This is a genomic window from Sphingomonas sp. AC435, from assembly GCF_979253005.1.
The window spans coordinates 343052-400722 of sequence record NZ_CEEDCJ010000001.1; the positions used below are offsets into that span (position 1 = coordinate 343052).

The window sequence follows — 57671 nt, forward strand, 5'->3', positions numbered from 1 at the left end:
AAGAGACAGGGGTGGGGCGGTGCCGCGAACATATCGCTTGGGGAGAGGCCCCACCCCAACCCCTCCCCTGAAGGGGAGGGGCTTTCTTCTTGCTACTCACGCCGCCGCCTTCAACACGCTGGTCCGGCAGATCAGCACCCGCCCCGCGGACACCTTCACCGGCACCACCGGCGTACAACCCTTGTCCTCTCCCAGCGCCTCACCCGTCGTCAGCGAGATGCGCCAATTATGCAGCGGACACGCCACCGCGCCGCCGTGCACGATCCCCTGCGACAACCGCCCATGCTTGTGCGGACAGCGGTCGAGCAATGCGAAGACCTTGCCGTCGCCGGTGCGGAACACCGCGATGTCGTCGCCGCCGGTCACCTGCACGGTGCGGCTGCCGCGGACCGGGATCTCGTCGACCCAGCCGATGTCGAGCCATTCGCCGATCATGCCATTTCCCTCGCGCTGTCTATGGGCGTAAAGACCGCCATCGGCGCATGCTGCTCGCGCGCCTCGCCGGCCGCACGTGCCGCCCAGGGATCGTCCTGCATGAAGGTCTGCGAATAGCGGAACCGGGTAGCCAGCGCGTCGCGGCCCCCGGCATCGTCGGCGATCCGTTCGCGGATATATTCGACCCCGATCCGCTCGATCCACGGCGCGGTGCGTTCGAGGTAGCGGGCCTCCTCGCGGTACAACTGGATGAAGGCGGCGCAGTAATGCATCGCCTCTTCCTCGGTCGTGACCTTGCACAGGAAGTCGGTGGCGCGGACCTTGATGCCGCCATTGCCGCCGACGTGGAGTTCGTAGCCGCTGTCGACGCACACCACGCCGAAGTCCTTGATCGTCGCCTCGGCGCAATTGCGCGGGCAACCGCTGACCGCGATCTTGAACTTGTGCGGCATCCACGACCCCCAGGTCATGCGCTCGACCTTCACGCCCAGCCCGGTCGAATCCTGCGTACCGAAGCGGCACCATTCCGACCCGACGCAGGTCTTCACCGTGCGCAACGACTTGCCGTACGCATGCCCGCTGACCATCCCGGCGGCGTTGAGGTCCGCCCAGACCGCGGGCAGATCCTCCTTCTTGATCCCGAAGATATCGAGCCGCTGGCCGCCCGTGACCTTCACCATCGGCGCGTCGAACTTCTCGACCACGTCGGCGATCGCGCGCAGTTCCTTCGGACTGGTGAGCCCGCCCCACATCCGCGGCACCACCGAATAGGTGCCGTCCTTCTGGATGTTGGCGTGCAGCCGTTCGTTGACGAAGCGGCTCTGCTGGTCGTCCTTATACTCGCCCGGCAGCGCACAGAGCAGATAGTAATTCAGCGCCGGCCGGCACGACGAACACCCGTCCGGCGTGCTCCACGTCAACTTCTGCATCACCTCCGGAATCGAACGCATGTCCTGCGCGACGATCTCGCGCCGCACGTCGTCGTGGCCGAAGCTGGTGCATTTGCATATCGTCTTCACGGTACGCTCGCCCGAGTAATCCTCGCCCAGCGTCACCGCGAGCAACGTCTCGACCAGCCCGGTGCACGATCCGCACGACGCCGACGCCTTGCAGGTCGCGCGCACCGCATCCAGCGTGGTGTTGCCCGCGCCGATGCACGCGACGACCTTGCCCTTGGTGACGCCGTTGCAGCCGCAGATCTCCGCCTCGTCGGAGAGCGCCGCAACGGCCGCCTTAGGGTCCGCCGCGCCTCCTCCCGAGGCGAAGGCTTGCCCGAAGATCAGCATGTCGCGGATCGCCGACACGTCCTCTTCGCGTTTCAGCAGGTCGAAATACCAGCCGCCGTCCGCGGTGTCGCCGTACAGCACCGCGCCCACGACCCTGTCGCCGCGCACCACGACGCGCTTGTAGACACCACGCGAGGCGTCGCGCAGCACGATGTCCTCCGCCCCGTCGCCGCCCGAGAAATCGCCCGCCGAGAACACGTCCAGCCCCGCCACCTTCAGCTTGGTCGACGTGACGGAGCCGCGATAGCCGCTATGCTTCTCGACCAGCCCGTCGGCGAGCGCGCGGCACATATCCCACAGCGGCGCGACGAGGCCATAGACGTTGCCGTCATGCTCGACGCACTCCCCGACCGCGAGGATCGACGGGTCGGACGTGACCATATGGTCGTCGACCTTGATCCCGCGCCCGATTTCCAGTCCCGCATCCCGCGCCAGCACCACCGAAGGCCGGATGCCGACCGCCATCACGACGAGGCTGGCGGGGATCACCGTCCCGTCCTTCAGCGCGACGCCCTCGACCTTGCCGTCGCCGACGATCGCGGCGGTGTGCGCCTCGGTCAGGATCGTCTGCCCGCGCGCCTCCAGCGCCGACTTCAGCAGCCATCCCGCTGCCTCGTCCAGCTGCCGCTCCATCAGCGTCGGCATCAGGTGGATGACGGTGACCTTCATGCCGCGCAGCGTCAGCCCGTGCGCCGCTTCCAGCCCCAGCAGTCCGCCGCCGATCACCACCGCATCGCCGCCGGCTCCGGCGGCCGCGAGCATGTGGTCGACATCCGCCATGTCGCGGAAGCTGATGACGCCGGGCAGGTCCTTGCCCGGCACCGGGATGATGAACGGGTCGGAACCGGTCGCGATCAGCAACTTGTCGTAGGACACGCTGCGGCCCGACCGCGCCGTCACCGTCTTCGCCACGCGGTCGATCGCCTGCACCGGGTCGCTCGATACCAGCTCGATCGCGTTCGACGCATACCAGCCGACATCGTTGATGACGATCTCGTCGAACGTCTTCTCGCCCGCCAGCACCGGCGACAGCATGATGCGGTTGTAGTTCACGTGCGGTTCGGCACCGAAGATCGTCACGCGATACCGGTGCGGATCGCGCGCGATCAGTTCCTCGACGGCGCGGCAACCGGCCATGCCGTTGCCCACCACGACCAGATGTTCGCGAATGTCAGTCATATCGTCCAGTCCAGTTGGAGCCAGAGTTTGCGGGTATCGGTGGCGAAGCGATCCGCGTCGTAATCGGCGTAGCGGAGGCTGGCGGTGGTGCGGCCGATCTTGGCGCTCGCGAGCAGGTCGATCTCGTTGCCGTAATGGCGGACCAGCCGGTCGCTCTCGAACCGGTGGTAGATCGCCTGCACTGACACGCCCTTCAGCGCGCCGATTTGCTTCCAGCCCCAGCCGGCGCTCGCGTACAGGTCGCGGATGCCGTCGGGCGGGGTCGTGGTGAACTTGTCGGCCCAGCCCTGAAACTTGAAGATGGACGACAGCGGTGTCTGGAAGCTGGTCAGCGCTGTGCCGCGGTCGGCACCCAGCACCTCATACCCCGCGCCCAGCTTCGGCCCGGCCAGATCGACCGCAACATCGGCCAGCCAGTAATCGGCGCCATAGTCGTTGGGGTTGCGGTTATAGTCGGACTGCCGCGCGTGGCTCGCCTGCCACGCCACGGTCGCCTTGCCGATCTTGCGCGATCCCGCCAGCCGTACGCCATAGCTCTGGCTCGACAGGCGATAGCCCTGCACCGCGCGCTCGTCCTGATCGACCAGATAGGCGAAGCTCGTCAAAGTCCCGACCGGCGACGCCCAGCCCATAGTCGCGAAGACATTGTCGCCGCCGATCGCCTGTTGCCGCGCACCGAACCCGTCGATGCCCCAGACGGTGCGAACGCCCCATGCATAGGTCACGTCTGCCTTCACGCCCTTCACCGGCACGATCTCGGCGCGCACCGCGTCGAAGCTCTGGCCGTTGTTGCGGATCGCCGCGGCGCCGACGAAACGCTCGTCGTCCAACTGGATGCGCTGCCGACCCGCCGTCACCGTCAGCGGCGCGCTGCGATACTGCACCTGCGCGCGGTAGAGGCCGATGCTCTCGGGATCGGCAACCAGCAGGCGGCGCGTGGCCGGTCCGCTCAGCCCGTCATAGTAACGTCCGACGATCGCGACATTGCCCTGCGCCTCCGCCAGTGCCGACCACTTGCCGTCGCTGACCTGTACCCCCGCCCGTACCCGCGTCGTCACCGCATCGGCGTCGCCGGGGAGCCCCGCCTGATCGACATGCTCGTGACGGACACGGACATCGACCAGCGGCGCGATCGTCTGCGCCGCAGCCGGGGCGGCACCGACGACGATCAGGGAGAAAGCAATGACGCGGCGCATGTCAGATCCGCACGCCATCGGCGGCACCCCAGCGCGCGCGCCAGCCGCTTTTGACCAAGGTCAGCCCCGCCAGCGCCACCAGTGCCAGCCCCGCGAAGATCAGGAACCCCGACGAAAAGCTGCCCGTCAGTTGCTTGGCGATCCCCAGCGACGACGCGAGATAGAAGCCGCCGATCCCGCCCGCGAACCCGACCAGCCCGGTCATCACGCCGATCTCCGCCGCGAACCGCTGCGGCACCAGTTGGAACACCGCGCCGTTGCCCGTGCCCAGCGCCAGCATCGCGCAGACGAACAGCGCCAGCGCCGCCTCGACCGATCCCGCCAGCGACACCCCCGCCAGCGCCAGAGCGGCAACGACGAACACCGCGGTCAGCGCCTTCACCCCGCCGATCGCATCGGCCAGCGCCCCGCCCATCGGCCGCACCAGCGATCCGGCGAACACGCACGCCGCCGTGCAATAGCCCGCCTGGATCGTCGTCAGCCCGAACCGGTCGGTGAAATAGATCGGCAGGCTGGCCGCCAGCCCGACGAACCCGCCGAACGTCACCGCATAGAACCCCATCAGCGACCACGCGTCCGCGGTCTTCAGCGGCGTCAGATACTGGCCCAGGCTCTTCGACGCGGGCGCGTTCGGCGCATCCTTCGCCATCATCATGTACGCGACGAACACCAGCGTCAGCGGGATGCAGGCGAGGCCCAGCACCGCGTTCCACCCGAACAGCTTGGCCAGCCCGGGGGCGAACAGCGCCGCCAGCACGGTGCCCGAATTGCCCATGCCGGCGAGGCCCATCGCCTTGCCCTGATGCTCCGGCGGATACCAGCGGCTGGCGAGCGGCAGCGCGATCGCGAAGCTCGCTCCGGCGAAACCGAGGATGACACCCAGCGCCAGCGTCCCGCCGAAGCTGTTCACACCCATCGCCCAGGCGACGAACAGGCCGACGATGACGATGATCTGGCTGATCGCGCCCGATTTCTTCGGCCCTATGCGATCGACCAGCAACCCGTTGACGACGCGGAGGATCGCGCCCGCCAGCGTCGGCGTCGCCACCATCAGGCCCTTCTCGGCCGGCGTCAGCATCAGTGTCTTCGCGATCTCCGGCGCCAATGGCCCGAGCAGCACCCACACCATGAAGGCGAAGTCGAAATACAGGAACGCGGCGATCAGCGTCGGGGTATGCCCGCTCTGCCAGAAACCGGTTTTGTCGTCCGTCGTGTCGTCGTTCCAGATTGCCGTGGCCATGCGCCGTCCCCTTGCGACAAGACAAAGAAAAAGCCGCCAGGACGGCGGCCATCACTGGCTGCATCCTGGCGGCTTCGTTGCCGTTGACGGAGGCGTCACCGCCATCCGTCGCCGCAGAGCCTGCCCCCCATTGGAAAGGCGCTGCGTTGATTTCGTGTCCGGCATCATTGCCCGACGATTCGAAAGCTGCCTGATTCGCACGGTTGGCGCAAGTGCATTTCGCACATGCAGCAAACCGCGTTCCGGAACGCTACTCCGCCAACCCGTCAAGATACGCCGGTATCTCGTCCGGATCGAACGCCCGCCCGTCGAAGAAACGGTCGCTCCCCAATATCAGCCGACCCTGCGTCGCGCCCACGCCGGTCGCCTCCCCGATCGAACCCTCCATCTTCGAACTCGCGCCCGGCAGCGTCGCGGACGATCCCGCCAGCGCCGCCCGGTACAGGTCCGGCCGGAACACACCTTCCGCCGCCTTCGCCTCCGCCGCGGAGAACGGCGTGCCGTCCCAGCGCGTCATCTGCGAATAGAGCCACGCCGCCTGACTGCGCCACGGGAAGTTCGCCGCCTCCCGGTACTGGAACATGAAGTCCGGGATGTGCAGCGCCTCCGCATCGCGCGCCAGCCGCACCCGGTCGGTGATCGCGCGCAGCACCGTCTCCGGCGGCGCATCGCAATATTCGGGGCGCGACAGGATCGCCGCGCTGTCCTCCGCCGTATCCGGCGCGACGAAATGCGCGGCGGCCCGGTGCAGCGCGCGGATCAGCGCCGCGACCTCGTCGCCCCGCTCCGCCACCGTGTCCGCCCGCAGCGCCAGCACCTTCTCCACGCCCCGCCGCCAAATCTGCGCAGTGACCATCGCGATCCGCCCGACGCCGCGATCGACCGCGATGCTGTTCCACGGCTCACCGACGCAGATGCCGTCGACCTCGCCCGCCGCCAGCGCATCGGCGGCAAAGGGCGGACTGGTCACGACGATCTCGACGTCGCGATCGGGCTGGATCCCCACCGCCGCCAGCCAGTATCGCAGCATGTAATTATGGCTGGAATAGCGATGCACCACCCCGAACCGCAGCCGCGTTCCCGCCGCCGCTCGCTCCGCCGCCACCGTCCGCAACCGCTCACCCAGCACCACCGGATCGGCCAGTCCCCCGTCCGCGCTCCCGCCCAGCTCCACTGCCGCCGCCAGTGCCGTCGACAGCGTCACCGCATTCCCGTTCAGCCCCAGCACGAACGGTACGCTCAGCGGCACGGCGGGCCGTCCCCGTCCCAGACTGGTCGCGATCGCCAGCGGCGCGATCAGGTGCGCGGCATCGGTGTGTCCGTAGAGCAGGCGGTCGCGCACCGTCGCCCACGTCATGTCGCGCACCAGTTCGATGTTCACACCCTCGGCCGCGGCGAAGCCCTGTTCGTGCGCCAGGATCGGCAGCGCGGCATCGACCAGCGGCAGGAAACCGATGCGGACCATCACAAATCTCCCATCAGCGCGTCGCTGGTGACGATCGCCTCCGCGATCTCCGCGATGCGCCGGTTGGATTGCATCGCGTGGTTGCGCAACAGCGCATAGGCGGCGGGTTCGTCCAGCCCGCGCCGCTTCATCAGGATCGCTTTCGCGCGGTCCACCGCCTGCCGATCAGCCAGCGCGCTCTTCGCCTCCGCCAGTTCTTTTTGAAGCCGCGCGAAGGCCTGAAACCGCCGCACCGCCAGATCGAGCACCGGCTTGATCCGCTGCTTCGCCAGCCCGTCGACGATATACGCCGACACGCCCGCATCGACCGCCGCGGCCGTCGACTCCGCATCGCTCTGGTCGACGAACATCGCGATCGGCCGGGCGAGCGCGCGCGACATGGCGAAGAAATCCTCCAGCACGTCGCGGCTCGGATTCTCCAGATTGACCAGCACCACTTCCGGCCGCGCCGCCTCCAGTTGCGCGAGCAGCGGCCCGGCGGGATCGATCAGCACCAGATCGCCGAGCCCGGCGTCGCGCAAGCCGTCCGAAATGATCGCCGCGCGCGTCGTACTGGTGTCGATGATCGCGATCCGCATCCCGGCATTATGCTGCACTGCGGCCGAAAACCAAGCGGTACGACGCCGCCGATCGTCGGGAGCCATGTGACGACTACGCCGTTACGCTCCTGAATCATTGCGAATGAAAGGCTTGGAACATGGCACGCACGGCAGAAAAGCGCGGCAAGGACGAAACCAAGGCCGCCGAGAAGACGGTCAAGGCGACCGGCAAGCCCGCCGGCGGCGCGCGCGGCGGCATCACCGCCCCCGTCACCCCCTCCTCCGACCTCGCCGAAATCGTCGGTAAGGATGACCTGCCGCGCAGCGAGGTCGTCAAGAAGGTTTGGGACTATATCAAGAAGCACGACCTTCAGGACGCCAAGGACCGCCGCCAGATCAACGGAGACGACGCCTTGGCCAAGATCTTCGGCAAGAAGTCCGTCAGCATGTTCGAAATGAACAAGCATCTGAGCGCCCACCTGACCGCCAAGAAGGACTGACGCCGGCGCGCCACCCACCTGTCGGGGCAACCCGGCCATTCAGCGCCACAATCATCAGGTTCGGCGCGACACCCTGTACTGACCGCCCCTCCCCTTCAGGGGAGGGGTTGGGGTGGGGCCGTGCCGCAGACGGCTCGCTGGCGGAGTAGCCACACCCCCTGTCCCCTCCCCTGAAGCGGAGGGGTGGCAAGAAGGTCGATTGTGCCCAGATGTCAGCGCATCATGCACCCTGTCTCTTTCATCCGGGTCCACACGAACGCTGGCCGATTGTCGCCCGCGCGGGACACAGGCAGGCAGACAGCCCAAGGCAATCACCCCGAAAGACCGGGCACCGCCACCGATCAGGCTCGCTTGCTCGGCGAGAGAAATCTTCGCCCTACCAATGTTGGAAAAAGCGGATCATGACCCCGCCTCCGCTTTTTCTCATCGGGCCGGCCACCGGCTGCCCCCCACATTCTGACGTAACGCCCGCAAAGCCGAGGCGGAACACCTCTACCGAAAACATCGCGTTGGACTAACCTTAGCCTAACCTTCCGAGTTCGCCTTCAACGATCACAACAGCTTATCCAGCGTGATCGGCAGATCCCGCACCCGCTTCCCCGTCGCGTTGAACACCGCGTTCGCCACCGCCGCACCGACGCCGGTGATGCCGATCTCGCCCACGCCGCGTGCACCCATCGGGGTGTGCGGGTCGGGGATATCGGTCCAGATCACGTCGATCGCCGGCACGTCCATGTGCACCGGCACATGATATTCGGCCAGGCTGGGGTTCATGATGCGGCCGTTGCGCTCGTCGAACTGCGTCTCCTCCATCAGCGCGAGGCCGAGGCCCATGATGATCCCCCCGCGGAACTGGCTGGCCGCGGTCTTGGGGTTGAGGATGCGGCCGCAGTCGAACGATCCGAGGAAGCGGCTGACCCGCACCTCCCCCGTCACTGCGTTGACGCGCACTTCGCAGAACATCGCGCCGTGCGAGTGCATCGACCAGTGCATCGTCTCCAGCGGCGCGGGCGGCGTCGCCTCCACGACCACCTCGTCTCGCTGCGCCCGCGACAGGATCGACGCGTAACTTTCGTGCCGCGTGCGGTCGTCCGTCTTGGCGAGGCCGCCGTCGACGCCCACGACCTCGTCGGCGTCCAGCCCCGCCAGCGGCGAGTCGTTGCCCGCCAGCTTCAGCAACTCCGTCACCAGTTCGCGGTGCGCCGCCATCACCGATGCGCCGATCGCCGCCGTCTGCTGCGATCCGCCCGCCATGACCACGCCGGGCAGCGTGCTGTCGCCATAGCGGAACGTCACCTGCTCCATCGCCAGCCCCAGCCGGTCGGCCGCGACCTGCGTCTGCGCCGTGGCGGTGCCCATGCCCATGTCGTGCGCGGCGATATCGACCGTGGCATGGCCGCTGCGGCTCAGCGTGATCCGCGCCGCACCGCCGGGCATCCGGTAATAGGGATAGGTCGCGGTCGCGACGCCCGTGCCGATCAGCCATTCGCCCTCGCGCCGGCTGCCGGGTGCGCCGCGATCCGCCCAGCCGAACCGTTCGGCACCGTCGCGATACGCCTTCTCGACCTCGCGCGAGGAGAAGGGCGCGCCGGTCGTCGGGTCCTTGTCCGGCTCGTTCCGCAGGCGCAGCTCGATCGGGTCGATGTCCATCGCCACCGCCAGCTCGTCGATCGCGCTCTCCAGCGCGAACGTGCCGACCGCCTCGCCCGGTGCCCGCATGAAGGTATTGGCGACCATGTCGAGGTACGCGACCTCCACGTCCAGCGCCATGCTGCCCGCGGCATAGGCGCTGCGCGTCGCGACGATGAACGGCTCGGGCAGGACGTTGTGATGGCTCATCGCCGTCGTGCCGGTGTGGATCAGCGCGTCGAACCGGCCTTCCGCGGACGCGCCGATCGCCACGCGCTGCTCCGTCACGGTGCGCCCGCCGACGATCCGGTACACGCCCTCCCGCGACAGCATCAGCCGGACCGGCCGTCCGGCCAGTTTCGACGCGGCCGCGGCCAGCACCTGATGCTGCCACAGCCCCTTGCTGCCGAACCCCCCGCCGACGAACGGCGACGTCACATGCACCTTGTCCTCGTCGATGCCGAAGACGTGGCCCAGCGACCACGCCATGTGCGCCACCATCTGCGACGCATCGTGGACGCGCAGCGTATCGCCCTGCCATGCCACCGTCGCCGCATGCAATTCGATGGCGTTGTGGCTGTGACGCGGCGTCGTATAGGTCTCGTCGACGCGGTGCGCCGCCGAGGCCAGCGCCGCTGCCGCATCGCCGGTCGCGAATTGTAGCGGCTGGCCCATGAACATGCCCGGCTCGGTGCCCTTGGCCTTCGCCTCCGCCATCGCGGTGACGGAATGATCCGCATCGTAGGTGACCGTGATCAGCGACGCGGCATGATCCGCCTGCTCCTGCGTCTCCGCCAGCACCAGCGCGACGGGCTCACCGTTCCAGTTGATGCGATCGTCCTGCATGATCGGCAGGTCGTTGCCGCCGCACGCCTTTTCGGAGGTCATGAACAGCGGCATCGACGCCATGCGCGGCGCATTGCGATACGTCATCACCAGTTCGACGCCCGACGCAGCCTCCGCCGCATCCGTATCCAACGAAGCGATCCGCCCCTTGGCGATCGTGCTGAACACCAGCGCGCCATACAGCATCCCGTCGAGCGGGAACTCCGCCGCATAGGTCGCCTCGCCCCGCACCTTCACCGGCCCGTCGAGGCGGGAGATCGGCTTGCCGATATGCCCGTGCTGCTGCCGGATCAGCGGGTCGGGCTTTCCCCCCGGCATGAAGCTGTCGGGCGCCATCTGAATGGCCTTCTGCATCGCGCCCTGGACGGCGCCCTGCACCGCCTGCTTGGCGTCCTCGACGATGCTCATGCGCTCACTCCCGCCAGATCGGCCAGCACGGCCGCGATCGTCCGCTTCGCCAGTTCCACCTTGAAACCGTTGTCGCGCAGCGGCTGCGCGTCGGCGAGTTCGACCTGGGCGGCGGCGGTGAAGGCCGCCGCCGTCGCCGGTCCGCCGCGCAACGCCGCCTCCGCCCGGAACGCGCGCCAGGGCTTGTGCGCCACCCCGCCCAGCGCGAGGCGCACGTCCGTCACCCGGCCATCCTCGACCTCCAGCGCCGCCGCCACGGACACCAGCGCGAAGGCGTAGCTCGCCCGGTCCCGCACCTTGCGATAGGCTGACCGCGCCGCCATCGGCATCGCCGGCAGTTCGATCGCGGTGATGAGTTCGCCCGGCTCCAGCATCGTCTCGATCTCGGGATGCTCGCCCGGCAACCGGTGCAATTCGGTCAGCGGCAAGGTCCGCGTGCCACTGACGGAGGACAGGTGCACCACCGCATCCAGGGCCGCGAGCGCCACGCACATATCCGACGGATGCGTCGCCACGCACGCCGGCGACGCGCCGAGGATCGCGTGGATGCGGTTGAACCCGCCGATCGCGTCGCACCCCTGCCCCGGCTGCCGCTTGTTGCAGCGCGAACCCTCGACATCGTAGAAATAGGTGCAGCGCGTCCGCTGGAGCAGGTTGCCGCCCACCGTCGCCATGTTGCGGATCTGCGCGCTCGCCCCGGCGACGATCGCGCGCGACAGCACCGGATAGTGCGTCCGCACCGCACGATGCTCGGCAAGGGCGGTGTTGGTCACCGCCGCCCCGATCATCAGCCCGCCGTCCGCCGTCTCGGCGATCGTGGTCGACAGGCCGGTCACGTCGATCAGCGTCGTCGGCTGCTCCACCGTCTCGCGCATCAGGTCGACCAGGTTGGTGCCGCCGCCGACATACCGGGCGCCCACGTCGCTCGCGCGGGTCAGCGCGTCGGAAGCGTCGACGGCGCGCGTGAAGGTGAAGGGCGTCATTCTGCGGCCTCCGTCTCGGCATAGACGTCGAAGATCGCGTCGACGATGCCGTTATGCGCCCCGCACCGGCACAGATTGCCGCTCATCCGCTCGCGCAGTTCCTCGCGGTCGAGCGCGATCGTCTCCGCCGACAGGTCGCCGGTGACATGGCTCGGCACGCCGCGCTTCACCTCCGCCGCCATGCCGATCGCCGAGCAGAGCTGGCCGGGCGTGCAATAGCCGCACTGGAACCCGTCATGCTCCACGAACGCGGCCTGCAACGGATGGAGTTCGCCGCCTTGCGCCAGCCCTTCGACGGTCGTCACGGCGCGTCCGTCATATTGCACCGCGAGCGCCAGACAGGACAGTATCCGCTGGCCATCGACCAGCACCGTGCAGGCCCCGCACGCGCCCTGGTTGCAGCCCTTTTTGGTGCCCGGCAGATGTAGATCCTCGCGAAGCATATCCAGCAGCGAGACGCGCGGATCGCTGGGCAGCGGAACAGGTAAACCGTTGACGGTGATGGACATGGTGCATGCCTCCTTGAACGGGTCCAACGTAGATCAATCACGAGACAGCGGCAACGCGTCCCCCAACCGGTGCGTTAGGGCGGCTCCCGTTGAAAGGTGCCGTCGTTGTTGAAGGTTCTGGTCGCCGAAAGCGAAACCCCCGAGGAGCGCGAGGCGCGGCGGGAGCATACCGGTAAAAGCTCTGGCGAAAGCTATGCGGCGACGCTGGATCAGATGATGCCGGGCGTGAAGATCACCCGCATTGCCCCGGCGGACGAGGATGCCCGCACCTACACCCCGGAGGAGTTGGAGGAGTATGACGGCGTGTTCCTGACCGGCTCGCCGCTCCACGTCTACGACGACACGCCCGCTGTCCGCCGCCAACTGGCGTTCATGCGCGCCGTCTTCGCCTCCGGAACGCCGTCGTTCGGCTCCTGCGCCGGTCTTCAGGTCGCGGTCGCGGCAGCGGGCGGCACGGTGCGCAAGATGCCCGATCGGCTGGAGGCGGGGATCGCGCGCCGGATCGTCGCCACGCGCGAGGGGCGCGATCACCCGCTGCTGGCGGGCCGTACCCCCGCTTGGGACGCGCCCGCGATCCACGGCGACGAGGTCGAGGCGCTGCCCGAAGGCGGGACGCTGCTGGCGGGGAACGGCTCGACCCGGGTACAGGCAGCGGAAATCCGCCACGACGGCGGCGTGTTCTGGGGCGTGCAATATCACCCCGAACTATCGCTGGCGGAAATCGCGACCGCGCTCCGCCGCCAGAAGGACGGCCTCGTCGACGCCGGCCTCGCCCGCGATCGGGCCGATGTCGAGGCCCAGGCCGACCTGCTCGACGCGCTCGACAGCGATCCCGGCTCACGGCCGCTCCGCTGGCGGCTTGGCGTCGATGCGGCGTTCGCCGAGGCGGACGGCCGCCGCATCGAACTCGGCAACTTCATTCGGGCGCTGGTACTGCCGCGCCACGCTGCTCGGTCAGCACCTGCCACCCCGTAATGAACAGCGCCCCGGCGAGCGGCCCGACCACGATGCCGCTCAGCCCGACGAGGTCGATTCCGCCCAGCGTCGTCACCAGCACCAGCCAGTCGGGGATCCCGGTGTCCCGACCGACGAGGATCGGGCGAAGAATATTGTCGGCCAGCCCGATCACCAGCACGCCGGCCAGGACCACAACAACCGCCTGCCAGATCGCGCCCGTCGCCAGCAGATAGAGCGCGACCGGCCCCCAGATGATCGCCGGGCCGACCGCCGGCAGCAACGCCGCGATCGCCATCAGCAGGCCCCAGAGCAGCGCCGCGGGCAAGCCCACGATCCAGAAGGTGACCGCGCCCAGCGCGCCCTGCACCAGCGCGACGACGCCCGATCCCTTGATCGTCGCCCGGACGACGGCGACGAACTTCTCCGCGAACCGCTCGGCCACCGCCGGCTCCAGCGGCAGCGCGCGGACGATCGCCGGGCCGATCCTGCCGCCGTCGCGCAGCAGGAAGAAGGTGACGTACAGTCCGACGCCGAACGCCAGCAGGAACGCCGCCGCGTTCGCCCCGATCGAGAAGGCCTGTCGCGCCAGCATGCTCGCGCTGCTGCCCACCGCCTGCGAGATGCTGGTCTGCGCGCGCTCGAAACTGTCGAACCCGGCACTGTCGAGCAGTCGCTGGAGCCGGTTCGGCAGCGCGTCGTGCATCTGCTGGAAATACGAGGCGAAGTTGATCTGGCCCGATCGCATCTGGTTGTAGACGCTGGCCGCCTGCTCGACGACGAGGCTCGCGACGATCAGCGCCGGGATGACGACCGCGAAGGTGATAATCAGCATCGTCACCGCCGCCGCCGTATTCCGCCGGTCCGGCCAACGCTTCAGCAGCCGTTCAAACAGCGGCTGGAACAGCAACGCCGCCAGCATCGCCCACAGCAGCGCGCCGGCGAAGCTCGATACGACGAACCCCAGCGCCAGGGTGAACGCGACGACGAAGAGGATCAGGCCGCCATTCTCGACGCGCTGACGGTGAACGGCCATGACGGTATTACCTTGCGAATGTTCGACGGAGCGATCGGAAAGCGCGCCGGGCTGAGGGTGTTGAACACCCAGACGCGCATTTCGCTCCCGAAACCATGTTCGCGCCAGCGCAACGACCCGCACCCCACTCCCCGCCCGTCATGCCGGGCTCGTCCCGGCATCCACCGTTTCGATAACGCCATCGATCCTTGGATGCGCAGCAGAGTGAATGCCGGCACACGTCCGGCTCACGGACGAATCGACGCGTCTCGAACGGCGGCTGGCAGACCCTTGCGGTCGAAGCATTTCGCCCCGACAACACCGGCATGACCGACATCGATCGCCGCACCTTGATTGCGCTGAGCCTCACGGCCGCCACCCTGCCCGCGACGATCGCCGCGGCCGCGGAGGCGGAAACGATCCCGCTTTGGCCCGGCCGTCCGCCCGGCGCCCGCGCGACGCTGCCGACACCCGGCCGCAAGCCGACCGCCGAAGCGCGCGTCACCGGCGTCGCCCGGCCCACGCTCGTCGTCCGCCGCCCGGCAAAGGCCAACGGCATCGGCGTGCTCGTGATCCCCGGCGGCGGCTACGGCTTCGTATCGCTCGACAATGAGGGGAACCGCGTCGCCGATCGCCTGACCGCACAAGGCTATACCGCCTTCATCCTCACCTACCGCCTGCCGGCCGAGGGTTGGGATGCGCAGTCCGACGTGCCGCTACAGGATGCGCAGCGGGCGATGCGGCTGATCCGCACAGGCGCGGCGCGGTTCGGCATCGATCCTGCCAAGGTCGGCGTGCTCGGCTTCTCCGCCGGCGGTCATCTCGCCGCCACCCTCGCGACCGCCTATGACGAACACGTCTACACAGCCGTGGACGCCGCCGACCGTCAGAACGCCAGGCCCGCGTTCGCGGGGCTGATGTACGCCGTCACCACACTCGAACTGCCCGACACGCATGTCGGCAGCCGCGAGAACCTGCTGGGGAAGACAGCGGACGACGTCGCGGTCCTGCGCCGCTCGCCGCTGCGCCATATCGATACCAGGACCCCGCCCTGCTTCCTCGTCCACGCGCTCAACGACGATGTCGTGCCGGCATCGTGCAGCCTGCGCTGGCTCGACGCGTGCATCGCCGCCAAGGTGCCGGTGGAGGCGCAGATCCTGCAAAGCGGCGGCCACGGTTTCGGCGTGCAGCTCCCCGATACGCAACCGGGCTCGCTCTGGCCCGAAGCGTTCGTCCGCTGGGTCCCGCGACAACTGGCGTGAACGGCGGCTCAAGTCGATCGACGTTCGAGCTCGTCAAGGATTTCCTGCGCTGCCGCCGACAATCGCATGTGCTCCCGCGAAGGCGGGAGCACAGTACTGGATCCCCGCCTTCGCGGGGACACATGATCGGTACAGGTCCGAAGAGGATGGATACCGACCTGCTTCGGATAACGGCGTAGCCGAAACTCCCGTCCTCACCGCCGGCTGCCCTGGAACGCAACGACATCACCTGAGCCGTTCGTGCTGAGCTTGTAGAAGCACAGGTGAAACTCATACCGCCCGCGGCACCGCACGAAACACGCGTAGACACGCTCGGGGCGAACGGATGGGATGGATCGACGTCTCGCCTGCCGGTTCACCCCGCGACGGCGCGGGTCGCCTTCGCTTCGGCGGTCAGCACCAGTTCGGCCGCCAGCAGCGCGCCGTCCTGATCCTGCGCCACCGAAGTGCCCTCGACGATGTCGTTCACGAATTGCGGCCCGAACGGCAGCGGCACCTTCGAACAGTCGACGTAGCGCATGCCCTTGCGGTCGGCGATGAACAGGTGGTTGCCGCCGGGCCGCCCGGCGATATCGACGTACTTGCGCAGCTCGATGTACCCCTCGGTGCCGAGGATGAAGAGCCGTCCGTCGCCCCAGGTCGACAGGCCGTCGGGCGTGAACCAGTCGACGCGGACATAGCCGGTGCCGCCGTCGCCGTTCAGCACCATGTCGCCGAAATCCTCGAACTTCGGATGATCGGGATGCGCGAAGTTGCCGGTCTGGGAGGCGACGACATGCGCGCGCTTGCTGCCGGTCAGATATACGAACTGGTCGGCTTGGTGGCTGCCGACATCGGTCAGGATGCCGCCGTTGCGTGCCGGGTCCCAGAACCAGTCGGGCCGGGTTGGCGCCGACAGCCGATGGGGGGCGAGGTTGACCGTCTGGATCACCCGGCCGATCGCGCCGTCGTGCACCATCTGCCCGGCCATGACCGCGGCCGGCACCTCCAGCCGCTCCGAATACATGATCCCGTATTTGCGCCCGGTCTGCTTGATCGTGCGCCGCACCTCCGCCAGTTGCGCCAGTGTCGTCACCGCGGCCTTGTCGCTGAGATAATCCTTGCCCGCCTTCATCACCCGGATGCCGAGCGGTGCGCGCAGGCTGGGAACGGCGGCGCTGCACACCAGCTTGATCCGCTTGTCGGCGAGGATCTCGTCCTCGCCGCGCGCCAGCGTCGCGCCCGGGTACCGCTTCCGGAACATCGCGATCTGTTTCGGATCGGTCGCGTAGAAACTGGTCAGCACGCCACCGCCGCGAATGATCGCATCGGTGATGCCATAGATGTGATTGTGATCCATCCCGATCACCGCGAACGGGACGCGGTACTTCGCCTCCGGTGCCGGTCGCGCCGCCGCGCTTTCGGTCGGCGCATCGCCCCGCGTCGTGGATTGCGCCAGTGCATCGGCGGCGAAGCCGAGCCCGGCGGTCAGGCCCATGCCCAAAATCGCACGGCGGTTGGAATCGGTCACAGTCGCAAATCCTCTCAGATGGTCACGAGGCCAGTCGGCCAGGTCAGCGCCTCGCCCTTGTCCATCGCCTGCTCGCCCAGCAGCGACGCGACGCTGGCATTATACGCCTGATACAACAGCCCCGGCAGCGGCTTGCCCGATCGCACCGCCTCGCCGAAGCCCTCGAACTGGAGCATCGTCTCGTCATATTCGCCCCAGCCGAGCGAGTCGCCGGGGGTGGTGACGGGCAGTTCCGGAAACCACGTCGCGCCGCCGATCGGCACGGTGCGCTTGTGCCCGCGCTTCACGTCCGCCTGCATCCGTTGCAGCGCCAGCGTTTTGGGCGGAATCTCCTGATAGATGCGGCCGAGTTCGGGTTCGATCGATCCCTTGCTGCCCTGGATCTGCTCCTCGCAGCCGTAACGCGCATTGTTGAGCAGCGACGTGTAGATGAACTTCCGCCCACCCGCATATTCGTAGATCAGCGCGACATGGTCGTACACTTCGCGCCCGTCCTTCCAGTAGCAGATGCTGCCGGAACCAAGCACGCGCGTCGGGACCGCATCGAGGAACCAGTTGCCGACCTGAAGCTGGTGCGTCGCCAGTTCCGTCATCAATCCCGCGGAGCTTTCACGGTACAGCCGCCAGTTGATGCGGCGGTCGTTGCTGTCCGCCGGCACCGGCCGCCGCCAGCTGTTGTTGCGGTGCCAACTGGCGCGGATCTGCGTGATCGTGCCGATCTCCCCCGCCTTCACGCGGCGCAGCGCGTTGAGGTAGGTCGGGTGGAACATGCGCTGGTGCCCGATCTGGAGCACCCTGCGGCTGTCCTGCGACTTGCGAACCATCGCGCCGCAATCGGCGACCGTGCGCGCCATCGCCTTTTCGCACCAGACATGCAGGCCGGCTTCGAAGGCGTCGATGCTGTGCTGCGCATGCCTGTTCAGCGGCGTCGCGATCACTACCGCGTCCAGCCCGCCCGCGTCCAGCATCGCGCGATGATCGGCGAAGGTCGGCGTCCCCGCCGCGACCCACTGCTGCGCCTTGACGATGTTGGGCGCATAGGTGTCGCAGATCGCCGCGACCATGCAGTTGCGCGTCTTGCCGATATTCTGGATCAGCGCGCGCCCGCGGTCGCCGGTGCCGATCACGCCCAGCCGTACCTTGCCGGTGCCCAGCGTCTGCGCACCCGCCGCCGTTGCGGCCCAGGGCGTCGCCGCGGACATCGCCGCGCCCGCCGTGGCCATCAGCACCCGGTCGATGAACGACCGCCGCGTCAGGTCGAAATCCTTCTCGGTCATCACACACACATCCTGGCTGATTCAACGGGGGCAAGATCGAACAGGAACCGCCGCGCATCGCCCGTCAGGCGCGCGACCTCGTTATCGGCGGCGACGATCAGCGCCGTACTGAGCATCTCCGCGCGCGATCCGCTGCGATCGACGACGACGGCACAGCGCGCCGCACGGACGACGGCCGCATCGCCCGGCCGGACCATCGCCGCCCGGTCCGGCGCCAGCGTCCCCGCCCCGACCGTGGACGAGATCGACATGGCCTCGTCGGTCAGTTCCACCTCGACCAGTTCACGCTCCGGCCACAGCGGATCGGGGATCGCGAATGGCCAGCCGCCACCCAGCGGATGCTCGCCCACGACGGCGATCGAACTCTCCCCCGCCGACAGCAGCGCCGACGTCACGCCCGCCGCCCGCAACACCGCCGCCGCCCGGTCGAGCGCGAAGCCCTTGCCGAACCCGCCAAAATCGAGCGCCAGCGGCCGGGTCACCGCCACCCGCCGCGCATCCTTGTCGAACTGCACGTCGCTCCACCCGCCCGCCCGCTGCGCATCGGCGGTCGGGTCGAACAGCCCGAGCGTCAGATCCCGTGCCGCATCGATCTCCACCAGCGCGTCGAACAGCACCGGATCGTCCACCGCCACCTCGCGCCCCGCCAGCAGCGCCTCGTTCAGCGCCGTCGCCGCCGAAGGCCTGTGGATCGTCAGCGCATCGTCCACCGCCTCGATCGCCCGCTGCGCCAGCATCAGCGCATCCCCGTCGCCGGGACCGAAGCGGTGCAGCTCCACGCGCGTCCCCATCGCGAAGAAGCACGCGATGCCGGTGCTGGTCAGCGGGATAGGCGCGGTCGGCGTCATGATCGCAACCGGCGTCAGGCCTTGACCTCCCAGCCGGGCTGATAGTCCACGGACCACAGCTTCATCGCTTCCGCACTGGTCGGCTTGCCGGTCGAGGGATCGACGGTCAGCACGCTCTTCGTGCGGTACGCCATGTTGCCGAGGTGGCAGAGCGTCGTGCTGATATGCCCCTCCGCAATCGGCGAGGCGAGCGCGTTCGCGCGGCCCCGGATCACGTCGAGGAAATTGGCGGCGTGGTACACGTCCAGCGCTCCCTCCCCGACCGTACCCGTCGTTTCCGAACTTGCGGGCGCCATCACCTGCCGGATCGACTTGCCGGCGAGGTCGTACAGCTCGAACCCGTTGCGATCGACCACCGCCGACCCTTTGGTGCCGAGCAGCAGCACGCCGCGCCCGCGGCCATAGGTCAGCTGCCCGTTGCAGCTTTGCCCGTTCCACCGGATCGCCCGATCATTGTCGTAGATCAGGTCGAGCGCGAGCGAGTCGTACATTTCCCAATCGTCGCCTTGGTAGAAACGCCGTGCCCCGCGCGCCGACACGGTGTTCGGATAGGTCACGCCCATCAGCCAGCGCGCCACGTCCAGCTCGTGCATCGCGTTGTTGCAGATCTCGCCGGTCCCGTATTTCCAGAACCAGTGCCAGTTGTAATGGACCAGGTTCGACCGGTACGGCCCGCGCGGGCGAGGCCCTTGCCACATGTCCCAGTTCAGGTTCGCGGGCGGCGCGACCTCCTTGCCGGTGCCGATCGACTTGCGGTTGTTCGCATACCAGGTCTGCGCCTCGTACACGTCGCCCAGTTCGCCCGCCTGCACCAGCGTGCGGAGCTGCTGCGTCTCGCGGCTGCTGCGCTGCTGGTTGCCGACCTGCAAGATGCGGCCGGTGCGCTTCTGCACCGCGATCAGCGCCTCGCCCTCCGCCGGCGCGATGCCGATCGGCTTCTCGATGTAGCAATGCCGCCCCGAATCAATCGCGTCGATCGCGACCTTCGCGTGCCAGTGATCGGGGGTCGCGACGGTGACGATGTCGACCGCCTTCCTGTCGAGCAGCCGGCGATAATCGGCCTCCGTCCTGATCCGCGGATTGCCTTTGGCCGCGAATGTCGACGCGCGCTTGGCGAGCACGTCGGAGTCGCAATCGACCAGATGCGTGATCTCGACGTTCGGCTGCTTCGTAAAGGCGCTCATATGCGCCTGCCCGCGGCCGTTGACGCCGACCACCGCGACGCGGAGCCGATCGTTCGCGCCCTTGATCTGCGCATAGCTGCGCGCGCTGATCGCGATGCCCAGCGCCGCGCCGGCGCCCGTCATCATCGTGCGACGGTCAAGCATGTCCCATCCCCTTTAGAGTTCGCGTATCTTGATTGAGCGGAAATCGACGTGGTTGCCGTGGTCCTGCAACAGGATCGGCCCCTTCTCCCACTCGCCGAAATTCGGCCATTTCGCGTACTTGCTCTGCGCCACCAGCGCGCGGAATGCGGGCGAGCCGCGCTCGTACTCGACGACCTTGAAGCCGTTCAGCCAATGCTCGACATGCTGGCCGCGCACGACGATGACGGCGCGGTTCCACTCGCCGGGCGGGTTGATGCGCTTGCCCGGACTGTCCGGGTCGGACAGGTTGCGCGCGGTAATCAGGTCGTACAGCGACCCAAGCGTACGGTTACCGTCCCGGCCCATCTTCGCGTCGGGATGTCGCGCATCGTCGAGCAACTGATATTCCAGCCCGATCGCCGATCCGTCACCCTTCAACAGGTTCGGATCGACGAAGTACTTGATGCCGCTGTTGGCGCCCTCGGTCAGGCGGAAGTCCACCGACAGCTCGAAATTCCGGTAATCGCGCGTCGTGACGATGTCGCCGCCATTGGTCGACTCCGCCCCGTTCGCGCCCTCGACGCTCAGCATGCCACCGGCCATCGACCAGCCCTTTTTGGTAAAGCTCGCCGCCTTGGCGCTGCGCCAGCCGGCCGAGGTCCTGCCGTCCCACAACAACTTCCACCCGGCGCGCTGCTCGCCGCTCGACAGGCGGTTGGACAGCCAGCCCTGCTGCTCGATTCCCGTTCCGGGCATCACAAAGCGTTCCGGCCGGTCGGTGATCACCCGGACGTTGCGGAACCGCGCCTCCGGATGGCGCGCGGCGTCCGCGTCGGGAATGGCGTGAACCTGAAACGCGATGAAGCCGCGCGCATCGACATCGTCGACCACATCGGCGGCGGGCACACCGTTCACCCACGTCCTTAACCGGTTGCCGATCGCCTCCACGCGATAGTGGTTCCAGTCGCCGGAGCGGAAGGTCCGTCGCGCCGCTTCGTTACGGCCCAGCGTGTACAGCCACTGGCGACGCTGCTCGTCGTACAGCCCGCCGCTCCAGGCGCGCTTGGACGGGTCGATCTCCGCCTGATAGCCGAACACGACGCCGTTGCGATAATCGGGCCGGCTCTGGCCGCGGATCATCACCCCGGAATTGAGCATCGGATCGGTCTTCGCGTCGAATTCGATGATGAAGTCGCCATACTGCGCGTCCGACACCAGCCAGCTGTTGGTCTTGCTGATCTCCGCGCGCCCGACGAGCTCGCCGTCCGCCACTGTGTAGGTCGCCTTGCCGCCGACCGCGTGCCATCCGGCGAGGCCCGAACGCGGCGTCACGTCGCGCCACGGGGCAGTCTTCTCGGAAACGCCGGCAGCCTGAACGGGAGCCGCCGCGGGCACCGCCATCATCGCAACGATGGCCGTCATCGCGACCAAGGGCGTGGCCGCCACCGCCAGCACCGCAATTCCACGGATCATCCTCATGCGCCCGGTCCCTGCTGGGCGATCGGCCCGCCGCTGCCTGCGGAGTCGGCCTTCGCCTGTTATCGTTGATGCATGGGTGCTATCGCACCTCTCCTGTCCCGGACCCTAAGTGCTGGTCGGACCACATGCAATAGAGATGTCAGACATTTGTCTGCAAAGCAGCTTTCAGCTACACGTTCGCGAGCGAATGCAAGGACCCAGAATGCGCAAGACAGAGAGTGGCGGCAAGCTGTATCGCAAGATCGTCGACGCGATCATGGCCGACATCGCCGCAGGCTTGTTTCCGGTCGGATCGCGCCTGCCCGCCGAGCGTGACCTGACCGAACGCTTCAAGGTCAGCCGCCCTACCGTTCGCGAGGCGATGATCGCCCTCGAAATGCAGGGCATGGTCGAGGCGCGCAAAGGGTCCGGCGTGTTCGTGCTCGCCACCGGCACCGCCGACGCGGACCGCGAACTCGATATCGGCGCGTTCGAGATCACGGAGGCCCGCCGCCTGCTGGAGGGCGAGGTCGCCGCGGTCGCCGCGACGGAGATCGATGCCGCGCAACTCGCTGAATTGCGGACATTGCTCGCGCAAATGCAGCAGCCGGACAACAGCGCCGCGGAGGACGCCGACCGCCGCTTCCACATCGCCATCGCGGAGGCGACGGGCAACGCCGTCATCATCGCCGCCGTCACCGATTTCTGGGACATGCGTTTCCGCTCCCCGCTGGCGCGCGAAGTGCTGCTCAAGGCCGGCAGCCTCGGCACCGAAAGCCGCATGGCCGAACACGGCCGCATCCTCAGCGCACTCGAAGCCCGCTCGCCCGTCGACGCCCGCAACGCCATGCGCGACCATCTCGCCCGCGTCATCGACCACTTGCTCGACGTAACCGAAACCGAGGCCGTCGAGCGCGCACGGGCAGAAGCCACGCAGCGCCGGCACGCGCTTGCCAGGCGCTCCGTCTAACCTTGTGGAACCTGACGGCACGTCCATGAACCGTTCGTGCTGAGCCTGTCGAAGCACCATTGGGGCTCATGCCCCTCGACCTTTGGCATCGCTCGAAACAAGCTTCGACACGCTTGGACAATCGCGCCCTGATGTAAGACGGTGTTGTCATACCTGCCTGACACTGGTATCTGACCAATAAGGCAGGGCAAAAGCTACTGCCGGGAGCACGGTCCGGACCGCAGCAAATGCGGCCAGCCAGCGAAAGGGAGAGGGTTTTGACCTGTCAGCACGGCTATAAGCGCCACCTTCACGTCTCGATCAGCCTGTTGAGCCTGATCGCGGCCACGCCGGCGTTCGCGCAGGATGCCGGCTCGGCGCTGACGCCGCAGGCTCCGTCTCCCGCCGCCGCGACCAACGATCAGGACGCGCCGCCGCAAGTGACCGACACCGGCGAGAACAGCGATATCGTCGTCACCGGCTTCCGCGCCGCGCTGAACAACGCGCTCAATCAAAAGCGCAACGAAACTGCCGCGATCGACAGCATCGTTGCGGAGGATATCGGCAAGTTCCCCGACTCCAACCTCGCCGAATCGATGCAGCGCATTCCCGGCGTCGCCCTGTCGCGCGGCGACGGCGGCGAGGGTCGCAACATCTCCGTCCGTGGTCTCGGCGCACAGTTCACCCGCGTCCGCATCAACGGCATGGAAGGCGTGTCGCAGGTCAGCGGCAGCGATATTCGCGGCGGCGTCGCCACCGGCCGTTCGTTCGACTTCGTGACTTTTCCCACCGAAATCTTCTCGTCGCTGTCCGTGCGCAAGACGCTGTCGGCGGACGTGGAGGAAGGCTCGCTTGGCGCGACCGTCGACCTGCGCGCACCCAAGCCGTTCGACCAGAAGAAGGACTTCATCTTCTCCGGCACCGCGCGCGGAATCTACAACGACATCCGCAAGGACGTCGACCCGCGCCTGTCGGCGCTCGTATCGAAGAAGCTCGGCGACACGTTCGGTATCCTCGGCACCGTCGCCTATTCGAAGCGGCACATCGACGAATACGCGTATTCGGCGGTCGATGTCGTGCCGACCACCGTCTACGGTCTGGCGCAGCCGGCCGGAACCGCCAACGCCGGCGTGATCTTCCCCTTCTGTACACCGGTCGGCTACACCTTCCGCGGCGCGCCCGCGACCAGCCCCGTCCCCGGCTACACCCAGCCGAACGGCGTCGCGATCGGCGCGGACGCGAACAATTGCAGCACCGGCAATCCACGCACCGGCACCGCCGCCGCCTATGATTACATCATGGCCCGCACCGGCGTGAACGGGCGCCCCGGTGGCGGCGTCTACCTGCCCCGCCTGCCGCGCCCGGTGAAGAGCAGCCAGAACCAGGAACGCCTCGCCGGATCGCTGACGCTGCAATGGAAGCCGGGCGACAACACCGACATCTCGATCGACGGCCTGTATTCGCGCTTCAAGGTCGCGCGGCTCGACACGATGTTCGACGCCCGCTCGTTCGGCCGCGCCATCTCGAACAACGGCCAGCCGCTGACGTCGGTGCGCGATATCGAGGTCGATGAGAACGGCTCGCTGATCCACGGCCTGTTCGACGGTGTCGACCTGCGTTCCGAAATGCAGGACGAGAAGTTCAAGTCCGAATACAAGCAGGCCAATCTCAACGTCGATCACCGCTTTTCCGACACGTTCCGCGTGTTCGGTCTGGCCGGCATCAACCAGTCGCGCCTCGACGTGAACCGCCTTCAGGTCGCGATCGACTCGAACGACACGCGCAACTGGGGCATCGACTTTCGCGACAATGCCGACATTCCGAAGATCGACTACGGCATCGACACGACCAACCCGGCGCTGTTCGGCTACGGTCCGCCCCTGTCGAACGGCGATCAGCGGGGTCAGCTGTCGAACTTCATTCGCCGCAACACGATCACCAGCAAGACGTTCGAACTGAACGGCGAATGGGAAGCGGCTCGCAACTTCACGCTGCAGTTCGGCGGCCAGTACCGGACCAACACATACACCGCGCGCGAACGGCAACTGGCGACCAATACCCCGCTGGCGCTGCCCGCCGGCGTCTCGATCGCCGACTTCTCGTTCGTCACCAGCGGTGTCGGCAAGAACCTCGATGGTCAGCTACAGGATTTCGTCTCGATCGATCCGGACAAGTTCCGCTCGGCGGTCGGCCTCGACAGCTATGTCTATTGCAGCGTCGAATGCGCTAAGGGCACGTTCGGCGGCGTCGAGGAGAAATACAGTTCCGGCTATCTGATGGCCAAGTTCAACACCGAGGACATCCTCCCGTTCAAGCTGCGCGGCGATGCCGGCGTTCGCTACGTCCACACCAATCTCGACACCTATGGCCCCATCACCACGGCGGCTCCGGCGGGATCGCTGTATCCGTCGCGCTTCGTGATCTCCAACGTCGGCCGCAAATATGACGACTGGCTGCCGTCGATGAATCTGGCGCTGGACATCACGCCCGAACTCATCGCCCGCGCCTCCGCCGCGCGCGTCATGTCGCGACCCTCCTACGGTCAGTTGATCCCCGCCGGCTCCGCCAATCTAGTGATCCAGACCGCATCGTTCAGCAACCCCTTCCTCGATCCGATCCGCGCCAACACCTTCGATGCCTCGCTCGAATGGTATTTCGCCCCCGGCTCGCTGATTTCGGTCGCGTATTTCTACAAGAACATCGAAACCTACATCCAGACGACCAGCCAGTCGGTGGCGTTCCAGGATATCGGCCTGCCGCTGACGCTGCTGAACGGCACGCAGTTGCGGCCGACAGACCAGTTTACGGTCCAGCGCAGCAACAACACACCGGGCGGTCCGCTGCGCGGGTTCGAGGTCAACGTGCAATTGCCGTTCACCTTCCTGCCGGGCGTGCTGCGCAACTTCGGCGCGCTCGCCAACTTCACGCGCGTGCGGTCGAACATCGACTATGTCATTTCGTCGACGCTGACCCGCACCGCGCCGCTCGTCGGCCTGTCGCCGGAAACCGCCAGCGGCACGCTCTATTACGAGGATAACCGGTTCAGCATCCGCTCCACCGTCAACTACCGCGCCGCATTCCTGACCGCGGTGCCCAGCGGATCGGTCGATGCGGACTCGACGTCCAACGCCAGCTCGATCTTCGTCGACGCCTCCGCATCCTACAATATCAGCGAGAATATCAAGCTGATCGCCGAGGTGTCGAACATCACGAACGAGACCAACCGCCTGACCGTCGACACTACACGCAAGGATCCGTTGTACACGGCTTACTTCGGCCGGACCTATGCGTTGGCCGTCAATTTTCAGTTCTGACGCGACACATAACAGGATCGTCCCCAGGTCGGCATCGCCTTTCCTACCGATGCCGATCACACGATAGGTGCATCGCGCGACCGCACGGTGCACCTTTTTTTTCACGCCGTTCCCAAGCCAGCATCCGTCCGCATTTTGGCCTGACAGCATCTTTGCTTCTGGCCTATCAGATTTGTGGATGCTAGGCTTGTGCGGAGGTGAGCGGCGGAACGGCCGCCACGGCAGAGAGGACGCCCAGACGGTGATGATGACCGAAACGATGCGCTGGTTCGGCCCGTCTGATCCGGTCAGGTTGCGCGACATCAGACAGGCCGGCGCCACCGGCATCGTGACGGCTTTGCACGAGATTCCCAATGGCGACATCTGGTCCACCGACGCGATCGTCGCCCGCAAGACCGAGATCGAGGCGGCTGGGCTCGACTGGACCGTCGTCGAGAGCTTGCCCGTGCATGAGGGCATCAAGACCCGCAGTGCCACCGGCAATCCCGGTTGGGATGCGCTGATCGATCACTACCGACAGAGCCTGCACAATCTGGCCGCGTGCGGCATTCGCACGGTCACCTATAACTTCATGCCCGTGCTCGACTGGACGCGCACGGACCTGGCCTGGGCGATGCCGGACGGCGCGCTCGCCCTGCGGTTCGAGCTGGAGGCGGCAGCCGTCTACGACCTCCACATTCTCCGCCGGGCCGGTGCCGAAGCATCCTACGACCCGGACCTGATCGACCGTGCCGCTCGCCGCTTTCATGCAATGGGCGAGCACGAGCGGCATCGGCTGGAACGCACGATCATCGCGGGTCTTCCGGGCAGCGAGGAAGCGTTCACCAGCGAACAATTTCGCCAGGCGCTGGCCGAATATGACGGCATCTATCCGGAAACCCTGCGCGCCAACCATGTCGCGTTTCTGGAGGCGGTGTGCCCGCTCGCCGACGAACTCGGCATTCAGCTCGTCGTTCACCCCGACGACCCACCATTCGCCCTGTTCGGTCTGCCCCGCGTGGTCAGCACCGAGGCGGACGTCGCATCCCTGTTCCGGCGGGTGCCCAACCGGTCCAACGGGCTGTGCTTCTGCGCAGGATCATTCGGTGCGCGCGGCGACAACGATCTCGCCGGGATGATCGATCGCCTGGGTGACCGGATCGGCTTTTTGCATCTACGCTCCGTTCAGCGCGAACCGGGCGGTGCCTTCCACGAAGCGCCGCATCTGGAGGGCGATGCCGACATGGTGGGGCTTGTCGCCGCGATCCATGATTTGCAGACCAGAGAGGGGCGGTCGATCCCGATGCGGCCCGATCACGGGCACCAGATGCTCGACGATCTGTCGAAGACGACGCTGCCCGGATACTCGTTGATCGGCCGGATGCGCGGTCTTGCGGAGTTGCGCGGGCTGGAACGCGGCATCGCCCATGCGACCGCTGCGCACGCGTCTGCCGCCCCTTCACCAGTCATAGGGTGATCGGTGGCCCACACGCTTCGACAAGCACCGGCCGATTGCGGACCGTGCGGTACCAGCCCGGGAGAGTATGCGTGAACGGATCCACCGTGGCGGTCGCCGCTCCCTCCCCGACCAGGGCCGGCGGCAACGTCCGCTGGGTGATCTGCGCGCTGCTCTTCTTCGCGACGACGATCAACTATATCGACCGGCAGGTCATCGGCATCCTGAAGCCGACGTTGCAGAACGAGCTCGGCTGGTCGGAGATCGACTACGGCACGATCGTCTTCTGGTTCCAGGCTGCCTACGCGATCGGCCTGCTCGCCTGCGGACCGATCATCGACAAGATCGGCTCCAAGCTCGGTTACGCCGCCGCGATCACGGTGTGGAGCCTCGCCGCGCTGGTCCACGCCTTCGTCCGCAGCCCCGGCGGGTTCGCAGCGGCGCGCTTCGCGCTGGGGCTGGGCGAGTCCGCAAACTTCCCCGCCGCGATCAAGTCGGTCGCCGAGTGGTTCCCGAAGAAGGAACGCGCGCTGGCCGCCGGCATCCTCAACGCCGGCGCCAATGTCGGCGCGATCGCCACGCCGATCGTCGTGCCGCTGATCGCACTCAACTATGGATGGCAGGCGGCATTCTTCATCACCGGCCTGCTCGGCTTCATATGGCTCGTTGCTTGGCTATTCTTCTACCGTGCGCCCGAGAAGCATCCGCATATCACCGCGCAGGAACTCGCCTACATCACCTCGGATCAGGAAAACGACGCGGGCACCGCGCCGATCCCGTGGCGCCAGCTCTTCCGTCGCCGTGCGACCTGGGCGTTCGTCGTCGCCAAGTTCCTGACCGACCCCGTGTGGTACCTGTTCCTGTTCTGGCTGCCCGATTTCTTCGCCAAGCGGCACGGCCTCGACCTCAAGACGTTCGGCCCGCCGCTGATCGCGGTGTATCTGCTGGCGGATGTCGGCAGCATCGGCGGCGGCTGGCTGTCGTCGGCGCTGATCAAGCGCGGGTACAGCGTCAATGCCGGCCGCAAGCTGGCGCTGCTCGTCTCCGCCATCCTCGTCACGCCGATCGTGTTCGCCAGCAGCGTGTCGAGCCTGATCGCCGCCGTCGCGATCATCGGCCTCGCCGCCGCCGCGCATCAGGGCTGGTCGTCCAACCTCTACACGATGGTGTCCGACACCTTCCCGCGCACCTCCGTCGCCTCCGTAATGGGCATCGGCGGCGCGGCGGGCGCAGTCGGTGGCATGATCATGTCGAACTATGTGGGACGGGTGCTGGAAACCGTCGGCACTTACGTCCCCGTCTTCCTGTGGGCCGGCAGCGCCTATCTCATCGCCCTCCTGCTCGTCCACCTGCTCGTCCCCAACTTGGAGACCGCGGTGCAGGTCCCGGCCTCCGACGACTAGCAAAGGCTTGCGCGCGCTGACGATTACCCGAACAAGGGGCAAGACGGCGAGAGGATGGACGATGGACGAAATGGGCGACCGCACCGTCCGGCGAGTGATGACGCGACTGATCCCGTTGCTCGGCCTGATCTACATGGTCGCCTATATCGACCGCCAGAACGTGTCTTACGCCAAGTTGCAGATGGTCGGCGACCTCGGGCTGAGCGAGGCCGCCTATGGGCTCGGTGCGGCGCTGTTCTTCATCGGCTATTGCCTGTTCGAGATCCCGAGCAACCTCGTCCTCGAACGCGTCGGCGCGCGGCTGTGGTTCGCGCGGATCATGGCGAGCTGGGGCGTCGTCACGCTGCTGCTCGCCTTTACGCCGAACAAGACCATGTTCTACGTGCTGCGCTTCCTGCTCGGCGTGGCGGAGGCGGGGTTCTTCCCCGGCGTGCTGTATGCCCTGACCCTGTGGTTCCCGCAGGCGCACCGCGCGCGCGCGATCGGCCTGTTCATGGTCGCCAGCGCCTTCGCCAACGCGGTCGGCGCCGCGATCGGCGGCATGCTGCTCGACCTCGACGGCTCGCTGGGTCTGCGCGGGTGGCAGTGGGTGTTCCTCGCCACCGGGGTTCCGGCTCTGCTGCTGGTGCCCGCGGTCCTGCGCTGGCTGCCGCGCGGGCCGGAGGACGCGCCGTGGATGCCGGCGGCGGAGAAGGCTTGGCTGGCGGAGACGCTGGCGGCGGAACGCGCCGCGGCGGGGATCGTCGCGCACGGCAACCCGTTACGCGCCCTCGCAGATCTGCGCGTGCTGATGCTGTGCGGTGCCTATCTCGGCTTCCCGCTGGCCGCCTACGGCCTCAGCTACTGGCTCCCGACGATCGTGAAGGGCTTCGGCGTGTCGAATACCGTCAACGGCTTCCTCAACGTCATCCCGTGGCTGCTCGTCGCGCTCGCGTTGTGGTGGGTGCCGCGCCACGCCGCGCGCTTCGCCGACCCGCGCTGGCACATCGTCGGCCCGGCACTGATCGGGGCGGTCTGCCTCGTCGCGAGCGTGATCGTGCCCGGCGCGGCGCTGAAGTTCGCGCTGCTGTGCATCGCCGCACCCGCGATCTTCTCCGGCCAGCCGGTGTTCTGGACCCTTCCGCCGCGCTTCCTGTCCGGCGCGGGCGCCGCCGCCGGGTTCGCGGCGATCAACTCGGTCGGCAACCTCGGCGGTTTCATCGCGCAGACGGTGGTGCCCCGCATCCGTGACGATACCGGCAGCGATCTGGCACCGATGCTGTTCCTGGCGCTGTGCCTGCTCCTGGCCGGTGCCGCCGTGCTGCTGGTCGAACGCCGCCTGCCCCGCTCCCAACGCGGCTGAGCCCCTCCCCTACGGACGCCGGTGACGAGACAGGAACGCCCACAGCGCCTCGTTGTCGACCACCCACTCATGCCCTCGCCCCACGGACACGCGCGCGACCACTTCGCTGTCGCCGCGGCAGCCGGCATAGCGTTCCTCATACACCCCCGCCGATACCCAGCGCGTCGTCGGCACCACGGTACAGCCGTCGAGCTGTGCCCAGCGCTGCTCCGCCGCGTGCATCGTGTACTGCCAGTATCCCGCACCCCCGCCGTCGACGGGGTTGGTCGTGTCCTTGTCGCCCGCGAATGCCATCACAGCGACCGGCGTGCGCGGCCGGCAGGTGGCCGGATCGGGCCGCGTCGGATCGGATCCCAGCGGATTGCCAGCCCGCAGCCCCACGACGGGGGCGATCGCCGCGAACCGCTCCGGCACGACGCAGCCCAGCCACGACACCATTCGCCCGCCACCCGACAGTCCGGTGACATAGACGCGCCGCGGATCGACGCAGCCCGCGGCCGCCAGGGCATCGATCAGGCCGGTGAGATACGCGACATCGTCGCGGTCGCCCAGACCGGGGACCCTCCCCTCCGCCGTCGGCACGCCGGGGATGTTCCACACGAAGCCGCTCTTCGCGGCGATGCCGCCGTCCGGGTAGGCGATCAGAAAACCGTGCCGATCCGCCGTCTCTGCCAGACCGGTGCTGTGCAGCATCTGCGCGCCCGTCCCCATGCTGCCGTGCAGCAGGATGACGAGCGGCGCCGGCCTTGCTCCCGTCCAGCCGGCGGGGACACGCACGTCCACCGGCGCGACATCCGGCCCCGGCGAGAAGCGACCCGCGCCCCCCGGTCCCAGCGGGCACGCCGCGGCTCCGGTCGCGATGGATCCCAGAAGCGCGGCGAACATCCAGATTGCGAGGCGGCGCAGCGATACTTTTGTCATGACATCATGATGCTGGCGACCACGCCCGATCGTCAATCGCGACGCTTCATGATCGGACATAGAACAGATGCGTGCCGATCCGCGCGACCTTGACGAGGGAGTCGCGCCAGTACGGGACCATCCAGTCTGTGTGGTAATGTGTCGCCCGCCCGACCTCCGGGTAGACGCGCCCCGACAGCGCCCGCCGCGCCTCCCGCCGTGCATCGGCCCAGCCAGCATGGATCGTCCGCCGCCGGATCGATCCGTCGCAGGTGAAGGAGAACTGGCAGCCGGTGATCCGCGACGAGCCCTGATACACGACGCCGCACACCGTCTTCGGAAAGCCCCGCGCACCGACGCGGTTCAGCACGACCTGCATCACCGCCCGCTGCCCCCGCCGGTCGTTGCCCGCTTCGTAGAGCGCGGCGGTGGCGAGACATTCGGCCGCCTGCTCGCGCGCCGCCGGGCCACCACGAAACCGAAAGCGTGCCGCGCGCCGCAAACGGCTATAGACGATCGGCACCTTCGCGTTCGACGCCCGCGCCGCCGCCATCGACATCGGCTTCGCCACGTTCGGCGGCGCGACCGTCAGAGGTAACGACCCGATCCAGGTCGCCGCGACGATGACAGCCGCGACGACACCCAGCAGCAGGAACCAGCGGCGTTGCGACGCAGTCCGCCGCCGCGCCGTTCGCCTGCTGGCGCCGGTTCTGCGCGTGGCCGGTTTACGCCGTGTGCTGGGTCCTCGCCGTTGCGCCATGTCGGGCCTTTAGCGGAGCCGCGCGATGGGATCAGCACCCGATCATGCGACCAGCCGGCGTGCGGTGCGTTGCTGCCTCGATGACAGCGTACAGGAGAGCATGATGATCGATCCCAGAGCCACGGATACCGACACCACGAACGAAGCCGCCCCGGAAGGCTTCGGCGACCTGCCGATTCAGCCCACCGGTTCGGGCGTTGCCGATCTGGAGATCGCGTACGAACAGATGCGCCTGTCCGAAGATGCCGACGCGGATGTTGCCGCCCTAAACGCAGACTTGGACCCCGCTACCGTGCCGACCGAGAGTGGCGACGCCGCCACCGAAAGCGCAGCCCACCCGAGCTGATCCACATGACAGAAACCGTTATCAGCCCCAGCGGCCCTGGCGCGATCGAAACCGGCCTGATGATCGACGAGACGGGCACGCGCTTCGTCGTGCTGACCTTCAAGGAACCGGGTGCCGACCCGGTCCTGGTCACCTTCACCGTTCCGATCTTCGAAAATTTCTACCGGCATCTCGGCCGGACGGCAGAGGCGGCGATAGACGAGGAGAGTTGGCGCGTGCCCGACTGACGACCAGTGACCTAGCAACGCGGCTTACGACCGCGGCTTCAGCCAACCATGCATGTCCATCCAGCGGGCGAACTCCTCGAACCAGCCGGTGCTGGTCGTCGTCTTCGGGTACATGCCGAACCCATGGCCGCCCTGCTCGAACAGGTGAAACTCCACCGGAGCCTTCGCAGTCCGCCAGCTATCGATCAGGCCGAAGCCGCCATTGCCGAAGAACGGGTCATCCGCCGCCAGCGCCACGAACAGCGGCGGCGCACCGGCTGGGACCGTTACCGCCGCCAGTGGCCCGTAGATGTTGCCGACGAAGGCGGGCTTGGCATCGTTGCCGGACAGCGCCGTCGCCATCGTCAGCATCGCGCCGGCGGAGAAGCCGACCATACCCACGCGGGCCGGATCGACGTGCCACTCGCCGGCGCGACGACGGATCAGCGCAAACGCGGCGCGCGCATCGGCGATCTGCGGCGCGATGCCAGCTGCTGCGTCGCGCGGGTTCGGCCGCGGCGGCCGTGCGGTGGCCGAGAACATCGCCGTCATCGATGCCTCGAACCCCTTCATGTCTTCCGGCGTCGGGTTCAGCCGGTACTTCAGCACGAATGCCGCGACGCCCTTCGCCGCCAGCGCCCGCGCCACGTCCCACCCCTCGTTCTCCATCGACAACGTCCGGAAACCACCGCCGGGCGCGACGACCACGGCAGTGCCGGTGGCCTTGGCAGGATCGGGAAGAAACGGCGTCAGCGTCGCGACGGTGACGTTGCGCGCGAAGACGCTGCCATATTGGCGATGCCACGCTTCGGGCGCAGTCGCGCCCGGCAGCTTGCCGGTGTCGAGGGGTATCGCGGTCGGCTGCGCCGGGACCGGGATCACGACCATCTTGTCGTCCTGCGCCAGGGCCGGAGCTGCGGCGCAGGCCGCCGCTATCAGGCCAACTTGCACGGGTCGCAGACTATGGAACATGGCTCGTGCCACGAGTCGCCGCATCATCACCGCTCTCCCTATATGATATTATTCAGTCAGCTTAGCGGTAGCGCTATCACCAAACAATCCCGAAGGTGGCCGAAGATCGGCGTTCAATAGCAGCCGATTTCCCACTCACGTTGGTTCACGATCATGCCGCCGAAGCCAAAGCTGTCCGACGTCGCATGACCGTACCGCATGACGCGGCGGCGGTAACCGGGGACAGCACGGAGGCGGCGGAATAATCAAGATCGCACGTCGCTTGAACATCGCTGACGACATCCAACACATTGATAATGCAAGTTATATAACGGAACCCTCCGCATGGCGGAGGGTTGCTCTGGTTTCGATCCACGATCGCAGGATGGCCCGATGAGCGATGCACCCCATATCTACGGAACCCCGGAGCCCGACGACAAGCAGGGCAACGCCACCCGCGATGTCGACACCGGCGACCAGCGCGCGAAGGAGCCGGGATACGACCACGCGCTGAACCTCGATGGCGGCACCTTCGTCGTCGTGGAGGAAACGTCGGGCGTCGCCTATGCAGAGGCCACACGCGACATCGGCGGCGGTGGCGGCGCGGCGACCGAGGTCGAGGCGGACGCTCTGCGCGATCAGGCCGACGAAACGACGCGCTCCGACGGTCTGAGCCGCAACGTGGCGATCGGTGCCGCAGTCGGGGTCGGTGCGGGCCTGCTCGCCAATCTGTTGCGCAAGGCGGTGGTGCAGGCCCCGTCCGTGCTGGCGGGCAGCTGGGACAAGGCACTGGCGGCGGAACACCGCGCGGCCCTGACGATCTTCGACCAGATCGAGGCCACCGGCGAAGACGAGGTGGCGAAGCGCACCACCCTGCTGACGACGCTGAAGCATGCGATCGGCAAGCATGCGTTCCAGGAGGAAAACAGCATCTACGCGATGATGCGCGACCTGGAGATGGCGGAGGCGGCCGATCACCTGAATCACGAACACGGCTATGTGAAACAGTATTTCTTCGATCTCGGCGAAATGCCGCGCAACGATCCCGCGTGGCTGCCGAAGGTGAAGGAGTTTCGCGCGATGATCGAGTCGCACATGCGCGAGGAGGAGGACGAACTGTTCCCGCGCATGCGCCGTACGCTGGACGACGCGCAGAACCGTCACCTGACGAAGCTGATGCACCGCGAGGGGTTGAAGCTGGCCTGATCGAGGGAGGCGAAGATGGGCGAGAACGCACCCGGCGATACGATCCTGATGAACGTCCTGATCGCCATTGCCGCCAGTCTGGTGCTGCTGGTGATCGGCATCGCGTTGCGTAAGCGCGGCCGGCTCGCGTCGCGCGGCGCGGCGATGCTGTGGGCGGTGCTCACGATCCTGCCGCTGTTCGGGGCCGGCGCGTTGATGTTTGCGCGCCACACTGCGGACATGGCGTCCGGCCAGACGAGATCGGGCGTCGACCAGCTTCCCAAGGCGCACTGACGCCGACGCGACTAGGGCGGAGTGCGTGATCGCCCTCCACCCTCACCCTGTCGCGACGACAGGCGTTATTCCGGCTCGTCCATCCGGCGGATCACCAGCCCCACGGCGGCGATGCGCTCGACATCGACATAGCCGGGCTGGTCCAGATCCTCGCTGAAGATATCCGGATCGAGTTCGCGATATTCCATGCCCAGCCCGGTCGCCGGCAGCCGTTCCCGCAGCGCGTCCAGCAACACGTCGCGCCCCCCGACGATCGACACCCCGGTGTGCAGGATCAGCCGGCCGCCGGGCGCGAGCAGGTCGATGGCCTGCAACACCCATTCCAGCGACAGTCGCGCACCGTACAGGTCGCCGCCGTCGCGATACGCGCGCTGCCCCTCGTCGATCATGAACGGCGGGTGCGTCACGATCAGGTCGTAATGGCCCGGCACGTCGCTCGGCTGTTGCGCATGGACGGTGCCGTGATCGATTCCGGCGAATTCGGCGTTGATGCTCGCCAGGAATAGCGCCTTGGGGTTGATGTCGGCCAGCGTCAGATGCGGCTCCCGCGTTTCCCGCGCCGCGACGATCCCGCCGACCCCGGCCCCCGCGCCGTAATCGAGGATGCGATGCGCCGATGGCAGCAGCCGCGCCGCGACCCACTGGGCGAACCGGTAACTGTCGGGACCGAGAAACACCGAGTCGTGATCGGTCGTCGGATACGCGGAATGCAGGAACAGCGTCCCCTCCACCGCCGACACGCGCAGCAGCGCGGCGAAGCGCCCGTTCTCCACCTCCGCCATCATCCCGGCGGCGTGGAGCGCGTCGAACATCTCCGTGTCGAGTAGGTCGCGCTCGAACGGCAGGCTCCAGCCGAGCACGTCGCGCAGATTGCTCGCGACTCGCCGTGTCGGCCGCTTGACGACGCGCGCATGCGTCGCCGGAGTCGCGGTGACGAAGGTGTACCCGCGCGCCGCGAGCAACCGCAGCACGGCCAGCAACGCGGCCCTCCTCTCCGGGGAGAACCAGCCGTCGCGATCGGCGGCTTCCGCCAGTTCGTCGGTTGACTTAACTAACGTCAACATACTGTAATCCTGCGATTTATCTCGCGGAAATAATGAGGGCGACGGCAGCCGGTTCCCCCCTCTGACCTGGGTTACGCAGATCGCGGCGAGGCTCGACGCGCCGCCCGCCGGATGCGACGAAATCCGCCGCCGGCTGATGGCGATCAATGCGTTGTGCCAGCGAAGGGAGGACACTCCCGCATCAGAACGATCGAAAGTGTCCGACGTGAAACAGACCTACGCTCCCCTGCCGACGCACGCGCCCGACCGCGCGATGCGGCGCGACCGGTTGGACGGCACGCGCGTGGCGATCGCTGTCGCCAATGACTACCGCGCCGCGTATCTCGGCAACGCCATCGTTGCGTCTGGCGGACGTGTCGCCGGCGTTGCCGCCGATGTCGCGGAACTGGAAACGCTGCTCGACCGGCACGCTCCCGCGGCGTTGATCGTCAACCACGAGCTGCCCGGTCGCGGCCTGTCCACTGCGCTCGATGCCGCGATCGACCGCGGCGTCCGCGTGGTGGTCGTCGGCCCCGCCCGGCTCGACGGTGGCAGCCCGCTCCACCGGCACGCGTGCATGCTGGACCCGTGCGCCGGCTTCCAGGTGGTGGAAGCCGTTGCCGAAGCCCTGGATGAGGACACGGACGACGCGGCGAGTTCCGCACGGGCATTCTGGCCGGTAGGGAACGGTCGCCGGGTTACTTTATAAGCACCGCCGCCACGGCCTCTTTGTCAGCCTCCGCCCCCGCCATCTCAACTTTTGCCGTCACCCCAGCGGAAGCTGGGGTCTCCCTGTGGTAGCGGACAGCGCCGCCTCAGGAGACCCCAGCTTCCGCTGGGGTGACGGGGGGGGTGGACTGACTGTCCTCACCCCCTAAATCGTCAGCTCCACGAAAATCGCCCCCGTCCGCGCCTTGTCCTGCGCGATGTCGAACGCTTCGTTGATGCGATCAAGCGGGAAGCGGTGCGTAATCAGCTTCTGCGTCTGGAGCTTGCCGCGCGCGACCAGTTCCAGCACCTCCGCCTGCTCGGGATAGATGTCGTGGAACGCGAAGCTCGCGCTGGGGATCAGCGTGATCTCAGACATCTGGATACGCTGCCACTCCAGCGGGATGCTCGTCTCGCCATCCTCGAACCCGCCGACGATCACGACCTTGCCGCCGCGCCGCACCAGGGTCGTCGCGAGCGGCAGCGTCGTCGGCATTTCCTCGCCGCCGACGCATTCGAAGACGATGTCGGCGCCGCGCCCTCCCGTCATCGCCATCACCGCCGCGACCGGGTCCTCGGACGACGAGTCGACCGTATGATCGGCACCCAACTCGCGCGCGACCGCCAGCGAGTGATCGACCGTGTCGACGATCAGCACGTCCGCACCGCCCGCCTTGGCGAGCATCGCCTGCCCCAGCCCGATCGGACCCGCGCCGACGATCGCGACCTTGGCGTTGACCGTCAGTCCCGACAGGTGATGCGCGTGCAGGCACACCGCATAGGTGTCGAGCAGCGACGCATCGTCGAACCCGATCGCGTCGGGCAGGCGATAGAATTTGTGCGCCGGCCCGACGACATATTCGGCATAGGCGCGCGACACGCTGGCGCGGCGCGTGGCGTACAGGTCCGGGCAGCGGTTGTATTGACGCACCCGGCACCATTCACAATGGCCGCAGCCGAGCACCGATTCAATCAGCACCCGGTCGCCGACCGCGACGTTCGTCACGTCGGCCCCGACCTCCACCACCTCGCCCGCGAGTTCGTGGCCCATGATGCAGCAGGCGAGATGCTCGTCCGGCTTCTTCCAATGGCGCAGGTCCGTGCCGCAAATGCCGGCCATGCGGACGCGCGCCTTGACCCAGTCGGCCGCGGGCAGCACCGGCTCCTCGACATCCTCGATCGTGAAGCGACCGTCATCGGTCTTCAGCGCGGCTTTCATGCGGACAAAACTCCCAGAAAACAGGCACCCGGCACGTCGGCGCGGACAGTGGACGACTGCGGCAGTCCATCGGCATCCAGCGGCAGGAGGGTGACGCCGCCTGCCTGTTCGTGGGCGACGAGCAGGTGATCGTCGGACAGCAGCAGGAATCGCGGCGACTGGCCACCGGTCGGGGTGTGCCCCAGCGGCGTGACGTCGCCGACCGCGTCGAGGGCGAAGGTCGCAATGCTGTCGTGGCCGCGGTTGCTGGCGTAGAGGCGCGTGCCCTCCGCGTTGAGCGCGATCGCGCCACCCAGGCTCTCCGTCTGCGTTCCCGCCGGCAGCATCGGAAAGCTGCGTTCGGCGGTCAGCCCGCCGCCGCCGCCGACCCGCAGCACCGTCAGCGTCGACGCGAGTTCGCTCAAGAGATACGCCATCGGCCGCGTCGGGTGGAACACCAGTTGCCGCGGTCCCGATCCGGACGGGGCGACATGGGCGAGCGTCGCCTCCCCCAGCACGCCGCCCTGCGGATGAAATTTCAGGATGCGGTCGATGCCCAGGTCGACGACGTACAGCACATCGTTCGGCCCGAACCCGACCCAGTGCGCGTGCGGACCGGCCTGACGCTCCGGGTTCGGTCCGCTCCCTGCGTTGCGGTGGATCGACGGCGCGCCGAGCGGTCGGTTCGTCTCCGGATCGAGCCGGAACAGCGCGACCACGCCGTCGCCGTAATTGGCCACCGCCAGCAGATCCCCCGCCCCTGACAGCGCGAGGTGGCAGGGGTCGACGCCCCCCGATGCGAACGATGCCAGCGACAGCCACCCGGCCGTCGCGTCGAGCAGATGAACGCGCGCCGCCGCCTCGTCGACCACGAACCAGCGGCCGCTGCCGGGCAGCGCCACGCCGGCGGACACGTTGACGACCGGCGCGACGGGATCGCCGACCTGAAGCACGCCGTCCGCCGTCAGTTCCAGCGGATAGAGCCCGCGTGCGCCCGGTCCTGCATAACCGCCTGCGATCAGTCTGGTCATATCCGTTCCCGCTATCACCGTTCACGCTGCCGGCGCTGTCGACGGCACCCCTACCCCACCGAACGCCCCGCGAAATAAATCAGGTTACCTCCGACTCCCGCGTCGCCTTCGCCTGTTGCGCCCGGCGGAGGCGCGTGCGCAGGCGGGCGTCGCGCAGCAGCGTTCCCGGCAGGTCGGTGGCGGCGCGCAGGCCGGCGACGGTGGAGATGTTACGGATCGTGCGCCGCGTCTCGACCAGCAACTGGCCGACCATCGCCCGCCGCTCGATCTCGCCGCGCTCCTCCACCAGCGACAGGCGGTGGATCGCATACAGGCCGATCATCCCCGCAATCAGGAAGTAGAAATCCCAATGCGTCAGCGTGATCGGCAGGGCGAACACGCCGCCCGGCCCGGTCCAGCGCGCGATCAGTTCGATCTTCCGCGCCGCGAATACGTCGGCGAGCAGGCCGCCGACGATCGGTGCCGCCCCCGCCGCGACGGCGGTGACCATCGCGTTGGCGGCGACATAGGCGGTCGCGGACCCCTTGGGCGACAGCTTCAGCGCGATGTTGGTGCTGGTCAGCGTCACCCCCGCGATCGATGCGCCCATGACGACTTGGAGCAGCGCCAGCCACAGCTTCACGATCTCGCGCGAGCCGAACTGCGATGCGCCGATCATCGCGACGATCGCGACGATGTAGGTCGGCGCGCACACCGCCAGCACCGACTTGTTCGCATAGCGGTCGCTCAGCGTTCCCCAGGTCCGCAGCGCGAGGATGTTGGCGATCTGGCTGAGCACGCTCAGCAGCACCACGAAACTCAGGTCGAAGCGCAGTTGCCGGACGATGAAGATCGTGAAGAACGGCGTCGCGAAGTTGATCGCGAACTGCCAACTGGCGACGAACACCAGCAGCCGCCGGAAATTGCCGTCGCGCAGGGGCTGGCGGACCAGCTCGCCGACATTCACCGGGCCGTGCGCGGGCGGCATCAGCGGTTCCGGCATGCCCGCCACCAGCCGCGCGCTGATCAGGCCGGTGACGCAACCCGCACCGAACATCGCCGCGAACACCCAGTCGCGTGCGGACGAGCCCGGCGCGGTACGGTCCAGCGCCAGGGCCGCGACCAGCCCCAGCACGACGCTGATCGCGGTCAGCCACGCGGTGCGCCGGGCGAACACCTGTCCCAGCCGCTCTTCGGGCGCGAGGTCGCGCATCCATGCGTTCCACGCACACGCGCCGATCGCGCCGAGCCCGCACAGCACGACCTGCGCCGCGAGGAAGATCAGCAGCGGGCCGGTGCCGGCGAAGAACGCCAGCACCGCCATCACCGCCAGCATCGCCCGTCCGATCAGGCTGGTGCCGACCGAGATCGCCTTGCGATTGCGCCACCGCTCCACCAGCCCGATCGCGGGAAGCTGCAACAACTGCGCGAGGAACGGGGCACTCGCCAGCACGCCGATCATCACGTTCGACGCGCCGAGGTGCAGCGCGAACGCGGTCAGGATCACGCCGGTGGTCAACGCCGCCGTACCGCCGGAAAAGGCTGCCTCCCGAACGAGCAGGGTCAAACCGCGCTCCCGGTCTTCGGGCGTGACGAGCGCTTGCGGGGCCAGCGACAGCATGCACGGACCAACGATCTGATTTTGCTGAGGTTTCTAAACATCGGACACACCGTTCAAGGTTCCGGCGCATCGCCTCCGTCTGGATGTCAGAAGATATCCGAAGGGGAATTTCCGTGTACCGCCTGCTCCTCGCCTCCTCCGCGCCGCTCGCCCTGATCGTCGCAACCTCCGCCCCCGCCCAGACCAGCATCGCCACGAAACAGACGACGCCGGTCCGCACCTCCACAGTCAGGGCGGGAGCCGCGGACAATATCAGCATCACCTCGGCCGGCAGCATCGTGCCCACCGGCGGCGTCGCGGTGACGATCGACAGCAACAACAATGTCGCCAATGCCGGCACGATCCAGATCACCGACGCGAACGGCGCGACCGGCATCCTGGCGCAGGCCGGCGTGCGCGGCGACATCTCGAACAGCGGCAAGATCATCGTCGACGAGACCTATACCGCCACCGATGCGGACAAGGACGGCGACCTCGACGGCCCGTTCGCTCAGGGCTCCCTACGCACCGGCATCCGCACCGCGGGCGCGTTCACCGGCACCGTCGCGAACAGTGGCGAGATCACGGTAGAGGGCAATGATTCCGCCGGGATCTATCTTGGCGGACCGCTGACCGGCGCGGTGACGCACGGCGGCAAGACCAACGTGCTGGGCGACCGCAGCGTCGGCGTCCGTACCGAAAACGTGTCCGGTGCCGTCACGCTGGGCGGCACGATCACCGCGACCGGCCGCGATGCGGTGGGCGCACGGCTGGACGGCAACATCGGCGGCGCGCTGATCGTCGAGGGGCTGATCGGCAGCACCGGCTATCGATCGACCACCGCGCCCGCCGACGTGTCGAAGCTGGACGCGGACGACCTGTTGCAGGGCGGATCGGCGCTGATCGTGGCGGGCGATGTGGCCGGCGGCATCACCCTGTCCAACGCCACCGGCAAGGTCGGCGACATCGTCACTTACGGCGCGGCACCGGCGTTCCAGATCGGCTCCGCCACGCGGGCGGTGACGATCGGCGCGGTCGCCGGCACGCCCGCGCCCAACGCGGGCCTGATCGTCAACGGACGGGTGACCGGCAACGGCGTCTATAGTGGCGTCACCGCCACGGCGCTGGCGATCGGCGGGCTCGGCGGCAATGTCACGATCGCGCAGGGTGTCGCGGTCGGCGGCACGGTGCAGGCGACCGCGGTTGGCGCGTCCGCCACAGCGATCCGCTTCGGCGCGGGCGCGTCCACGCCGGAACTGCGCGTCGGCGGCACCGTCACGGCGACGGGCGGCGGCGTTGCCGATACGCGCTCGGCGGCGATCCTGATCGACAGCGGCGCAACGGTGCCGACGATCCGCAACACCGGCGCGATCCGCACGTCCGCGACGGGAGCGACCGCGGTCGCGATCCTCGACCGCACCGGTGGGGTGACGCTGGTGGAGAATAGCGGCACGATCGGTGCGGCGGGGGCGGACGCCACCCGTTCCGTCGCGATCGACCTTTCCGCGAACACCATAGGCGCGACCGTTCGCCAGATCGCGGTCACCGGCCAGACCGCCGCCCCGGCCATCTCCGGCGCGGTCCGGTTCGGATCGGGCAACGACCGTCTCGACCTTCAGGCCGGATCGGTGTCGGGCGACGTATCGTTCGGCGGCGGCAGCAACCGGCTGGAGATGACCGGTGCCAGCATCTTCGCCGGCACCGCGACCTTCGGCAGCGGTGCGGACACGCTGGCGATCGGCGGCACCGGCCGGTTCGACGGCATCGCCGATTTCGCGGGCGGCGGCGCGGACGTGCTCGCAATCACCGGCAAGGGCGTCTTTGCCGGCCGACTGACGAACGCCGCCAACCTGGCGGTCACCGTCGCATCCGGCGGCGGCACATTCGGGGCGACGGGCGGGGCGACGATCGGGTCGCTGACGCTGGGCGATCAGTCGGTGCTGAGCGTCGCGCTCGACAAGGCGAACCCCACCGGCAACCTGATCGTCGTGAACGGCGCGACGACGATCGGCGCGAACAGCCAGTTGGCGCTGCGCGTGACGGGCGGCACCGACATCACCGGCCGCTACGTCGTGCTGCGGTCCGGCACCCTGACCGGCGCGACCAACCTGACGCTGGCGAGCACGGCGGTGCCGTTCCTGTACAAGGGCGCGATCGTCGCCAGCGCCCCGAACGAGATTGCGGTGGAGGTCGCGCGCAAGGCCCGGACCGAGCTTGGCCTGAACGCCGCCGGCACCAGCGCGTTCGACGCGATCGACACCGCGATCGGCAGCGACGCGAAGGTCGGCGCGGCGATCCGCGGCCTCTACGACGGTGCGGCGTTCCGGGCCGCGATCGACCAGATGCTGCCCAATTATGCCGGGGGCGTGTTCGAGAGCGTGACGCTGGCGTCGCGAGCCGCCGCCGGGCAGTTGCGCGACCCCGCGGGGTCGTTCGCGGAGGAAGGCCGCTGGGGCATGTGGCTCGCCCCCGTCGGCTGGGACTCGTCCAAGGGCGCGCGCAGCACCACCAGCTACGACGTGCGCGGCTGGGGCATGAGCGGGGGGCTGGAGCGCAAATCGCAGATGGGCAACATCGGCGTCTCGTTCGCCTATCTGCGCGGTCGCGACAACGAGGGCGTGGCGGTCAACCGCGTCAACCACAGCCAGTACGAACTGGCGGGACACTGGCGCGGCCATTGGGGCGGGTTGGCCGCGCAGGTCCGCGGCTCCGCCGCCTTCCTGTCGTTCGACGCGGTGCGCCAATTCGACGGCGCGATCGGATCGGAAACGGTGCAGCGCCGGGCGGATTCCGACTGGAACGGCATGCTGTACTCCGGCTCCGGCTCCGTGTCGTACGAGCACGTCGTCGGCCAGTTCAGCCTGCGGCCGATCGTCGCCCTGGAATATCACAAGCTCAACGAGGACGCGTACCGGGAAACCGGCGGCGGCACCGCATACGACCTGACCGTGCGCAAGCGCAGCAGCGACGAACTGGCGGTCACGGCGACCTTGGCGGCGGGCATCAACTTCGGTGGCGACGATCGGTATTCGCAGTGGAGCCGGATCGAGGTCGAGGGCGGCCGGCGCGAACGCATCTCGGGCGCGATCGGCCGCACCACCGCCAGCTTCGGCAGCGGCACGGCCTTTACGCTCGATCCGGAAGAGCGCGGCGGCGGCTGGACCGGCCGCGTCCGCGCGATCACCGGCACCACCGAAGTCCGCCTGAGCGGCGAAGTCGGTGCCGAACAGCGCTTCGGCGACGTGGCGCTGACCGCGCGCGCCGCCCTGCAATTCGCCTTCTAGGCGAATTCCCGCGTGCCCAGCCCCCGCACGCGTGGCGAACCGGCGCTCCACCCGCCCCACGGGTGGAGCGCCTTTCCGCATGCCCGCGCATCGGCTAGACGAGCCGTCTTCCGTCCCATTCGACCGGTCATCATCATGCCGCCCCCCGGACCTGCCCCCGCGCCCCACGCGGGATTAGAGGTCGTATTCCTGGCCAATCGCGACAAGCTGGTGCGATTCCTGCTGGCGCGGGGGGCGGGCGATGCCGCGGAGGATCTGGCGCACGACGTATGGCTGAAGGTGGCGGGACGCGCGGATGGGCCGATCGGCAATCCGCTGGCGTATCTGTACCGTGCGGCGGACACGCTGATGATCGATCGCTACCGCGCGCGCCGACAGGCGGAGGCGCGCGATCAGGCGTGGAGCGACCGTCACGCGCAGGAACAGCCGGCCGCCGACCGCAGCGTCGCGGCGCGTCAGGAAGCCGGCGAAGTCGCGGCGCTGCTGACGACGCTGGGCTCGCGCCGGGAGGCGGTATTCCGGCGCGTGCGGATCGACGGCGCGGCGCAGCGAGAGGTGGCGGCGGAACTGGGCGTCAGCCTGAGCACCGTCGAGAGCGACCTGCGGATCGCCAGCCGCGCCCTGGCCGACCTGAAGGAGCGGTTACGATGAACGACAACTCTACCCCGCTCGACGACGAAGCGTTCGGCTGGGCGTTGCGGATGGAGGGGCCGGACGCCGACTGGGACGCGTTCACACTGTGGCTGGAGCATGATGCCTCGCGGTCCGGGCGGTACGACCGGGCGGTCGCCGCGCTGCACGATGTCACGGCGGATGTGGCAGCGCTGTCGCCGGTGACGGTTCCGGCAAGCGATCTGATTGCGGCGAACGACGACAGGCCCGCGCGCCGGTACACCCGACGCTGGATCGGTGGTGCCCTCGCAGCGGTGCTCGCCGGCGCGATCGGGCTGGGCGTGTGGACCGAGACACCACGCCCCTATGCGGTCGAGACCGCACCGGGCGAGCAGCGCATCGTCGCGCTGGTGGACGGCAGCAGTATCGTGCTCGCCGGCGGATCGAAGGTGCGGCTCGACCACAATGCGCCGCGCGTGGCGACGGTCGAGCGTGGCGAGATGCTGTTCCGCATTCGCCACGACGCCGCGCATCCGTTCGCGGTCGGCGTCGGCGACCTGACGCTGGTCGATCTCGGCACCGTATTCAACGTGAAGACGGACGCGCAGCGCACCCGCGTCTCGGTGGCGGAGGGCGCGGTGATGATCGATCCGGACGGCGCGGCGCTCCGCCTCGATCCCGGTCAGGCGGTGGTCGCCGAGGGCGACTCGCTGCGGCGGCTGGCCGTGGAACCGGGCGATGTCGGGGCGTGGCAAGAGGGGCGGCTGGCGTTCGACGGCGTGCCGCTGGACGAGGTCGCGGCCGACCTGTCGCGCCAGCTCGGTCAGCCGGTCCGCGCCGCGCCCGCCGTCGCGCGGCGCATGTTCCGCGGGACGCTCGACGTGCAGGCGCTGAAACGGCGGCCGGCGCTGCTCGGCCAGTTGCTCGACGTGACGGTGCGGCAGGACGCGGACGGGTGGACGCTGGAACCGCATCCGTGATCCGCACCGCGGTCGCGGCCGCCGTCACGCTCGTTGCGGCTCCGGCTGCGGCCGAGAGCGTGTCGCTCGACCTGCCGGGCGGCAGCGTCGGGCAGCAGGTCGTGGCGCTCGGCCGGATTGCGCGGGTCAGCGTCGTCGTGCCGGAGCCGCGGTTGTGGGCGCAGCGGGTGCCGGCCTTGCGCGGGCGGTGGACGCCGGCTGCCGCACTGGCGCTGATCGCCCGGCGTGCCGATGCCGAACTGGTGGCGATCGGCCCGGGAAGCTGGCGGCTGGTGCCCCGCCGCCCCGCCATGCGACCCGCTCGCGTGGTCGTGCGCCGGGCGGCTCCCCGGCCGGACATAGCCTCCGATCAAGGCGGCGATATCGTCGTCACCGCCAGCAAGCGTGGTACCACGCGTGACAATTTCGCGGGGCAGTTCGCGCGCGTCACCGGCAGCGAGCTGGAGTTCGGCGGCGCGGGCGGCACCGACCGGCTGGCGAACCGGCTGACCAGCGTCGCCTCCACCTATCTCGGTGCGGGCCGCAACAAGCTGTTCATCCGCGGCATCGCCGATTCCAGCTTCACCGGTCCGACCCAGGCGACGGTGGGCCAGTATTTCGGCGACCTGCGCCTGAGCTACAACGCGCCCGATCCCGACCTGCGCCTGTCCGACCTGGCGGCGGTGGAGGTGCTGGAGGGGCCGCAGGGAACGCTGTACGGCGCGGGATCGCTCGGCGGGCTGATCCGGCTGGTGCCGAACGCGCCCGACCCGACGCGCTTCGGCGGCTCCGCGACGCTGGGCGGATCGGTGACGCAGCACGGGGCGCCCGGCGCGGACACGCAACTGGTCGCGAACGTGCCGCTGGTCGCCGATCGGCTCGCCATCCGCCTCGTCGCCAACGCCTCAACCGAAGGCGGGTATATCGACAAGCCGCTGCTCGACCGCACCGACGTCAACCGCACCCGCATCGAGGGCGGTCGCGCCGCCGCTCGTATCGACCTGTCCAGCGACTGGAGCGTGGAGCTGATCGGCATCGGTCAGCGCATCCGCGGCGCGGACAGCCAATATGCGGATCGCGGCGACCCGCCGCTGACCCGTGCCGCGCCGGTGACGGAGGGGTTCAGCGCCGATTTCGGACAGGCGCAGCTCGTCGTATCTGGCCTGCTCGGCACGGTGCATGTCCGCTCGACCAGCGGCGTCACCGCGCACGACCTGATGGAACGCTACGACGCGACAGCGCCGGACTCGCCGGTGCGGCTGTTCGCGCAGGCGAACCGCACGCGCATGCAGGCGAACGAGACGCGGCTGTGGTCGTCCGCCCCGGACGGTTCGGGGTGGCTGGCGGGGTTCAGCTACATCCACAACCGCACGCGCCTGACCCGCCTGTTCGGCGCACCCGGCGCGCTGGAGCCGACGACCGGCGTCGTGAATTCGATCCGGGAGGCGACGCTGTACGGCGAGACCAGCGTGCGGCTGCTCCCCGGCCTGCTGACCACCGCCGGGCTGCGCGTCACGCATTCGGTGCTGGACGGCGCGGGCGAGGACATCGCCGCGCGCGTGCCGATCGCGCTGCTGGCGATGAGCGCACGCCGCAAGCAGACGATCGTCCTGCCGTCCGCCGCGGCCCTGGTCGACCTGACCCCGCGCCTGCAGATGTTCGCGCGCTATCAACAGGGCTTCCGGCCCGGCGGACTGGCGATCGAGAGCGACTTCGTGCGCCGGTTCCAGAACGACCGCGTCGCGACGATCGAGGCGGGGCTGCGCACCGGGCGCGCCGGATCGGACCGGTTCGACGGATCGCTGACGCTCGCGCACACCGCATGGCGCGACATCCAGGCGGACTTCATAGACGGATCGGGCCTGCCCAGCACCGCGAATATCGGCGACGGCCGGTTGTGGACGATCGAGGGCACGCTCGGCGCACGCATCAGCGACGGCCTGCGGGTGGAGGCGGCGCTGTCCTACAATGACGGCCGGATCGACGAGCCGTCCGCGGTGCGGCTGTTCGATCTGGTCGGCAGCTTCACCGTCGATCCCGCCGCCGCCCGCGCGCAGGTCGCCGCGCGGCTGAGCCAGATCCCGAACACCGCGCGCGTCACCGCCCGCACCGGCGCGGTCTACACGCGGGACCTGGGGTCGTCGGCCGACCTGAAGGTGGACGGGTGGCTGCGCTATGTCGGATCCTCGCGGCTCGGCGTCGGGCCGGTACTCGGCCAGCTCCAGGGCAGCTATCTCGACAGCGGCGTCACCGCGCGCATCGGGCTGGGTGCGATCGGGATCAGCGCGGGCGTGACGAACCTGACGAACGAGCGCGGCAACCGCTTCGCGCTCGGCACGCCGTTCACCACCGGCCGCGATCAGGTCACGCCGCTGCGGCCCCGGACGGTCCGGCTGGGACTCGACGCGGCATTCTAGATATCGCCCAGCCCCGCCGCCTCGCGATCGTCGCGGCCGAGTTCGACGAAGCGGTTGAGCAGCCACGACGCCGCCGGGCCCGGCGGGGTGTCGCGTCGCCAGACCCCGGCGAAGCGATAGATACCGCCGGGATGATCGGGCATCGCCAATTGCTTGAGCGTGCCCGCGACCAGATCGGGCTGGATCAGCGGCAGCGGCATGTTGCCCCACCCGATTCCCTCCCGCAGCAACGCATGCTTCGCCCCCAGATCGGCGAGCCGCCACGTCCGCGTGCTCATCACCGAAAAGTCCTGCCCCTCGGTCAGCGGCGACCGATCGGTCAGCACGAGCTGCGTGAAGTTGCGGCCCGCACCTGGCGGGATCCGCTCCATCCGCGCCAGCTCGTGATCGGGCGCGGCGACGGGCACCAGCGCGACCGATCCGGCGGAATTGCAGTCGACCCCCTCCACCCCCGCCGCGAGCGGGCCGGAGATGCCGACCACCGCCTTGCCGTCCAGCACCAGCGCGGTGACCGCCCCCAGCGCCTCGACATGCAGGCGCAGCGCAACCGTAGGATAGGCGACCGCGAACTCACGCAGGATGCGCCCCAGCCGCTCCGCCGGCAGCATCACGTCAACGGCGAGGTTCACCTCCGCCTCCAGCCCCTCCAGCAGCCCCTTCACCTTGGCGCGGAGTTCGTCGATCCCGTGCGCGATGCCGCGCGCCTCCGACAGCACGGCGCGGCCGGCCACGGTCAGCTGCGGTTTGCGGGTCCCCTCCCGGTCGAACAGGCGCAGCCCAACCTGATCTTCCAGATTGCCGATGCCGTAGCTGACGACGGATACCGCCCGGTTCAGCCGTCGGCCCGCCGCGGCGAAGCTGCCCGTCTCCACCACCGCCAGGAATACGCGCAACTGATCGAGCGTCGGCGTGCCCGGTCCTGACATTACAACTTCCTCGAACGTTCGGTTTCACTTTATCCCACTGATCGATCATGTCGAGAGCGCCTATTTCCACGTCATCGGAACGGGGGACGGCAGCGGAGACAATCCGGCCATCCTCCAGCAAGGAGCTACGGACATGATCGAACTTCGCCCCTTCTCGTCGCTCGGCGGTGCCAATCACGGCTGGCTCGACGCGAAGCATCATTTCTCGTTCGCCAATTACTACGATCCCAAGCGGGAGAGCTGGGGCAATCTGCGCGTCTGGAACGACGACACGATCGCGCCGCAGTCCGGATTTCCCCCACACCCGCACCGCGACATGGAGATCATCACCTATGTCCGCGAAGGCGCGATTACGCATCAGGACAATCTCGGCAATCACGGTCGAACCGAGGCCGGCGACGTGCAGGTGATGTCCGCCGGGACCGGCATCGCGCACGCCGAGTACAACAAGGAGGACGTGACGACGAAGATCTTCCAGATCTGGATCCAGCCGACCCGCACCGGCGAGAAGCCCAGCTGGGGCGCGCGGCCCTTCCCGAAGGGCGAGCGCTCCGGCCGGTTCGTGACGCTGGCGTCGGGGTTCGCCAACGACGACGACGCGCTGCCGATCCGCACCAATGCGCGGGTCGTCGGTGCGACGCTGAAGGCGGGCGAAACCGCGGCCTATCCGCTCGGCAAGGAACGCCGCGCCTATCTGGTGCCTGCCACCGGTGCGGTCGAGATCGAGGGGCAGCGCGCGAATGCGCGTGACGGCGTCGCGATCAGCGATACGGATACGCTGACGATCACCGCGATCGAGGACAGCGAGATCATTCTGGTCGACGCCGCCTGACCTTACCTGCCGCCGGGCGTTACACCCGGCGGCCATTTTCTCTCGGAGCAAGTCCATGTCCATCCGTTCCAGCGATATCGAGGGGGTCGAGCAGGTGATCCTGCCCCCGGTCCGCGATCTGGGCGACGGGTTCACCGTGCGCCGCGCGCTGCCGTCCGCGCATCGGCGGATGGTCGGCCCGTTCATCTTCTTCGACCAGATGGGGCCGGCGGCGTTTCGCGGCGGCGAAGGGCTGGACGTGCGTCCGCACCCGCATATCGGGCTGGCGACGGTCACCTACCTGCTGGAGGGCGAGATCCTGCACCGCGACAGCGTCGGTTCGGTGCAGGCGATCCGGCCGGGCGAGGTCAATTGGATGACGGCGGGCTCCGGCATCGTCCATTCGGAACGCACCGCACCCGAGTGGCGGGAGCGGGAGGCGTCGCTGTTCGGTCTGCAGACGTGGCTGGCGCTGCCGACGCGGATGGAGGAGGTCGCGCCCGACTTCGCCCACTACAAATCGCACGAGATCCCGGTCGCGGAGGCGGACGGCACGCGCCTGACGCTGGTGGCGGGCACGTCGGACGGTTTGGTCTCGCCGGTGAAGGCGTTCTCCGACCTCGTCTATGCCGACATCCAGCTTCAGCCGGGTGCGCGCTACCAACTTCGGGCCGAGCACGTCGAGCGCGCGATCTACGTCGTATCGGGGTCGATCGGCGTGGTCGGCCAGACCGGCGGCTTCGCGACGGGCGAACTGGTGGTGTTCAAGCCGGGGGCGGAGATCGTGGTGCACGCCGAACACGGCGCGCGGCTGATGCTGATCGGTGGCGAGCCGTTCCCCGAGCGCCGCCACATCTTCTGGAACTTCGTCTCCTCCCGCGAGGATCGTATCGAACAGGCGAAGGCGGACTGGCAGGCGGATCGCTTCGCGCATGTGCCGGACGAGCACGAGTTCATTCCCCTGCCGGAGCAGCCCGCACCCGTCCGTTACCCGTAACGTCGCGCGGTCAGTTCGACCGGGCGAGCTCCGCCAGCTCGCCCGACTCGCGACCGCGACGACCATAGAACAGCTCGAACAGCGGGGTGGCCATCATCGTCGTCGTGATCGCCATCAGCACCAGCATCGCAAACAGGGTCGGGCCGATGATGCCCTTCTGAAGGCCGATGTTGATGATGATCAGCTCCATCAACCCGCGCGAGTTCATCAGCGCGCCGATCCCCAGCGCGGTGCGGTTGTCTTCCCCCGACAATCTCGCCGCGAGGTAGCAGGCGCCGCCCTTCGCCAGCACCGAGGCGACGAGGATGCCGAACGCGATCAGCAGCAGCGACCCGGAATTGACCATGTCCATGCGGGTGTTCAGCCCCGAATAGGTGAAGAACATCGGCAGCAGCAGAACGACCGTCAGCGGCTCCAGCTTGCGCTTGAGTTCGGTCGCGAGCAGCCCGCGCGGCATCACCGCGCCGAGGATGAAGCCACCGAAGATCGCGTGGATACCGACCACGTCCATCAGGAACGCCGACGTGCAGAACGCGATCATCACGAACGCGAAGGCGGTCATGCTCAACTGCCCTTCCCGCTCGACCATCCGCGCGAGCGGCGCGAGCAGACGCGGCCCGGCGAGGATCACGAACGCCGCCCACGCCAGCCCGCCGCCGATCGCGAGGATCGCGACGCCAGCACCACCGCCGAACGTCGCCAGCACGATCGCCAGCACGCACCACGAACATGCGTCGTCGAAGGCCCCCGCGGTCAGCGACAGCGTCCCGAGCGACGAGTCGGCCAGCCCGCGCTCGTTGATGATCCGCGCCAGCATCGGAAACGCCGTCAGCGCGATGCAAGCGCCGAGAAACAGCGTCGCGTTGACCTGACTGATGCCCGCCGCGAACAGGCCCGGCACGGTCAGCAGCAGCGGCGTGATGAGCACCGCGATCGCGAACGGTGCGGCGATCCCCGCCATCGACACCATTGACGCGGCCTTCGCCTTGCTGCGGAAATGATCGAGGCGCAGCGTGGTGCCGACGAGGAACATGTACAGTCCGACACCGAGTTGCGCGCCAGCGTAGAGCACGTTGCGCGTCTCCTTCGGGAAGATCGCGCCCTGTAGTCCGGGAAGGACGAGGCCGAGCAGCGACGGCCCAAGCACGACGCCGGCGATCATCTCGCCGACGACCTGTGGCTGGCCGAGATATTTCCGGCCCAGCCAGCCGACCACGCGGCACGTCACGAGGATGACGGCAAGTTGCAGGAAGAAGTGGATGCTGAAATCGCCGGGAGCATAGCTCTGCTCAGCCGCCTGCACCGCCGGACCATGCGGCCCCAGCAAGCCTGCCACGGTCCCGTTCAGGCTGTCCATCCACCCGCTCATCGTCGTTCCTCTTCCCGCGGCAAGGCTTCCGCGCCTCGTCTATCAGCCGTAGGAAGCGTGCCGCGGGGCTGCGCGCAAGCAGGCTTCGCATTGTCGACACGCGATTTTGCTGCTGCTGCGACAAAGCGTTGCGTCACCGCAACAAGCTAGTATCGTACCTACATCTTTATTCCGGAAAAATAGGCAGGTAGGTTCATGAAAGTGGTCACCAGCCGCGCCTTCAATCAGGACGTCAGTCAGGCAAAGCGGCTCGCGCGCGAGGAGCCCGTGTTCGTCACCGACCGCGGCAAGCCGACTCATGTGCTGCTAAGCTTCGATGCATTCCAGCAGCTTGCCGGGCCACGCGACGGCTGGCTCGACCAGATCGCGGAGGACGAGCCCGTCGCCGTCGAACCGGATTGGCAGCGCATCCGTGGCGGCCTCGCCTGATGTACCTGCTCGATACGCCCGTCGTGTGGGCGCTGCGCGCGATCCGGCAGCGCGACGCCGACCCGGCGATGATCCGCTGGGCAGAGGCGCAGATGCTGTCGACGCTGTTCGTGTCCGCCCTGACGGTCGCCGAACTGGGCGCGGGCGCGGTGCAGGTGGAGAAAGCGGACAAGGCCGGCGCGGCGACGATCCGGCGATGGATCGACGGCCCCCTGATGTCCGCGTTCGAGGGGCGCATCCTGTCGCTCGACGCGACCACGGCGCGGCGGGCAGCGGCGCTGGGGTTGGCGCATCTCCGCGACGGCATGGTCGCCGCGACCGCGCTGGAGCATAGCCTGACGATCGCGACCCGCACGCCGGCGGCGTATCGCCTCGCCAAGGTGCGCACCGTCGACCCGTGGAGCTATTCGGCGCGCGCGGAGGGCGACGACGGCGACTGGCGTCAGGCGTCGCGGAGTGGCCCGGTGTGGCTCAAGAACTTCTTCGCACGCGGCTAGGCGCGGCGCGGGACATCTGTTCGACCAGCGCGCGGTGCGACGGCAGGTCGCGACTGGCGCGGTCGCCGAAGCTCCTGATCCGCGCGAACTGACGCTCCGCCTCCGCGGCATCGCCCCGCCCGTCCGGCAAGTCGGTGCGGAATTCCATGCCGTACAGGATGTACTGGTAGTTGAAGAACGCGAAGGACTCGACCTCGCGCGCGAAGTCGAACCGGCTCGGCGGGCGATAGCGCCACTGGTCGAGCAGCGCCTTCAGGCTCGCCGGGATGCTCGCCGGATCGGCATTGTCGCGCCAGAACGGCTCCGATCGGCGGCTGAGGCAGTAATGCAGCTTCAGGAAATCGACGATTCGGGCGTAGCGCGCCGTCATCAGGTCGTTGAACCGGCCAGCGGGCAGATCGACCGGTCCATGATGTGGGAACAGTTCGGCGATCATCCCCGCCGCCGCCTCGATCAGGACGACGCCGGTCGACTCCAGCGGTTCGAGGAAGCCGCCCGCCAGCCCCACTGCGACGCAATTGCCGATCCACTGCCGCTCGCGCCAGCCCGCCTGGAAACGCAGCAGGCGCGGCGACACGTCCTCGGCGCGCGGGCCCAGATAATCCGCCAGCACCGCGGCCGCGCCGTCGTCGTCCATATGCCGGCTGGAATAGACGCAGCCGATCCCGCGCGCGCCGGCCAGACCGATGTCCCAGATCCAGCCCGCCGCATGCGCGGTCGCGATCGTCGCGCTCTCGATCGGCGCGTCCGCCCGGTCGTAGGGGAGCTTGCAGGTCAGGGCGCGGTCGGTAAACAACTGGTCCGCGACCGAATGGAAGGGCGATCCCAACGCCCGGCCGATCAGCTCCGCTCGGAAGCCCGTGCAGTCGACGAACAGGTCGGCGGTCAGTGCGCCCGCTTCGGTGTCGAGCCGCGCGATCGAGCCGCCACCGTCGAGCACCACGTCCAGCACGCGCCCCGCAACATGCACGACGCCGAGTTCCCGCGCGCGGTCGGCCAGCACGGCGGCCATCCGCACCGCATCGAAATGATAGGCGTAGTTGAGCGGCCCCTCGAAATCGCCTTCCCCCGCCTGTTTCGGCGCGCGGCCGGCGTCGGCGACACGGTTCTGGATCGTCACGGCCTCCGCGAAGGAGGGACGGGCGCCTGCATCCTGCGCCAGCCAGTGCGGGATCAGGTTCGCGCCGTCGCCGGCAAAGGGCGGCTCGAACGGGTGGAAATAACTGTGGCGGTGATCGTCCGCAGGAGCCTGCAGCCAGTCGCGGAAACGAACGCCCTGTTTGAACGTCGCCCCCGCCTCCCGCACGAAGGCGGCTTCGTCGATGCCGAGGAAGCGCAGCGTCTCGCGGATCGTCGGGAACGTGCCCTCGCCCACCCCGACCGTCGCGATATCGGGCGACTCGAGCAGGACGATGTCGACCGCGGAGCCCAGCGCGCGGGCGAGATAGGCCGCGGTCAGCCACCCCGCCGTTCCCCCGCCCACGATCAGGATGCGCCGCTTGCCGGTCATCGCACGACAATAGCGCGCGGTGCGATGCGCGAACAGGGCGGTGTGGCCGCGATCGATCGGCCGGCTGCCAGCCGACCGGCCGATCGATGCGCGCTAGAAGCGGAAGCGCGCGCTGGCCTGCACCGTGCGGGCGAGCGTCCGGACCCCGAGCGGCAGCAGGTTCTCCTTACCGAAGTAGCGATAGACGTCATTCCCCAGCAGGTTCGTGCCCTCGATCGAGAGGGTCATGAACTTGACCGGCGTATAGTTGATCGCCGCGTCCAGGCGATACGTATCATCATTGTAGAAGGAGTATTCCGGGTTGCTCGTCCATATGAAGAAGCGGAAGGCCGACCGGTAATTGAACGCGACGCGAGTGCTGAATTTGGGAGTGTCGTAGAACAGTGCGGCATTGGCCGTCCATTTCGACGTGTTGGTGGAGTCATAGGCACCGGGAAAATCTTCCGGGTAGGGATATTCGACACGGGCCTTCAGAATGTAGCTAGCATTCAGGCTGACACCGAAATTGCTCCAAAAACCCGGCAGCACGTCGAAGAACGTCTGTGCCGTCGCTTCCAGACCGGCGAAGGTACCGTCGCCGGCGTTCCGCTGCTGTTCGATGAAGCCACTTTGACCCGGCAAGCCATACGCGCCGAGATCGGGGGCAACCTCGCGGCTATAGTACAGAAACCCGGTCGCTTTCTTGTAATAGCCCGCCAGCGAAAGCTGACCGCCACGCCCGAAGTAATATTCGGCGCTGGCGTCGAACGCCTGCTCACGCTGGGCTTTCAGGGCCGGATTACCCGCGAAGATGACCGGCGGCACGGCTCGCGTGTCGGCGTAGTAGAAGGGGCGGAGGTCGTAGAAACTCGGGCGCTGTACGTTCGTGGTATAGGACAGGCGCAACTGCGCCTTCGGCGTGAAGTGGATCGTCGCCGTCGCGTTCGGCAGGATATCGGCATAATTGCCGCGATCCGGCGCAAACTCGACGATGTCCTCGCCACCGGTCGACGCGTTCCCGGGACGAAAATTGTAGCTGCTCGAGCTTCCCCAGGTATTGGTGTACCGGACGCCGATCAGCCCATCGACGGGAACCGGCAGGTCGAACGCATAGCCGATCTGGGCATAATAGGAGAGGCGATTTTCCCGTCCGACATAGGTCTGGCCTCGGTCCGAAGGAATCTCTTCCGTCGCAAAGCGGGTGGCGTTGCCGGGATCGTTGGCCTGGATGTACTCCCGAATGTCCGGGCGATTGGCAAATACGACGTTGCCGGGAATGCGATACCAGCGCGGCGCGCCGGGAAGGTCCGGCCCGACCAGTTCCGCCTGATCGCCGCCGGGGAACTGCGACAGCGGTGTGAGTTGCCGATTGATCCGCGGCAGACCGTCCCGGTACCCGTAGAACCGGCTGGGATCGCGGCGGTTGAACCGGACGCCAGCCTGGATCGTCCGCAACAGGCCCGTTTCGCTCGCGATGATCGTCAGATCGCTCTGCGTTGCAAACTCGCGATTCTTCGATCCGCCGGCCAGATCCTGGTAGCGATCCACGCCGTAGCTGGCGATGTTGGCCAGATCGACGCCGGGGAACGTGATTGACGGTACCGGCTTCGAATAGGCGTCCGACGCGAAGTCTACGTTGGCGGTCGTCAACCCGAATGGTCGTGTCAGGTGCTCCGCCTGAACGTTGCTGTCCTTGCTCCAGTTATACTGGACGCTCGTGTTGAGCAGCGCCCGCTCGCTTCGCCAATGCATCTCGAAATTCGTGGTGTAGAGGTCGGATTTGGCCCGATTGTAGATCGAGTCGATGCCCGCCGGCAGTCCGCCCGAACCATCGGACGCGAGGGGAACGGTGACGGTCAGCGACTTGGCGGTGCGACCGTCCGGCTGCAAGACGAGATTGGTGTACTTCGATCCGCCTTCGCGGGTCAGAACGTACAGGCGATCCGACGTATTCTGCGCCCGCGACCCAAGATACCCGCCCTCGACCACGAAATCGAGATTGTCGTTCGCCCGCCATTGCAGGGATACGTTGATTGAGGGGCGATCCACCCGACCTTCTTCGAGCCCGTAATAGGCGCGGTAGGGGATGATCGTGTTTTCGAAACCGGCCGGGAGGCCGGCGCGCGGCGAGTTGGGCTCTGCACTGCTGCCGAACGGCACATCAGGAGACTCACTCTCGATGAAATTCTCCTTGTAGTTGGTCCGCGTCCACGACGCGTTGACCAGCAAACCGATCTCGCCGATGCCGGTGTCGCGGCGGTTCGCCACCAGCAGACTGCCATAGGGACTGACGTTCTTCGCAATGTCGTCGTAGATGCCCTTGACGCTTCCGGCGACGGTCCAGCCCTTCGGCAGGTCCAGCGGGCGGCGCAGTTCCACATTGACCGTGCCGGCAATGCTGCCTTCGACCTGATCGGCGGTGCGGGTCTTGTAGACATCGACCGACTTCAACAGTTCGGCCGGGATGTCGGCCAGATTGAGAGAGCGGCCGTCGCCCAGACTGGTGTCGTTGCCGTTCACCGTGGTCTGCACGCCGGACAGCCCGCGAATGGCAATGCCCTGCCCCTGCCCGCGCGATCTTTCGATCTGCACGCCGGTGACGCGCGACAAGGCTTCGACGACGTTGTTGTCAGGAAGCTTGCCGGCATCCTCCGACACCACCGAGTCGACGATCTGCTTGGCGCTCTTCTTCTTGTTGGCCGCCGATGCGACCGATCCGCGGATACCGACCACGATGATGTCGGTCCTTTCCGGGGTGTCGGAGGTGCCGGTGGGATCGACGATGTCCGTCCGATCCTGTCGCGGATCGCCGTCCTGCGCCGTCGCGATGGTCGTCGTTTGCGCCCACGCCGTTGCCGGTACCAACGCCGCCGCAGCGATCATTGGCCCGAACCGGAACCCTCTCAGCATACCAACCACCCCTTATTGTCTTATGTATATCGTATACTTCCTTTTTGTAGGAGTGATTGTCAACTCTGTTGTAGGGTGTGTACTTAAACTACCACATGATGATCTTACCGTAACTTCGATTTCATTAGTAAAACTAAACTTCCATGTGGCGCTATAGTTACCGCCGACGTCGGCTGAACCTTCCGCCCCGACCAAAGCTCATTCAATTGTCCGACAGTCCCCGTCCCGAAGTCCGCGGCGGTCAGCGTGACGGACGCCGCGGCCGTGCCCCGGTTGAACACCGCCACAGCTGCCGATCCATTCGCCAGTTCCTTGCGCCAGATCTCCACCTGACCCTCCGTGCGGACGCGGCGCCCCTGAACGCCCAGCGCGTCCTGATCGATCGCCAGCACCGCCCGGTTGGTCAGGATCCGCATTGCCGATGCGGTCGTCTTGCGCAGGTCGTGGCCCATGATCAGCGGTGCGGCCTGCATCGCCCACA

At 67.8% G+C, this 57671-nt stretch carries 48 protein-coding genes (1 of these 48 cut by a window edge); 21 read left to right on the forward strand and 27 right to left on the reverse strand.

Annotation, left to right across the window (positions count from 1 at the left end):
• Window positions 1-96: 96 nt before the first annotated feature.
• The 6 genes from nirD to AC0CH8_RS01610 form a co-directional block, all read right to left on the reverse strand.
• Complete coding sequence (gene nirD / locus AC0CH8_RS01585) at window positions 97-435, reverse strand: nitrite reductase small subunit NirD (RefSeq protein ID WP_204199344.1); 339 nt, start codon at window positions 433-435, stop codon at window positions 97-99.
• Complete coding sequence (gene nirB, locus AC0CH8_RS01590; RefSeq protein ID WP_465238399.1) at window positions 432-2900, reverse strand: nitrite reductase large subunit NirB; 2469 nt, start codon at window positions 2898-2900, stop codon at window positions 432-434. Before nirB ends, nirD begins: the two co-directional genes overlap by 4 nt.
• Window positions 2897-4096, reverse strand: coding sequence for an alginate export family protein (locus tag AC0CH8_RS01595; RefSeq protein ID WP_465238400.1), 1200 nt, complete (start codon window positions 4094-4096; stop codon window positions 2897-2899). The genes nirB and AC0CH8_RS01595 overlap by 4 nt, the downstream gene beginning before the upstream one ends.
• 1 nt (window position 4097) lies before the next feature.
• Window positions 4098-5336, reverse strand: coding sequence for a nitrate/nitrite transporter (locus tag AC0CH8_RS01600; RefSeq protein ID WP_465238401.1), 1239 nt, complete (start codon window positions 5334-5336; stop codon window positions 4098-4100).
• Window positions 5337-5586: 250 nt separating this feature from the next.
• Complete coding sequence (locus AC0CH8_RS01605; protein ID WP_465238402.1) at window positions 5587-6801, reverse strand: CmpA/NrtA family ABC transporter substrate-binding protein; 1215 nt, start codon at window positions 6799-6801, stop codon at window positions 5587-5589.
• Window positions 6801-7379, reverse strand: coding sequence for an ANTAR domain-containing response regulator (locus AC0CH8_RS01610; RefSeq protein ID WP_211534478.1), 579 nt, complete (start codon window positions 7377-7379; stop codon window positions 6801-6803). The genes AC0CH8_RS01605 and AC0CH8_RS01610 overlap by 1 nt, the downstream gene beginning before the upstream one ends.
• A gap of 119 nt (window positions 7380-7498) precedes the next feature.
• On the opposite strand from AC0CH8_RS01610, the gene AC0CH8_RS01615 reads away from it, so the two are divergent.
• Window positions 7499-7840, forward strand: a complete 342-nt coding sequence (locus AC0CH8_RS01615) for an SWIB/MDM2 domain-containing protein (protein ID WP_465238403.1) — start codon at window positions 7499-7501, stop codon at window positions 7838-7840.
• 552 nt (window positions 7841-8392) lie between these two features.
• On the opposite strand, the gene AC0CH8_RS01620 is transcribed toward AC0CH8_RS01615, so the two are convergent.
• The 3 genes from AC0CH8_RS01620 to AC0CH8_RS01630 are packed head-to-tail and all read right to left on the reverse strand — an operon-like array spanning window position 8393 to window position 12215.
• Window positions 8393-10723 (reverse strand): xanthine dehydrogenase family protein molybdopterin-binding subunit, encoded by a 2331-nt coding sequence (locus AC0CH8_RS01620; protein ID WP_465238404.1) that lies wholly within the window; start codon window positions 10721-10723, stop codon window positions 8393-8395.
• Window positions 10720-11706 (reverse strand): FAD binding domain-containing protein, encoded by a 987-nt coding sequence (locus AC0CH8_RS01625; protein ID WP_465238405.1) that lies wholly within the window; start codon window positions 11704-11706, stop codon window positions 10720-10722. The genes AC0CH8_RS01620 and AC0CH8_RS01625 overlap by 4 nt, the downstream gene beginning before the upstream one ends.
• Entirely contained in the window at window positions 11703-12215 is a 513-nt protein-coding gene (locus AC0CH8_RS01630; protein ID WP_465238406.1) for a 2Fe-2S iron-sulfur cluster-binding protein, read from the reverse strand. The genes AC0CH8_RS01625 and AC0CH8_RS01630 overlap by 4 nt, the downstream gene beginning before the upstream one ends.
• Window positions 12216-12320: 105 nt before the next feature.
• Between AC0CH8_RS01630 and AC0CH8_RS01635 the strand changes: the two genes are divergently transcribed.
• Entirely contained in the window at window positions 12321-13190 is an 870-nt protein-coding gene (locus AC0CH8_RS01635; RefSeq protein ID WP_465238407.1) for a type 1 glutamine amidotransferase, read from the forward strand.
• Here AC0CH8_RS01635 and AC0CH8_RS01640 read toward each other — a convergent pair.
• Window positions 13132-14205 carry an AI-2E family transporter gene (locus AC0CH8_RS01640; protein WP_465238408.1) on the reverse strand — a complete coding sequence of 358 codons (1074 nt, stop codon included), beginning with the start codon at window positions 14203-14205 and terminating at the stop codon, window positions 13132-13134. The genes AC0CH8_RS01635 and AC0CH8_RS01640 overlap by 59 nt on opposite strands.
• 305 nt (window positions 14206-14510) lie before the next feature.
• On the opposite strand from AC0CH8_RS01640, the gene AC0CH8_RS01645 reads away from it, so the two are divergent.
• Window positions 14511-15446, forward strand: a complete 936-nt coding sequence (locus AC0CH8_RS01645) for an alpha/beta hydrolase (RefSeq protein ID WP_465238409.1) — start codon at window positions 14511-14513, stop codon at window positions 15444-15446.
• A 355-nt stretch (window positions 15447-15801) separates the two neighbouring features.
• On the opposite strand, the gene AC0CH8_RS01650 is transcribed toward AC0CH8_RS01645, so the two are convergent.
• The 5 genes from AC0CH8_RS01650 to AC0CH8_RS01670 are packed head-to-tail and all read right to left on the reverse strand — an operon-like array spanning window position 15802 to window position 21867.
• Window positions 15802-16956, reverse strand: a complete 1155-nt coding sequence (locus tag AC0CH8_RS01650) for a Gfo/Idh/MocA family protein (RefSeq protein WP_465238410.1) — start codon at window positions 16954-16956, stop codon at window positions 15802-15804.
• A gap of 14 nt (window positions 16957-16970) precedes the next feature.
• The gene (locus AC0CH8_RS01655) at window positions 16971-18233 is read right to left on the reverse strand and encodes a Gfo/Idh/MocA family protein (protein WP_465238411.1); all 1263 of its coding nucleotides are present in this window, start codon (window positions 18231-18233) and stop codon (window positions 16971-16973) included.
• Window positions 18233-19081 carry an FAD:protein FMN transferase gene (locus tag AC0CH8_RS01660; RefSeq protein ID WP_465238412.1) on the reverse strand — a complete coding sequence of 283 codons (849 nt, stop codon included), beginning with the start codon at window positions 19079-19081 and terminating at the stop codon, window positions 18233-18235. Before AC0CH8_RS01660 ends, AC0CH8_RS01655 begins: the two co-directional genes overlap by 1 nt.
• Before the next feature lie 14 nt (window positions 19082-19095).
• On the reverse strand, window positions 19096-20409 hold the full coding sequence (locus AC0CH8_RS01665; RefSeq protein ID WP_465238413.1) for a Gfo/Idh/MocA family protein: 1314 nt from the start codon (window positions 20407-20409) through the stop codon (window positions 19096-19098).
• A 12-nt stretch (window positions 20410-20421) separates the two neighbouring features.
• Entirely contained in the window at window positions 20422-21867 is a 1446-nt protein-coding gene (locus tag AC0CH8_RS01670; RefSeq protein ID WP_465238414.1) for a 3-keto-disaccharide hydrolase, read from the reverse strand.
• A gap of 202 nt (window positions 21868-22069) precedes the next feature.
• On the opposite strand from AC0CH8_RS01670, the gene AC0CH8_RS01675 reads away from it, so the two are divergent.
• The 5 genes from AC0CH8_RS01675 (at window position 22070) to AC0CH8_RS01695 (ending at window position 30289) form a co-directional block, all read left to right on the forward strand.
• On the forward strand, window positions 22070-22816 hold the full coding sequence (locus AC0CH8_RS01675) for a FadR/GntR family transcriptional regulator (protein ID WP_465238415.1): 747 nt from the start codon (window positions 22070-22072) through the stop codon (window positions 22814-22816).
• A 257-nt stretch (window positions 22817-23073) separates the two neighbouring features.
• Window positions 23074-26109: a TonB-dependent receptor gene (locus AC0CH8_RS01680; protein ID WP_465238416.1), complete on the forward strand. Its 3036-nt coding sequence runs from the start codon at window positions 23074-23076 to the stop codon at window positions 26107-26109.
• A 244-nt stretch (window positions 26110-26353) separates the two neighbouring features.
• Window positions 26354-27565, forward strand: coding sequence for a mannonate dehydratase (gene uxuA / locus AC0CH8_RS01685; RefSeq protein WP_465238720.1), 1212 nt, complete (start codon window positions 26354-26356; stop codon window positions 27563-27565).
• A 71-nt stretch (window positions 27566-27636) separates the two neighbouring features.
• Window positions 27637-28947, forward strand: a complete 1311-nt coding sequence (locus AC0CH8_RS01690; protein ID WP_465238417.1) for an MFS transporter — start codon at window positions 27637-27639, stop codon at window positions 28945-28947.
• Window positions 28948-29008: 61 nt separating this feature from the next.
• Window positions 29009-30289: an MFS transporter gene (locus AC0CH8_RS01695; protein ID WP_465238418.1), complete on the forward strand. Its 1281-nt coding sequence runs from the start codon at window positions 29009-29011 to the stop codon at window positions 30287-30289.
• 9 nt (window positions 30290-30298) lie between these two features.
• Here AC0CH8_RS01695 and AC0CH8_RS01700 read toward each other — a convergent pair whose 3' ends face one another.
• Entirely contained in the window at window positions 30299-31210 is a 912-nt protein-coding gene (locus AC0CH8_RS01700) for a CE1 family esterase (protein ID WP_465238419.1), read from the reverse strand.
• Between the two features lie 46 nt (window positions 31211-31256).
• The gene (locus tag AC0CH8_RS01705) at window positions 31257-31949 is read right to left on the reverse strand and encodes a cell wall hydrolase (RefSeq protein WP_465238420.1); all 693 of its coding nucleotides are present in this window, start codon (window positions 31947-31949) and stop codon (window positions 31257-31259) included.
• 100 nt (window positions 31950-32049) lie between these two features.
• On the opposite strand from AC0CH8_RS01705, the gene AC0CH8_RS01710 reads away from it, so the two are divergent.
• Together AC0CH8_RS01710 and AC0CH8_RS01715 are read left to right on the forward strand one after the other, a co-directional pair.
• On the forward strand, window positions 32050-32295 hold the full coding sequence (locus AC0CH8_RS01710; protein ID WP_465238421.1) for a hypothetical protein: 246 nt from the start codon (window positions 32050-32052) through the stop codon (window positions 32293-32295).
• A gap of 5 nt (window positions 32296-32300) precedes the next feature.
• Window positions 32301-32522 (forward strand): hypothetical protein, encoded by a 222-nt coding sequence (locus AC0CH8_RS01715; RefSeq protein ID WP_465238422.1) that lies wholly within the window; start codon window positions 32301-32303, stop codon window positions 32520-32522.
• A 24-nt stretch (window positions 32523-32546) separates the two neighbouring features.
• Here the strand turns inward: AC0CH8_RS01715 and AC0CH8_RS01720 are convergent, their stop codons facing one another.
• Entirely contained in the window at window positions 32547-33473 is a 927-nt protein-coding gene (locus tag AC0CH8_RS01720) for an alpha/beta hydrolase (protein ID WP_465238721.1), read from the reverse strand.
• A gap of 372 nt (window positions 33474-33845) precedes the next feature.
• Between AC0CH8_RS01720 and AC0CH8_RS01725 the strand changes: the two genes are divergently transcribed.
• A complete protein-coding gene (locus tag AC0CH8_RS01725; protein WP_465238423.1) occupies window positions 33846-34658 on the forward strand; it encodes a hemerythrin domain-containing protein in 813 nt (270 codons plus the stop codon).
• 15 nt (window positions 34659-34673) lie between these two features.
• Window positions 34674-34931: a hypothetical protein gene (locus tag AC0CH8_RS01730; RefSeq protein ID WP_465238424.1), complete on the forward strand. Its 258-nt coding sequence runs from the start codon at window positions 34674-34676 to the stop codon at window positions 34929-34931.
• Between the two features lie 65 nt (window positions 34932-34996).
• On the opposite strand, the gene AC0CH8_RS01735 is transcribed toward AC0CH8_RS01730, so the two are convergent.
• Complete coding sequence (locus tag AC0CH8_RS01735; RefSeq protein ID WP_465238425.1) at window positions 34997-35995, reverse strand: methyltransferase; 999 nt, start codon at window positions 35993-35995, stop codon at window positions 34997-34999.
• A gap of 205 nt (window positions 35996-36200) precedes the next feature.
• On the opposite strand from AC0CH8_RS01735, the gene AC0CH8_RS01740 reads away from it, so the two are divergent.
• Window positions 36201-36683 (forward strand): hypothetical protein, encoded by a 483-nt coding sequence (locus tag AC0CH8_RS01740; protein ID WP_465238426.1) that lies wholly within the window; start codon window positions 36201-36203, stop codon window positions 36681-36683.
• A gap of 165 nt (window positions 36684-36848) precedes the next feature.
• Here the strand turns inward: AC0CH8_RS01740 and AC0CH8_RS01745 are convergent, their stop codons facing one another.
• From AC0CH8_RS01745 to AC0CH8_RS01755, 3 genes are all read right to left on the reverse strand, one after another.
• The gene (locus AC0CH8_RS01745) at window positions 36849-37901 is read right to left on the reverse strand and encodes a zinc-dependent alcohol dehydrogenase (protein WP_465238427.1); all 1053 of its coding nucleotides are present in this window, start codon (window positions 37899-37901) and stop codon (window positions 36849-36851) included.
• Window positions 37898-38911, reverse strand: a complete 1014-nt coding sequence (locus AC0CH8_RS01750; RefSeq protein WP_465238428.1) for a lactonase family protein — start codon at window positions 38909-38911, stop codon at window positions 37898-37900. The genes AC0CH8_RS01745 and AC0CH8_RS01750 overlap by 4 nt, the downstream gene beginning before the upstream one ends.
• A 79-nt stretch (window positions 38912-38990) precedes the next feature.
• Window positions 38991-40511 (reverse strand): MFS transporter, encoded by a 1521-nt coding sequence (locus tag AC0CH8_RS01755; RefSeq protein ID WP_465238429.1) that lies wholly within the window; start codon window positions 40509-40511, stop codon window positions 38991-38993.
• Window positions 40512-40624: 113 nt separating this feature from the next.
• Between AC0CH8_RS01755 and AC0CH8_RS01760 the strand changes: the two genes are divergently transcribed.
• From AC0CH8_RS01760 to AC0CH8_RS01775, 4 genes are all read left to right on the forward strand, one after another.
• Entirely contained in the window at window positions 40625-43774 is a 3150-nt protein-coding gene (locus AC0CH8_RS01760; RefSeq protein WP_465238430.1) for an autotransporter outer membrane beta-barrel domain-containing protein, read from the forward strand.
• A gap of 135 nt (window positions 43775-43909) precedes the next feature.
• Window positions 43910-44425: an RNA polymerase sigma factor gene (locus AC0CH8_RS01765; protein ID WP_465238431.1), complete on the forward strand. Its 516-nt coding sequence runs from the start codon at window positions 43910-43912 to the stop codon at window positions 44423-44425.
• Complete coding sequence (locus tag AC0CH8_RS01770) at window positions 44422-45366, forward strand: FecR family protein (protein ID WP_465238432.1); 945 nt, start codon at window positions 44422-44424, stop codon at window positions 45364-45366. The genes AC0CH8_RS01765 and AC0CH8_RS01770 overlap by 4 nt, the downstream gene beginning before the upstream one ends.
• Window positions 45363-47762 carry a TonB-dependent receptor gene (locus AC0CH8_RS01775; RefSeq protein WP_465238433.1) on the forward strand — a complete coding sequence of 800 codons (2400 nt, stop codon included), beginning with the start codon at window positions 45363-45365 and terminating at the stop codon, window positions 47760-47762. Before AC0CH8_RS01770 ends, AC0CH8_RS01775 begins: the two co-directional genes overlap by 4 nt.
• On the opposite strand, the gene AC0CH8_RS01780 is transcribed toward AC0CH8_RS01775, so the two are convergent.
• Entirely contained in the window at window positions 47759-48688 is a 930-nt protein-coding gene (locus AC0CH8_RS01780) for a LysR family transcriptional regulator (RefSeq protein ID WP_465238434.1), read from the reverse strand. The genes AC0CH8_RS01775 and AC0CH8_RS01780 overlap by 4 nt on opposite strands.
• A 133-nt stretch (window positions 48689-48821) precedes the next feature.
• On the opposite strand from AC0CH8_RS01780, the gene AC0CH8_RS01785 reads away from it, so the two are divergent.
• Both AC0CH8_RS01785 and AC0CH8_RS01790 read left to right on the forward strand, forming a co-directional pair.
• Window positions 48822-49520 (forward strand): pirin family protein, encoded by a 699-nt coding sequence (locus AC0CH8_RS01785; protein WP_204199305.1) that lies wholly within the window; start codon window positions 48822-48824, stop codon window positions 49518-49520.
• A gap of 55 nt (window positions 49521-49575) precedes the next feature.
• Window positions 49576-50496, forward strand: coding sequence for a pirin family protein (locus AC0CH8_RS01790; protein WP_465238435.1), 921 nt, complete (start codon window positions 49576-49578; stop codon window positions 50494-50496).
• 10 nt (window positions 50497-50506) lie between these two features.
• Here AC0CH8_RS01790 and AC0CH8_RS01795 read toward each other — a convergent pair whose 3' ends face one another.
• Window positions 50507-51865 carry a cation:proton antiporter gene (locus AC0CH8_RS01795; protein ID WP_465238436.1) on the reverse strand — a complete coding sequence of 453 codons (1359 nt, stop codon included), beginning with the start codon at window positions 51863-51865 and terminating at the stop codon, window positions 50507-50509.
• A 195-nt stretch (window positions 51866-52060) separates the two neighbouring features.
• Here AC0CH8_RS01795 and AC0CH8_RS01800 point away from each other — a divergent pair, with 195 nt between their 5' ends.
• Both AC0CH8_RS01800 and AC0CH8_RS01805 read left to right on the forward strand, forming a co-directional pair.
• Window positions 52061-52294, forward strand: a complete 234-nt coding sequence (locus AC0CH8_RS01800; protein ID WP_204199302.1) for a type II toxin-antitoxin system Phd/YefM family antitoxin — start codon at window positions 52061-52063, stop codon at window positions 52292-52294.
• Entirely contained in the window at window positions 52294-52791 is a 498-nt protein-coding gene (locus AC0CH8_RS01805) for a PIN domain-containing protein (RefSeq protein ID WP_465238437.1), read from the forward strand. The genes AC0CH8_RS01800 and AC0CH8_RS01805 overlap by 1 nt, the downstream gene beginning before the upstream one ends.
• On the opposite strand, the gene AC0CH8_RS01810 is transcribed toward AC0CH8_RS01805, so the two are convergent.
• From AC0CH8_RS01810 to AC0CH8_RS01820, 3 genes are all read right to left on the reverse strand, one after another.
• Complete coding sequence (locus AC0CH8_RS01810; protein ID WP_465238438.1) at window positions 52766-54301, reverse strand: tryptophan halogenase family protein; 1536 nt, start codon at window positions 54299-54301, stop codon at window positions 52766-52768. The genes AC0CH8_RS01805 and AC0CH8_RS01810 overlap by 26 nt on opposite strands.
• Window positions 54302-54394: 93 nt before the next feature.
• Window positions 54395-57190 carry a TonB-dependent receptor gene (locus tag AC0CH8_RS01815; RefSeq protein WP_465238439.1) on the reverse strand — a complete coding sequence of 932 codons (2796 nt, stop codon included), beginning with the start codon at window positions 57188-57190 and terminating at the stop codon, window positions 54395-54397.
• A 104-nt stretch (window positions 57191-57294) separates the two neighbouring features.
• Window positions 57295-57671, reverse strand: the end of a protein-coding gene (locus AC0CH8_RS01820; protein WP_465238440.1) for a glycoside hydrolase family 27 protein. The gene runs 1135 nt beyond the window's last position; 377 of the gene's 1512 nt are visible here — the last part of the coding sequence; its start codon lies off the right edge, out of view — the gene reads right to left on this strand; it ends in the stop codon at window positions 57295-57297.

Coding starts and splice junctions, on each gene's coding strand:
- uxuA (WP_465238720.1), top strand. CDS start 26,354: ATGATGACCGAAACGATGCGCTGGTTCGGCCCGTCTGATCCGGTCAGG.
- AC0CH8_RS01605 (WP_465238402.1), bottom strand. CDS start 6,801: ATGGTCCGCATCGGTTTCCTGCCGCTGGTCGATGCCGCGCTGCCGATC.
- AC0CH8_RS01725 (WP_465238423.1), top strand. CDS start 33,846: ATGAGCGATGCACCCCATATCTACGGAACCCCGGAGCCCGACGACAAG.
- AC0CH8_RS01715 (WP_465238422.1), top strand. CDS start 32,301: ATGACAGAAACCGTTATCAGCCCCAGCGGCCCTGGCGCGATCGAAACC.
- AC0CH8_RS01795 (WP_465238436.1), bottom strand. CDS start 51,865: ATGAGCGGGTGGATGGACAGCCTGAACGGGACCGTGGCAGGCTTGCTG.
- AC0CH8_RS01735 (WP_465238425.1), bottom strand. CDS start 35,995: ATGTTGACGTTAGTTAAGTCAACCGACGAACTGGCGGAAGCCGCCGAT.
- AC0CH8_RS01770 (WP_465238432.1), top strand. CDS start 44,422: ATGAACGACAACTCTACCCCGCTCGACGACGAAGCGTTCGGCTGGGCG.
- AC0CH8_RS01765 (WP_465238431.1), top strand. CDS start 43,910: ATGCCGCCCCCCGGACCTGCCCCCGCGCCCCACGCGGGATTAGAGGTC.
- AC0CH8_RS01600 (WP_465238401.1), bottom strand. CDS start 5,336: ATGGCCACGGCAATCTGGAACGACGACACGACGGACGACAAAACCGGT.
- nirB (WP_465238399.1), bottom strand. CDS start 2,900: ATGACTGACATTCGCGAACATCTGGTCGTGGTGGGCAACGGCATGGCC.
- AC0CH8_RS01655 (WP_465238411.1), bottom strand. CDS start 18,233: ATGACCGAGAAGGATTTCGACCTGACGCGGCGGTCGTTCATCGACCGG.
- AC0CH8_RS01785 (WP_204199305.1), top strand. CDS start 48,822: ATGATCGAACTTCGCCCCTTCTCGTCGCTCGGCGGTGCCAATCACGGC.
- AC0CH8_RS01700 (WP_465238419.1), bottom strand. CDS start 31,210: ATGACAAAAGTATCGCTGCGCCGCCTCGCAATCTGGATGTTCGCCGCG.
- AC0CH8_RS01640 (WP_465238408.1), bottom strand. CDS start 14,205: ATGGCCGTTCACCGTCAGCGCGTCGAGAATGGCGGCCTGATCCTCTTC.
- AC0CH8_RS01755 (WP_465238429.1), bottom strand. CDS start 40,511: ATGCTGTCGCTGGCCCCGCAAGCGCTCGTCACGCCCGAAGACCGGGAG.
- AC0CH8_RS01750 (WP_465238428.1), bottom strand. CDS start 38,911: ATGACCAGACTGATCGCAGGCGGTTATGCAGGACCGGGCGCACGCGGG.
- AC0CH8_RS01810 (WP_465238438.1), bottom strand. CDS start 54,301: ATGACCGGCAAGCGGCGCATCCTGATCGTGGGCGGGGGAACGGCGGGG.
- AC0CH8_RS01780 (WP_465238434.1), bottom strand. CDS start 48,688: ATGTCAGGACCGGGCACGCCGACGCTCGATCAGTTGCGCGTATTCCTG.
- AC0CH8_RS01705 (WP_465238420.1), bottom strand. CDS start 31,949: ATGGCGCAACGGCGAGGACCCAGCACACGGCGTAAACCGGCCACGCGC.
- AC0CH8_RS01645 (WP_465238409.1), top strand. CDS start 14,511: ATGACCGACATCGATCGCCGCACCTTGATTGCGCTGAGCCTCACGGCC.
- AC0CH8_RS01710 (WP_465238421.1), top strand. CDS start 32,050: ATGATGATCGATCCCAGAGCCACGGATACCGACACCACGAACGAAGCC.
- AC0CH8_RS01815 (WP_465238439.1), bottom strand. CDS start 57,190: ATGCTGAGAGGGTTCCGGTTCGGGCCAATGATCGCTGCGGCGGCGTTG.
- nirD (WP_204199344.1), bottom strand. CDS start 435: ATGATCGGCGAATGGCTCGACATCGGCTGGGTCGACGAGATCCCGGTC.
- AC0CH8_RS01665 (WP_465238413.1), bottom strand. CDS start 20,409: ATGCTTGACCGTCGCACGATGATGACGGGCGCCGGCGCGGCGCTGGGC.
- AC0CH8_RS01730 (WP_465238424.1), top strand. CDS start 34,674: ATGGGCGAGAACGCACCCGGCGATACGATCCTGATGAACGTCCTGATC.
- AC0CH8_RS01670 (WP_465238414.1), bottom strand. CDS start 21,867: ATGAGGATGATCCGTGGAATTGCGGTGCTGGCGGTGGCGGCCACGCCC.
- AC0CH8_RS01805 (WP_465238437.1), top strand. CDS start 52,294: ATGTACCTGCTCGATACGCCCGTCGTGTGGGCGCTGCGCGCGATCCGG.
- AC0CH8_RS01625 (WP_465238405.1), bottom strand. CDS start 11,706: ATGACGCCCTTCACCTTCACGCGCGCCGTCGACGCTTCCGACGCGCTG.
- AC0CH8_RS01595 (WP_465238400.1), bottom strand. CDS start 4,096: ATGCGCCGCGTCATTGCTTTCTCCCTGATCGTCGTCGGTGCCGCCCCG.
- AC0CH8_RS01800 (WP_204199302.1), top strand. CDS start 52,061: ATGAAAGTGGTCACCAGCCGCGCCTTCAATCAGGACGTCAGTCAGGCA.
- AC0CH8_RS01790 (WP_465238435.1), top strand. CDS start 49,576: ATGTCCATCCGTTCCAGCGATATCGAGGGGGTCGAGCAGGTGATCCTG.
- AC0CH8_RS01720 (WP_465238721.1), bottom strand. CDS start 33,473: ATGTTCCATAGTCTGCGACCCGTGCAAGTTGGCCTGATAGCGGCGGCC.
- AC0CH8_RS01675 (WP_465238415.1), top strand. CDS start 22,070: ATGCGCAAGACAGAGAGTGGCGGCAAGCTGTATCGCAAGATCGTCGAC.
- AC0CH8_RS01630 (WP_465238406.1), bottom strand. CDS start 12,215: ATGTCCATCACCGTCAACGGTTTACCTGTTCCGCTGCCCAGCGATCCG.
- AC0CH8_RS01615 (WP_465238403.1), top strand. CDS start 7,499: ATGGCACGCACGGCAGAAAAGCGCGGCAAGGACGAAACCAAGGCCGCC.
- AC0CH8_RS01745 (WP_465238427.1), bottom strand. CDS start 37,901: ATGAAAGCCGCGCTGAAGACCGATGACGGTCGCTTCACGATCGAGGAT.
- AC0CH8_RS01610 (WP_211534478.1), bottom strand. CDS start 7,379: ATGCGGATCGCGATCATCGACACCAGTACGACGCGCGCGGCGATCATT.
- AC0CH8_RS01620 (WP_465238404.1), bottom strand. CDS start 10,723: ATGAGCATCGTCGAGGACGCCAAGCAGGCGGTGCAGGGCGCCGTCCAG.
- AC0CH8_RS01660 (WP_465238412.1), bottom strand. CDS start 19,081: ATGACGCCGACCGCGCCTATCCCGCTGACCAGCACCGGCATCGCGTGC.
- AC0CH8_RS01695 (WP_465238418.1), top strand. CDS start 29,009: ATGGACGAAATGGGCGACCGCACCGTCCGGCGAGTGATGACGCGACTG.